The organism is Carnobacterium sp. (assembly GCF_049673005.1).
Lineage (GTDB): Bacteria > Bacillota > Bacilli > Lactobacillales > Carnobacteriaceae > Carnobacterium_A.
Window position 1 is genome coordinate 1 of the sequence record NZ_JBATXB010000003.1, and the last position, 45,757, is coordinate 45,757.

Sequence of the window (45,757 nt, forward strand, 5' to 3'; positions counted from 1 at the left end):
AAGATATTTGTAAAACTTTGTGTTTGTTGGTCATGGAAAATACTATTGATAAATGGAGTAACTTCATGTAATTCACCATTTTCATCTTCCAATTTATAATCCACTAAGAATTGTTGGAAACTTTCTAGATGAAGATAGATGACATTTTTATTTTCAGCTACTCCAAACATTTCTGGATTAGGTTCAGCATGATGTTCACTGACATAAGAAAGTACAGCATCCATATCTGATTCATCTGCATTAGCTTTATTTTGGTTTGATTGAGCTGTTTGGTAACCATCATAAGCTGTAAAAAAATTAAGACCTAGATACTTCACAATATAATTACGGTCAAATGTGCGACTTAATAGTTGAGGACGATTGCTTTCTGATAAAGCTAAGTTCCCTGCAAAAAGAGTCACTGCTAAAGCAGTCATTGCGACAGCTGAGCGCTTTTTGAATAGACGTGTATCTAATGACACATTCTTTGAAGCTAGTAGTCCGATTAGAATTACAAGATCAAGCCAATAAAAAACATCACGAGCTTTTAATAAGGCCATAGTACTTGCTCCAAGCCCACCTGCAACGTTTCCAGCACCTAAAATGGTAGTAACGGCAAGGAAATCAGAAAACTCACGGTAATACAGTACATTCGCAAATAATAAAGCACTCATAACAATGTGAATGAGAAACAATACCGTGTAAGCTTTTTTACTCTGCTTGAAGTAAAGAGCAAAAGAAAAGAAAAGAACAGTTGTCGCTACAGGATTAATAAACAAGATAAAATGTTGCATAGCTCCTGTAACACCGAGAGAAAATTCTTGTGTATAACTGAAATACGTTTTTGCCCAAAATAAAACGACAGCTAATGAAAAGAACCCAACTCGAGTATTTAATATATTTTTTAGTTTATTCACTAGTAAAAAATCCTCCTTAATAAAAAGTAAACAGTGTAATGTTTTATGTTTAAATTAATGTACTATTTATAATAGTATAGTAGGCTTGACAAAGCATGCCTATAATATGTATATATTACAGTTTTTTTATACTTTAGTCAATTATTGTACTTAATTTAACAAGCAGTGGGGAATGCAATCGTTATCAATAGTGTATTGGCAGACTTTTTATTAAACTTGAAAAATTGTTGCAAATTTAATCATAAATCAGTGGGAAATAAGCTATAATGAAGTGCATCATCTAAAAGGAGGTTTTGCCTTACATGATATTTTTACAAGGCCTTTTTAATGCAATGGAACAATCATATAGTCAATCCATTAATCACTTCCCATTAATAGAACTGATCTTTTATAGTGTAGATCAAACATTGTTGTATTTTATTATCTGGTTGCTTATCCGTATTGTGTATCTAGTTTTTTTAAAAAAAGGAAAGAAAAAGAGAAATTGGCTTCGAGAGTTAAGTTTAGACGTCTTTGTCTTTTATGTCATTTTGCTAATTCATTTGACCGTTTTTCGAGAAGAGCACAGTATAGGCAATGTTGAGATTAATATGCAATCGTTAAGCAGTATAAATTTATCCCCTTTGACACATACGCTTAAATTAACTCAGGGTGTAACAAAATTTGATTATTATTATAATCTATACGGAAATATTTTATGGTTTGTACCTATGGGATTTTTGGTCGCTTACTTACTAAGTAAAAAATCGTATATGTTAAAAACGATAGCAATAGGTTTTTGTTTTTCATTTTCAATAGAAACACTTCAGTTTGTTTTTGGAACAGGAATCACGGATATTGATGATTTATTGTTTAATACTTTAGGAACGTTAATAGGATTAATTAGTTTTGTGATTAGTAAAAAAATAGTTGAACGGTACAAAAAAATAAAAAAGAAACTAATATAGGCTAGCCTCGTGCTAGAGTATATATAAGGAGATTAACAATTATGGAAAAATTTATGTTAAAAAGACGAGCAACAGAACGTGCGCGTAAAGGATACCCAATACTAGTATTAGAGGACTTTGTTAAAGAACCAAAACTTCCAGAAGGCACACTAATTCAGTGTCTAGACGAACATAAAAAGTTTGTGGCCATTGCCTATTTAGCAAAACAAAATAAAGGTGACGGTTGGATCCTAACCACCAATCAAACAGAAATGATTAATCAAAATTTCTATGAAAAGTTATTTAAAGAAGCAATAGACCAACGTTCAATTTTTAGTTTGAACGAACAAACAACAGCTTATAGAGTATTCAACGGAGAAGGCGATGGCTTAGGTGGATTGACCGTAGACTTCTACGATAACTATTACGTATTTTCATGGTACAGCAAAGGAATTTATGCACACCGTGACTTGATTTTTAAAGCATTCAAATCGGTAGTTACAGATAGTATCGGAATGTATGAAAAAATTAGATTTGAATCAAATGTAAAACCTGAAACAGATTTAGTTTTTGGTAATGCCGCTCCGGAGCCATTAGTTATTTTAGAAAATGGAATAAGATACGCAACGTATTTGGATGATGGCCTAATGACAGGTATTTTCTTAGACCAACGCGATGTTAGACAAAGACTATTAGAAAAATATGCAATGGGTAAAACAGTTTTAAATACATTTAGTTATACAGGTGCTTTTTCTGTAGCAGCAGCCTTAGGTGGAGCTGTAGAAACGACAAGTGTTGACCTAGCCAAACGTAGCTTGCCAAAAACTGTGGAACAATTTGAGTTGAATAGTTTAAATGTAGATGATCAAGTTATTCGAGTAATGGATGTTTTTGATTACTTTAAATACGCTATTCGTCATAAGCTGAGCTTTGACGTAGTGGTAGTTGATCCTCCGAGTTTTGCTCGTTCAAAGAAACGGACGTTCAGCGCAGCTAAAGATTACTCAAGTTTGTTAGAAGAAGTTATTCAATTAACGAAACCTAGAGGGATTATCGTTGCGTCAACAAATGCGGCAAATGTGACAACCGAGAAATTTAACGGTTTTATTGAAGAAGCTTTTAAAAATCAAAATAAATCATATACAATAGAAGAAACATTTGCACTACCAGATGATTTCAGAATTAATCCTGAATTTACTCAAGGTGATTATTTAAAAGTTGTTATTATTCGGAAAAAATAACAACGTAATCCAATTTTTATTGTTAAAGAAGGTAAAGGAACATGAAAAAAGAAAAGTTTCAAAAAACAAATGCTATTCGTATGCTAGAGAAAGAAAAAATAGACTTTCAGCTTCATGAATACCCTTGGAGAGAGGACCATGTAGTTGAACAAAACAACTTAGAAGAACTAGACGATTCTAAACAGAAATTATATAAAACAATTGTGACAAATGGAGATAAAACGGGGATAGTTGTTGCCTGTATCCTAGGAACAAGTGAAATTAATTTGAAGGCTCTTGCAAAAGTTAGTGGCAATAAAAAAATGGAACTGCTGCAATTAAGTGAGTTAGAAAAAACAACTGGGTATATTCGAGGGGGATGCTCACCAATCGGTATGAAGAAACTATTCCCTGTTTATCTTTCAGCAAAAGCGGAAAATCTTGATAAAATAATCATCTCTGCAGGTAGACGAGGGTTCCAAGTTGAATTGGATCCTCAAGATCTGAAAAAAATTGTTCATGCTAAATTTGCGGAAATTGAAGCATAGAAAGCAAAAAAAAGATGAGGCAATAAATAGGCCTCATCTTTTTTTGTGTGTTCATTTAATAATGTGTCTAAACTCTAGCGATTCAACATGTCTAAGGCTTCTTTTGCTGCATGCATCCCCGCTACTCGACCGGTTATAAAAGCACCAGTAATGTTATAACCACCTGTATACCCATTATAATCCAGTAATTCACCAGAGAAATATAAACCTTTTGTAAATTTACTTTCCATCGTTTTAGGATTCACTTCTTTTGTATTAATCCCACCACCTGTTACAAAAGCCTTCTCAATAGGTAATGTACCGTTTGCGGTAAAGCTAAAATCTTTAAGAAAGTCAATAAAAGCTGATTTTTCCTCATCTGTCAATTGTTTCAAGGGTGTATTTTCATTCAATGATAAACGTTCAAATGCAAAAAGCAAGTAACGTTCTGGTACGAGTCCTTTCAAAGCGTTTTTAAGGCTCTTTTCACCTTCATTTTTCACCAAACGCTGCATTTGTTGTGTAAGTTCGCCCTTAGATACTTCTGGTAAAGCATCAAGGGACATCATCACAAAGTCTGTCTTGTCCCTTTGCATTGTTTGGTGTACAAACATCGAGCAACGTAAAACAGCAGGCCCTGAAATTCCAAAGTGAGTAAAAATCATATCCATTTGATGGCTGATAACTTTTTTACCTTTTTTGTTTAAAACACTTAACGTCACGTCTCTTAAAGAGAGTCCTTGTAAGGTTTTTTCTTGAATAAACGCTTCATCTGATAAAACGGGTACTTCTGTTGGATAGAGAGGTTTAATGGTATGCCCAGCTTTCTTAGCCCATTTGTAGCCATCTCCTGTCGAGCCAGTTCTTGGCATGGCTCTTCCACCAGTCGAAAGAATAATAGATTTAGCAGATAATTCACGGGCATCTTCAAGAATCAGTCCAGTAACGGCTTTGTCTTTGTATAAAATAGTTTCTACTGGAGCATCTGTGTAAACAGTAATAGATAAACGATCCATAATAGCAATCAAAGCTTCCAAAACGGTACGAGATTTATCGGTAGCAGGAAACATTCTGCCATGATCTTCTTCTTTTAAAGTAACACCATTTGAACGGAAAAAATCCATAATATCGTAATTATCGTATTGATGAAAGGCGCTGTAAAGAAAACGACCATTTCCAGGGATATGTGCGACAATTTCTTCTTTATCGCGATTATTCGTTACGTTACACCGGCCTCCGCCAGTAACAAGTAACTTTCGGCCTAAAGTTTTATTTTTTTCTACGACGGCAACTTTAGCACCCTTTTCGGCTGCTGAAATAGCGGCCATCATCCCACTTGTGCCACCGCCAACTACGATTACATCGTAATCTGTCATGACTATTCCTCTTTTCTATTGAACAAATTGATTCGTATAGCTTAGCATATTTAGACACTCAATTCTATATAACTAGGAAAAAAAGAATTTAAAGCAACTATATGTTGTAGAATGCCTCATATCCTTGTTATGATAGAGCAGTTAATACAAAAATGAGTAGTAAGGAGAACGTCATGGAAATCTTAATTGCATTGATTCCAGCATTTGCTTGGGGTAGTATCGGATTAGTAAGTGGTAAATTAGGAGGAACAGCGCAACAGCAAACATTGGGTATGACAATTGGATCGTTTGTTTTTGCTGTTTTTGTCTATTTATTTTATCAACCAACAATTGAACTGAATGGTATGATTATTGGAGTAATATCTGGCTTGTTTTGGACATTAGGTCAAAATAAACAATTTCAGTCAATGAAATTAATGGGTGTATCGAATACATTACCAGTTTCTACTGGACTACAATTGATGGCTAATACACTAGCAGGTGTCTTATTATTTCGCGAGTGGACAAGTAGTCGAGATATTCTATTGGGAATAATAGCTTTAGCGTTTTTGATCATAGGAGTTCGTTTTACCACAGTCACTGATAAAAAAGATTCAGGAAACGAAGCAGGGTCAGTAAAAAAAGCGTGGATGAAAGCTTTAGCTTTTTCTACCTTAGGTTATGCTTCGTACACAATTATCATTAATGCTTCAGGAGTAGATGCCCTTGCGGTTATTTTACCTCAATCAGTTGGTATGGTGATTGGTGCACTATTGTTTTCTAGAAAAGAGAAAGTATGGAACCACTACACAACTAGAAATATTTTTACAGGTCTCATTTGGGGAGTTGGAAATATTTTCATGCTTATCTCGATGAAATCAATCGGCTTAGCCGTTAGTTTTTCTTTGTCACAAATGGGTATTATTATTTCCACATTGGGTGGCATTTGGTTTCTTGGAGAAACCAAATCAAAACGTGAGTTCAGATTCATCATTCTGGGTTGCGTATTAGTCATCATCGGAGGAATAGTGTTAGGTTATTTAAAATCATAAAAGAATAGGCAGGTTTAAGAATGAATCTTTTTCGTAAGAAGTCATTAAACACGACATCACTATCTAAGTCGCTATTAAAAAAAGAATTAAAAACAGTTGATTTAATATTATTGGGTTTAGGGGCAATTGTAGGAACCGGCATATTTGTTATCACGGGAACAGCCGCAGCAAACACAGCTGGTCCAGCCTTAATTCTTTCTTTTGTTATTGCAGCATTTTCTTGTACATTATCGGCTTTATGCTATGCAGAATTTGCTTCAAGAGTACCAATCGGAGGAGGCGCATATGGATATATTTATACTATATTTGGTGAAATCGTCGGTTGGCTAGTCGGTTGGTTATTAATTTGTGAATACCTTCTAGCAAATGCTTCGGTTGCTTCGGGTTGGTCAGGGTACGTTCATGGTTTCTTAGAAGGTTTAGGAATTAATTTCCCACAAGCTTTACGAGCTTCATACAATCAGGCGAATGGAACGTATGTTGATATTATAGCAATAATCGTTACATTATTGGTTACCTACTTGGTAACACAAGGGGCGAAAAAAGCGTTGCAATTGAATAATGTCATGGTTATTATAAAATTTAGTTTAATTGCCTTGTTTATTTTAATTGGCGTATTTTATGTGAAACCAGTTAACTGGACACCATTTATGCCATTTGGTTTAAAAGGTGTTACTTCAGGTGCAGCGATTGTTTTCTTTGCTTTCTTAGGCTTTGATGCTGTTAGTACAGCCGCTGAGGAAGTAAAGAATCCTCAAAAAGACGTACCGAGGGGAATTATTGGTTCTCTAGGAATAGCAACGGTATTGTATATTGGGGTAACCTTGGTACTAACGGGTTTAGTTCCTTATACACAATTGAATGTGAAAGATCCAGTAGCTTTTGCTATGAGATTTATTGGACATAATTTCCTAGCGGGTATGATATCAGTGGGCGCAATATTAACGTTGCTAACGGTTTTAATTTCTATGACATATGGTTTAGCTCGTTTAATCTATGTCATTAGCCGCGATGGATTACTGCCGATAGGACTTAGTCATGTAAATGAAAAAACAAAGACACCTAAAAATGCGACTCTTATAGCTGGTATTTTGTCAGCTATACTAGCTGGGGTTATTCCTTTAGATCAGTTAGCAGCAGTGACTAATATCGTTACATTAATGGTATTTGTCATCATTGCAGCTGGTATTTTAAAACTGAGAAAAGAATACGGACAGCCAAAACCGGGAGAGTTTAAAGTTCCGTGGGTTCCATTTTTCCCAATTCTATCTATTTTAGTTTGTTTATACTTGATGTTCCAATTGTCTCTATCGGTATGGGCCATGTTCATCATTTGGGTAACACTAGGCCTAATTATTTATTTCACATTCGGCCATAAACACAGCCAACTAAATAAAGATGCGTAGAACTCTGATCAGCTCTGAGAGAGAAATGAGAAACTACCGCAAGAGGCTAAAGCCTCGAGGATAGATTAGAATTTATCCAAAGAGCTAGAGTTCCTAGCTCACAAATAAAGATGCGTAGAACTCTGATCAGCTCTGAGAGAGAAATAAAAAACTAGAAGAACATAAAGTCGAGTAACAATCAATACTCCGACTTTATGTTCTTTTACTATTTGGTCATAAGGCCTTTCTCTTTGAATATAAAGATACCTACGATATAATGAGTAGTGTAGATACATTAGTTTGTATATCAAAATGCAATTGATTTCTATATTCAAAATGTAGACATTATTTTTCTTCTATAAAATCAGGGAGGCGAAAACGGGATGAAAAAATCGATGAATAAGAAAGCTTTAATAGCTGCAACAACACTTGCAACTTCTTTGATACTGGTAGCGTGTGGCAACGACAACCAAGATGATGATACAATGACACCAATGGAATCTTCTTCAGAAATGATGCAATCAAGTGACCAATTGGATACGTCAAGTATGATGGAATCAAGTTCTTCAGCAATGAGTGAGGCGGATTCTAGTTCTGAAAGTAGCGATATGTCCAACACATCAACAAAAGGAATTGAAAATAAAAAATTCGATGTTAGCTTGACACAAGCAGTAGACAAATTTAAAGATGAGTACAAAGATGCTGAACTAACTTCAATTAATATAGATAAGAGTTTTAGTAATTACGTATACGAAATTGAAGGGTTTAATGAGTCTAACGAACTAGAAATGACTCTTGATGCAATGTCTGGAGAAGTCATTAAACAGAATGAAGAAAAACTAGATGAACCGATGGATAACGATACTTTAGATTTAGAAGGAATCGTTACACCAGAAGAAGCGATGAAAGCAGCTCTTAATGAAGTTGGAAGTGGCTACGTGAAAGATTGGGGATTAAGTAGTGAGGTTGGTACAACTTATTACGAAGTAGATATCGAAGGAAGCGATAAAGATACTGAAGATGTGCAAATTGATGCAAAAACAGGAGACTTTATTGGATTTGATTAAAAAATATTAAGAAAACGTAAAGATATAGAATAGCCAGTTAGAAAAGTCACTACAGTGATTTTTCTAACTGGTTTTATGCTATAATTGCGTTCATCACAAAAATTAGGAATAGAAAAGTAGGGATAAAATGGCTTTTGTAGAAATCATTGATGAGTATAAACGTTACAAAATGGGAGAATCCGTTATTTCTGCTAATGATGGTATTTCTTTTGAAATCAAACAAGGTGAATTTGCAGTCATCGTTGGCCCAAGTGGAGCCGGAAAATCAACAGTGTTAAACATTTTAGGTGGCATGGACCAAGCCGATGAAGGATTAGTAAAAGTAGATGGAGTAGATATTACTCAGTTCAATAAAAAAGAGTTAACAAAATATAGACGGGATGATGTAGGGTTTGTTTTTCAATTTTATAATTTAGTCCCTAATTTAACCGCTAAAGAAAATGTCGAATTAGCAGCAGAAATATCAAAAAATGCATTAGATGCAGAAGAAGTATTGCGTGAAGTTGGACTAGGAGAACGGTTAGATAATTTCCCGGCACAACTATCCGGTGGTGAACAACAGCGGGTTGCCATAGCTCGAGCCTTAGCGAAACAACCCAAATTATTACTTTGTGATGAACCAACAGGAGCTTTAGATTATGAAACAGGGAAACAAATTTTAAAGTTACTCCAAGATACTTGCGTCAATACAGGTACGACCGTTATCGTTATTACACACAACCAAGCTATTGCACCAATGGCAGACAGAATAATTGAAATCAATAACGCTAAAGTACGCAAAGTCACATTGAACCCTAAACCGACATCTGTAGCAGATATCGAATGGTAAGGGGGGAGATGAGATGAGGAAAAAAGCTTTATGGAAAGATATTATCAAAGAAATGTGGCAGTCTAAAGCTCGTTTCTTATCAATTTTTGCAATTATCACATTAGGAGTCGCGTTCTTTGCGGGAATCAAAGCGACTGGACCTGATATGATAGATACAGCGGATCACTATTATCGAGATAAAAAGTTAATGGATCTTAAAGTTATTTCTACTTATGGTTTAGAAGATTACGATATCGAACAACTGGAATCAGTAAAGAATGCAGATGTACGAGGTGCATATAACCAAGACGTTATTCTGGGAGATAGTGGCTTAGTTACGAAAATTTTTAGTTACCCAAAAAACGGGCATAAAAAATCAAATCAATACACAGTCGTATCAGGTGAAATACCTAAAAAATCAGGTGAAATTGCGTTAGATGCGACAGAAGCGTATCAATCAAATTACGCTATTGGTGATTTAATTGAATTGGAGACAGACGATGAAGAAAATCCTTTATCTGATAAATTATCAACGACAAGTTATAAGGTCGTGGGTTTTGTAAATAGTCCACAATACATTGAAAACTTTACTAGGGGAAATAGCACTGTAGGAAAAGGAACATTAGATGGATTTGCGGTTATTCCCGAGGATGACTTTGAACTTGATGTATTTACTGAAGCATACTTAACTTTTTCAGATACAAAGTCTATGCAAGCTTATTCAAAAGAATACGAAGATAGAGTTGAAGAGTACCAAATTGAAATTGAAAATATGACAAAAGAGTTACCGAAAAAAAGATTAGAAAGTATACAAAAAGAAGCCCAAGTTGAAATTGATAAAGGTCAAAAAGAATTAGATGAAGCTAAAGAAAAATTAGCTGATGGCCAAAAAAAATTAGACGAAGCTAAAAAAGAATTAGAAAAAGGTTCGAAAGAGTACGAAGAAGGACTAGCAACGTTTGAAAAAGAAATCAACGATGCGCAAGCTGAAATCAGTAAAAATAGTAAAAAGATTGAAGATGGAAAAAAAGAATTAGCGACTCAGAAAGCAAATTTAGAAGAAGGTCAAGTTGAGTTAAATAAAGCTAAGCAGTCATTTAATGAACAAAAGAAAACAGCAGAAGTAGAATTAGCAGCTGGGGAGCAAGAACTAGCCGCTAATCAAGAAAAATTAAATGAAGGTTTTAGCGCACTTAATCAGGCAAAAGCTGAAACTGAAAGCGGCAGAAAAGCTATCGAAGCGGGTCAAGTCACAATAAATAATGAATTGAATAAAATCATTCAAGGCGAGCAACAAATTACAGCTGAAAAGCAAAAACTTGAACAAGGCCAAAAAGAGTTAGATCAAGCTAAAATTGAGCTTGAAAATAAAACAACTCAATTAAACTCAACAGTGGATTATTTTAGAAGCATAGTGAAAATTCCAATCAATGAGATTACAGAAGCACAAAAAACCGAAGCACTCACAAGAGCTCAAGAACTTGGCGCTTCGTTTGCACAACAATTGACAGGTTTCTTTGCTGGAGAGGTATCGGCTAATGAGGTAAATAATTCATTGTCGGCATTGTTAGGTTCAATCGCTGAAGGTGCGGACGCACTACAAGCTAAGCAACAAGAGATCAATGAGGGACAAGAATTAATTAAAATTACTGAAGCAGAGTTAGTTCAAGGTAGAGAAGCTATCAAACAAAATCAAGCTAAACTAAATGAACAAAGTCAAGTTCTACAAGCAGGAGAAGCGGAATTGAAGACTAAGCTTGCTGAATTAGAAACTGCTCAGACTCAACTAAATCAAGCTAAAATTTCTTTTGAGCAGCAACAAACTAATGCTCGAGAAAAATTAGCTGCAGGTGAAAGTGAGATTGCTGAAAATCAACAAAAGATTGATTCAGGTAATAAAGCAATTCAAGAAGCAGAAGGAGAATTAATTGAAGGTGAAAATCAATTAGTTCAAGGTCGAGAAACACTAGAAATTGAAAAAGCTAAAGGTGAAAAAGAATTAGCAGAAGCTAAAAAAACATTGGACGAAGGACAAACAGATTTTGACGAAGCAGCAGAAGAATTTGAAAAAAAAGAAAAAGAAGCTGTAGAAAAAATTGCAGATGGAGAAGCAGAATTAATTGAAGCAAAACAAGAATTGGCAGATCTTGCAACACCTGAATATTTTGTTTTTGATCGAAGTGTTAACCCAGGCTACAAAGAATACAGTGACAATGCCGAAAGAATATCTGCAATTGCGCAAGTCTTTCCAGTATTCTTCTTCTTAATAGCCGCATTAGTTTGTCTGACAACTATGACGAGAATGGTAGATGAACAACGATTGCAAATTGGAACACTAAAAGCACTTGGTTACACTAACTGGGATATTTCTAAAAAATTCTTAGTTTATGCTTCATTAGCTAGTGTAGTAGGAACCATTGTTGGTCTTTTAATAGGCTATCAAGTATTCCCAGGAGTTATTTTTAATGCATATGGTTCTTTATACAATATGCCTGATATTCGAATAACGTACTATATTAGTTATGGCTTAATTTCATTCCTAATCGCAATTCTTTGTACCGTTGCTTCAGCTTATGCTGCAACTAGAGTAGCACTGCAAAGCAATGCTGCAACTCTTATGCGTCCAAAAGCGCCAAAAATTGGAAAACGGATTTTATTAGAGCGAATTCCATTCATTTGGAGTCGGATGGGATTCATTCAAAAGGTTACAGCACGTAACTTATTCCGATACAAACAGCGGATGTTGATGACCGTATTAGGAGTAGCTGGATGTACAGCATTAATCTTAACCGGTTTCGGTTTATCTGACTCAATCGCAGACATCTCAACCTTACAATACGGAAAAGTGATGCAATATGATGCAGTTGTTGCTTTTAATGCTGATGCACTTAAAGAAGAACAAAAAGACTATCAAGAGTTAATCGATTCAGAAGAAAAAATTACTCATAACATGAATGTTTTACAAGAAGCTTATACGATCTCAGAAAAAGGCGTGAATACTCAAGATGTCACGGTCTTTGTCCCAGAGGTTAAAGAAGAGTTGCCTGACTACATTGTTTTAAATAACCGGAAATCAGGTGAAGTTTATTCGCTTCCTGATGAAGGCGTAATTATTACAGAGAAATTAGGAAGTTTATTTGATTTAGAAATAGGCGATACGATTACCTTAAAAGATGATAATAATAAAGAAGTTGAGACAACGGTTAAACAAATTGTTGAAAACTATGCCGGCCATTACGTCTTTATGACGAATGATTATTATCGAACGTTAGTTGAAAAAAGACCAGAATACAATACTCAATTATTAAGATACGAAGGCAATGAGAAGTTTGAAGATAAGTTAGGGAGCGAATTGATAGCCCAACCCAACGTAGCAGCGGTTAGTTTTGTTCGACAAGTCAGTGGTGCAGTTGATGATACAACGGCTAGTTTGGCAATCGTTACGTTAGTCTTGATTATTTCAGCAGGATTATTGGCATTCGTTGTGCTATACAATTTAACCAATATCAATGTTTCAGAACGAATTAGAGAATTATCCACCATAAAAGTTCTAGGATTTTATGATAAAGAAGTAACAACTTATATTTACCGAGAAAATATTATTCTTACACTTATGGGAATTGTTGTAGGGTCGGGATTAGGAGCACTCCTACACAGCTTTGTATTAAAAACTGCTGAAATAGATATGTTAATGTTTAGCCCGGATATTCAACTTTCAAGTTATCTCTATTCAGGCTTACTAACTTTACTATTCTCAGGAATTCTCATGTTTGCTATGCACGTTAAATTAAAAAATATAGACATGATAGAAGCCCTAAAATCAGTAGACTAAACCAAGATGTGAAGTACTCTGTTCAGCTCTGAGAGGAAAATGAAACATTACCGCAAGAGGCTAAAAGCCTCGAGGATACTGTTGAACTTTCCCAAAGAGCTAGAGTACACAACTCAATTAAACCAAGATGTGAAGTACTCTGATTAGACATGAAAAAAAACAGGAAATGACAAAGAGGATGTTCTTTATCCTCAAAGTCATTTCTCTTTTTTTTTCGAATGTCTAGAGTACGCAACTCAATTAACCAAGATGTGTAGTACTCTGTTAAAACATGAAAGAAAAAATATGATGCTTAGAATACGGTTTTGTATCGTTAGAAAAATAGCTACCAGTCAATGGATACGAGTATGTATCCGTTGGCCGGTTTTTTTTTAAAAGAATGAATAATTAGAGTATCAAGATGGCTTTAGAACAAAAAATAAAAACTATTAAAGAGTTCATGTTAGTTGGAATAAATCCTATTAGCTTTTAAAAGAGGGAATAGTTATAATAAATACAGGGAATAAAACTTTAAGGAGGAAAAAACATGGTAAAAAGATTATTAAATTGTTTCGCTAGCGATTTTGAAAAGATGACTCCTCAAGATTTAAAACAATCTATTTTGGCAAGTGAAGGGAGAACAGTTCTTTCAGAAAATATTGTCGCCTTCGAACCTGCTGCTCGAGACATTACAAATAGTGAACTCGCTCGTTCTTTTGGTGCTGACTTAATTCTATTAAATGTATTGGATGTTTTTGATCCAGTAATAAAAGGATTACCAGAAAGTAACAATCCAATAAAGCTATTGAAAAAGATGATTGGCCGCCCAGTTGGTGTTAATCTTGAGCCGGTTGATCCAACAGCAAATAGAAGTGAAGAAGGACTTGAAATAGCTAATGGCCGTCAAAGTAGCCGAGAAACATTAATCAGAGCAAATGAGTTAGGATTTGATTTTATTTGTTTAACAGGTAATCCTGCAACTGGAGTAACGAATAAAGAAATCATAGCAGCAGTAAAATTAGCTAAAGAAACATTTAATGGCTTGATTATTGCAGGTAAAATGCATGGTTCAGGTGTAAGTGAACCTGTTGTCAACTTGGATGCTATCGATGCATTCATTGAAAATGGTGCAGATATTATATTGGTCCCTTCTGTTGGATCCGTACCAGGATTTACTCAAGATGAACTTATTCAAGCTGTGAAAAAAATTAAGTCAAAAGGCGCATTGGCGATGTCTGCAATTGGAACCAGTCAAGAAACGTCTAGCCCAGCTACAATTCGAGATATGGCCTTAATGAATAAAATAGCAGGTGTAGATATTCAACATATAGGAGATTCAGGGTATGGAGGAGTTGCTCCATACGAAAATATTATGGAAATTTCTAAAGCAATTAGAGGTGTTAGACACACGATTCATATGATTGCTGGGTCGAATGAACGTTAGTCACTGAATAAATTCAAAGGAAAATAAAAAAACTGGATTGACCTCTGAGAGGTAGTCCAGTTTTTTTGACTTATTATTTTGAAATGAACGAAAAAAAACGATTACTTTTAATTTGTTCAATTAAATAAGTAGAAATTAGAATATTTACAAGAATGGCAATAATACTTCCGATGACCGTATCAAGAACACGATTAAGGCCATAGATATAGGTAGCATTCATTGGTATTGTAAAATAAGTAATCATATATGTTGCTGTTCCACCAATTATTCCAGCGTGGTAATCGAGCTTATCACAGATAATAATAACAAGCATCTGGCCAATAGAAACACCGATAATTTCAAGAAGAAAGGAATTCCCTGTAGCTGTTTGGAATAAAACTAACAAAGTTGCCAATGAGGCACCAACTGCATTTCCAAATATACGAGTTTTCCCAAAAGAAAAGCTCGTTTTCCAATCTTCTCTTAAAGAAAAAACGGCCGCCAATGCAGCTAAAGCCGGAGTACCTCGATTTGTATAGTGGAAAAAAATCATACAAATTGCGACTGCAATTCCTGTTTTGATTGTACGCATTCCAATTCGATAAGGACTTTTCAAGAATATCCACTCACTTTTCATTTGACCTTTTTTTAAAGATACAGGTCTGATAGCTCCTATCATACCGAGATTCATTAGTAAAAAGCAAGACTAATCAGAAAATAAAGCGTATAAAAAAGTCAGTTGTTACAAGAAATAGAACAAGAAAGTGTATTGTTATTATATGAAAAAGTCAGTCTTATTTGTATAAACAAAAATAGGTAGCGTTTACAATAAGTGGTATAATAAGAGTAGATAAGAAATAGATTAAAAAGAAAGTAGGAGGTTAATATGAAAAAAACACCACTTTTATTTAGTTTATTCATACTAGCACTTTTTCTATCTTCATGCCGTTTTTTTAAATCAGAGGATCAACCTGTTAATGAATCAAGCATGAATCAAAGTCAAGTGACCAGTAACTCCAAAGAATCATCGAGTTCAACTGAGATGAACAGTTCAAGCAGTGTGAAAAGTTCTCTTAGTTCAGAAGCACTGGATGAGACAATTACAGAAAATGAACTAGCAGATTTTTTTCCTGAAACGGCGAATAAACAATACGTTTATGTAGGTGAGGGAAATGAATATGCAAGTTATGAAGTGTTTACAGATTATGAATCAAAAAACCGTAAACAGACAAGAACAAATAATGGTGGTACAGAGAGTGTTAAAGTAATGGCCTTAGAAGAAAATCAACTAGTTGTTTTAATCAATCGAGGAGAAATTTATACAAGAGAAAACTGGCTTCAACAACCCTTACCAGAAAATAATGAAGAGCAAGAAGTGCTAATAAAAGCGCCGTTAAAAGTAGGAACCAGTTGGAATGCAATCGGAGATCGAAAAAAATCAATAACGGCTATAAATGTTCCGATTATGACACCCGTTGGTATGTTTGAGACAATAGAAATAACAACGCAAGGAGCAGATGATAAAGAAGTTAATTATTATGCTCCAGATATTGGATTAATAAAAAGTATTTTTTCATCAGATGTTTATAATGTAACCTCAACATTAAGTGAAATAAACGAAGTCCCTCTTATCCAGACGATTCGTTTTTATTATCCTGAATCTGATGGGGTAACTATGTCTTTCGTTGATAAAAAAGTAGCTTTTAAAACAAATGATAGGACAAGAAAGAAAATTGAAGAGGCCTTTAAGGAAATTCCAAATGATAAAGTTGGAGAAGTTCTTCCCAAAAATACCGAAATTTTAAGTTTATATCTAAATAAAGATGGAAATGTTTATGCTGATTTTTCAAAAGAATTAATTTCTGAAATGAATGCTGGAGCAGCATTTGAAACAGTAAGGATACAAAGTATTGTGAATACAATAGGGGGTTATTACTATTCCAATAGTGTTTATTTAACAGTAGAAGGTAAGCCTTATAGTTCGGGGCATATCGAAATGAAAAAAGGAGAACCTTTTATAGTTGATACGACAAATAGTCATGAGCTGCAAAAATAACGAACTATTAGGGACAGAATAACAGTAGGTTAACTGATTATTCTGTCTTTTTTTCACGAAAAATAAAAAAGTGAAAAATATAAAATTAACGGTTGCTTAAATTGTCAGAATATTCTATACTATTAATCACTAGCAACTCTTATCAAATTCTAATGATAATGTTATCTAATTCTAAGGATACATAAGGTGAAGCTAAAAACCATATAGGAGGAAACTAAATGAAAAAATTAATTGTTGGTCTTGCGGCATTAGCCTTATTTACCACAGCTTGTGGTTCAGACGAAAATACGAAGGATACGGATACAATTAAAATTGGCGGGAATTTTGAATTAACCGGCCCTGTTTCCGCATATGGAAAAGCAGAATCAGACGGAGTAAAACTAGCTATTAAAGAAATTAATCAAGCTGGTGGAGTTTTAGATAAAGAGTTGAAGTATGTTGAACTAGATAATAAGTCTGATACAACAGAATCAGCAAGTGTAGCTACAAAACTAGCAACCCAAGAAAAAGTTTCCGTTATTTTAGGGCCAGCAACGAGCGGAGCAACAAAATCAGCAACGCCAGCTATTACGAGAGCCGAGGTTGCTATGATTACACCTTCAGGAACGGATGATGGGTTAACATTAGACAGTAAAGGAAAGGTACAACCGTTTGTATTCCGTACTGGTTTTCAAGATTCTTTTCAAGGAGTAGCTTTAGCAGAATTTGCTGAAACTAGTTTAAGTTCTAAAAAAGCTGTCATCATTGGAGATAGTTCGAGTGATTATGCCATTGGATTAACAAAGTCTTTCAAAAAATCTTATACCGGTGAAGTTGTTGCTGATGAAAACTTTACAGCAGATGATACAGATTTCAATGCTATTTTAACACGGATCAAAGATAAGGACTTTGACGTCATCTACATGCCTGCTTACTATGAGCAAGCCGGTTTAATCATTAAGCAAGCTCGCGAAATGGGAATTGAACAACCAATCTTAGGAGCTGATGGTTTTAGTAACCAAGCGTTACTAGATCTAGCCGGTGAAGAGAATGTATCAAATGTTTATTATTCAGCTCATTTCTCATTGAATAATGAAGAAAAGAAAATAAAAGATTTTATTAAAGCGTATAAAGATGAATACAATGTTGAACCTGATGCTTTTGCTGCATTAGCTTATGATTCTGTCTACTTAGCGAAAAAAGGGATTGAAGAAGCTGACAGTGCCGATCCAAAAGAAGTTGCGACTGCACTTGAAAAAGTTAAAGACTTTAATGGGATTACTGGTAATTTCTCAATTGATGAAAATCATAATCCAGTAAAATCGGTTTTTGTTGTTGAGTTACAAAATGGAGAAGAAGCTGGTGGAACAGAAGTAAAACCAAAATAATAAATACCAACTAAGGTACAGGCTGAATGTAGCTTTGTACCTTCTTTAGTTTAGTAGAAAAGAGGATCCTTATGGAAAATTTTATACAACAAATAATAAACGGACTTTCATTAGGGAGCATTTATGCTTTAATTGCTCTAGGCTATACAATGGTGTATGGCATCATTAAATTGATTAACTTTGCTCATGGTGAAATCTACATGGTGGGGGCTTTTGTCGGATATGCTACGATTAATACTTTTCAGTTAGGTTTAATTCCATCGTTAATCATTTCAATGGTCTTTTGTGCACTATTAGGAGCTCTTATCGAGCGAATAGCCTATAAACCACTAAGAAAAGCTACTCGCGTTGCGGCTTTGATTACGGCAATCGGTATATCTTTTTTGTTGCAGAACGTCATGATCTATCTTGTAGGCCCCCAAGTTAGAGCTTTTCCTCAAGTAATTATTAAAAAAGTCTATAGTTTTGGCTCCATTCAAATCAACCAAACTCAAATTACTATTTTTTTAACAACGATTAGTCTAATGCTAGCTTTACAATACATTGTTAAACAAACAAAAATGGGTAAAGCAATGAGAGCTGTTAGTACAGATGCAGATGCAGCTAGATTAATGGGGATTAACGTAGACAATGTTATTTCATTTACATTTATCTTAGGCTCATCACTAGCTGGTGCAGCAGGAGTATTAGTGGGAATGTACTATAATTCAATTGATCCTTTAATGGGGGTTGCGCCAGGTCTAAAAGCCTTTATAGCAGCGGTTTTAGGAGGAATTGGACTAATTCCTGGGGCTTTAATTGGAGGCTTTGCCATTGGCATTATAGAAACTCTTATCAGTGGATACGGTAGCTCATTAATCAAAGATGCGGTTGTTTACCTTATTTTGATTATTATTTTAATCGTTAAGCCAACTGGTCTATTGGGCAAAAATACGAAAGAGAAAGTGTAGGTGCTAAAAAATGAAGCAACTAAATAAAACAAATCTTGGCTGGCTCATTTTTATTGCAGTCGCCTTTCTAGCTATTCAACTTCTTGTGTTTACTGGTATCATAGATGCTTTCTATGAAATCACATTAATGACAATACTCATCAATATTATTTTAGCAGTCGGATTAAATTTAATTATAGGGTTTTCTGGACAATTTTCTTTAGGACATGCTGGATTTATGGCTATTGGTGCTTATTGTACAGCCATCATGACAATTAAAATTCCAACGTTACTAGGTTTATTTGCTGGAATTATATTAGGCGCTATAATGGCGGGAGCGATTGCATTAATCGTTGGAATTCCAACATTGCGTTTAAAAGGAGATTACTTAGCGATTGCGACACTGGGAGTTGCTGAAATTATTAGAATAGCCATTCTTAATATGGGGAGTTTAACAAATGGAGCAGCTGGGCTGAGTGAGATTCCTTATTTAACGACTTGGCAATTAACTTTTATTTTTGTCATACTAACCTTGATTATTGTCGTGAATTACATTAAAAGTAGTGCTGGAAGAGCGACGATTTCGATTCGAGAAGACGAAATTGCTGCTGAATCGATGGGTGTGAATACAACTAAATACAAGACGATTGCTTTTGTAATTGGCGCCAGCACTGCAGCGGGTGCTGGAGGCCTTCATGCTTCTTATTTTAGTGTTATCCGGCCAGCAGATTTTACGTTTATGAGGTCAATCGATATTCTAATTATCGTTGTTTTTGGGGGATTAGGAAGCATAACAGGAAGTGTTGTAGCCGCAATTGCTTTAGGAATTATGAACGTCTTTTTGCAACCGTTTGGACAATTACGGATGATCCTTTATTCTCTAGCTTTAATTGCCATTATGATTTTTAAGCCATCAGGACTATTTGGAACAAAAGAATTTACACTTTCAGGATTGATAAAAAATAAGAAGAAAAAATCTCCTAATAAAAAGGAGGAAGTAAAATGAGCTTACTAGAAATAAACAAATTAACGAAACATTTTGGAGGACTAGCAGCAGTTTCGATGGTATCTATGGAACTCGAATCCAATGAACTTGTTGGATTGATTGGACCGAATGGAGCAGGTAAAACAACGTTATTCAATCTTTTAACCGGAGTTTACGAACCATCAGAAGGAAGGATAACTTTAGAAGTTGATGGTAAAAAACAATCTTTGATAGGAAAGAAAACCTATAAAATCACGGAAATGGGCTTAGGACGAACGTTTCAAAACATTCGACTATTCAAAGAGTTAACGGTCTTAGAAAATGTACTCATCGGTATGCATGCTAAGAATAACGTAGGTACGCTAGCAGGAATAGTTCGTACTCCTAGTTTTTATCATTCTGAAGCTGAAATGAAAAATGAAGCAATAAAGTTGCTTAAAATTTTTAATTTAGAAAGCAAACAAACAGAACAAGCAAAAAATTTACCTTATGGAGAACAAAGACGATTAGAGATTGTTCGTGCTTTAGCAACTAAACCAAAAATACTCTTTTTAGATGAACCTGCAGCAGGAATGAACCCACAAGAGACTGCTGATTTAACGGATTTGATTCGTCAAATTCAAAAAGATTTTTCTATAACTATTTTATTAATTGAACATGATATGTCTTTAGTTATGAATGTCTGTGAACGAATTTATGTATTAGAGTACGGTCGAATGATTGCTCATGGAACACCAGCAGAAATAAAAAACAATAAAGCAGTGATTAAAGCATATTTAGGTGGTGATTAGCAATGTTAGCAATAAAAGAATTAGTTGTTCATTATGGTGTTATTAAAGCAATAAAAGAAGTGAGTTTTAACGTGAATGAAGGAGAAATCGTGACGCTAATCGGTGCCAATGGGGCTGGTAAATCAACAATTCTTAAAGCCATATCTGGATTACATCGGCCAACTTCAGGTGAGATTATTTATCAAGGAAAGCCGATTCAAAAAGAATCCACTAAAAAAATTGTTGAATTAGGTATCTCTCAAGTTCCGGAAGGTCGACATGTTTTTGGTGGAATGACAGTTCTTGAAAATCTTGAAATGGGAGCTTTCTTGCGTAAAGATAAAGTTGATATTCAAACTGATTTAAAAATGGTATTTGAGAGATTTCCAATTTTAGAAGAACGTAAAAAACAAGATACAGCTACTTTATCTGGTGGAGAACAACAAATGGTTGCCATGGGAAGAGCTCTTATGTCACGGCCTAAATTATTATTATTAGATGAACCATCAATGGGACTGGCGCCTATTTTTATTAAAGAAATAGTTAATATTATAAAAATGATTAATGATCAAGGAACAACTGTCTTGCTAATTGAACAAAATGCAAAAGTAGCATTAGAAATTGCACAACAAGGTTATGTATTAGAGACAGGAAAAGTCGTTCAAAGTGGAACTGGAGAAGAATTACTAGCGAGTGATGGTGTTCGAAAAGCTTATCTAGGAGGATAAATAAAATGAAGGTAAAAAATTATATGACATCAAAGGTTATTACGATTTCTGAAGATACTAAGATTCTTGAAGCGCTTGATAGGATGAAAGAACATAAATTTCATCGTTTACCAGTCGTTCGCAACAATAAAATGATTGGTTTAATTACAGAAGAAATCATACAAGAAAATTCTCCGTCAACGGCAACTAGTTTAAGTATTCATGAAATGAATTATTTACTGACAAAGACTACTGTAGGAGACATCATGAGAAAACAAGTCGTTACAATTAAAGCAGACGACTTGTTAGAAGCAGCAGCAGCTCTCATGTTAGAAAATAATGTTAGTGTATTGCCAGTCGTTGAAAATAAGGATACGGTCGTCGGCATTATCACGGATAAAGATTTATTCAGAGCGTTTATTGACGTCATGGGTTACAATAATAAAGGCAGTCGCATTGTCATTGATATTGCAAAAGATCATTCAGGAATTTTAGAGGATATTACAACTATTCTAGCCGAGGATAAGGTAAGTATCAATCAAATTGCAGTTTATCGTCAAAATGAAGAGACACAAGTTGTTATTCAAATGGATAGTGCTAATACTGCTGAGATTAAAGAAATACTTACTACAGAAGGGTATACGGTCAGTTCGGCTACGTATAAAGAGGGTAAATAAAATTAAACTAGTTTAATAAAAATCGGAAAAGAGAGACAGAACTTGTTTTTCTTTTTTTTTCGAAAAAAATAGAGCTAAAATTCGGACTTAAGTAGGAGACAAAAGGAAATGAACTAGTGTAAAATGAAAAGGAATAAAGTAGTTAACAGAATTAATCGGAGGGTGAGAAAATGAAAAATAGAGTAAAAAAGTTTAGTATCGCTTTAGTTGCATCTGTTAGTTTTATGGGAGTAGCCGTTTCAGTCTTACCTTTAATTGGATTGGCAACATCAGGTGACATTGACACAACAGTGATAGATGAGAAATGGGGAAAACCGACTTTTGTATATGGTGGAGGTCTATCAGATAAGCAAATTAAAGAAACTGAAAAGTTAGTAGGCATTGATAATCCTGAAAATGTAGCTAGCGTAGCGGTAACAGGTGAAGATTTAGTGAAGTACTTAAAAGAAGGATCGGGCGATACGGCTAATATGATTTCATCGGTCCTAGTTCAAAAGGAAAATGCAGATAAAGGTGTAGAAGTAACAATTAAAACTCCAGAAAATATTACACAAATTACACAAGATCAATATGCTAATGCAGCTATTACTGCGGGTGTAAATGATGCAAAAATTATTGTAGCTAGTGTTAAAAAGGTTACTGGAGAAAGCGCGCTTACGGGTATTTATAAAGCTTTTGATGTTAATGGAGAAGACTTAGATCAAGATCGAATGGAAGTTGCTCAAAAAGAATTAGAAACAACAAACGATATTGCGCAAGAAAATGCAGAAAAAATGGATTTTGATTCAGCAAAATTTGATCAGGCGATTATTGAAATCAAACAAGAATTAGCAGATTTAAAAGAAAAACAAGGTGAGTTAGCTACAAAAGAGGACATTGAGCGAATTATAAATGACGCTTTGAAAAACAACCAGCTTGAAAACGCAGTAACACAAGACCAAATCAATCAATTAATGGCGTTGTTTGAAAAATACCAACAGACAAGCGCAATTGATTCAGCTCAAGTAAAAGAACAATTAAAAACACTCTCAGACTCAGTCCAATCTAAATTTGGTGAAGCTTTACAAGAAGCAAAAGATAGTGGGTTTTTAGATAAAGTTGGTAATTTCTTCAGCCAAGTTTGGAATGCGCTTGTAGGTTTATTTAACTAAAAAGAGAATTTTAGCTTGTTGATGAGCTAAAAGGATGAGAACAAAATAATCTAAAAAAGAGCTTTATCGAATTGTATTTCGATAAAGCTCTTTTTGTGAGCAATATAACCCTATTAATAGATAGCAGTTGATGAGTTTGATGCTTCTTTGTTTCGCATAACAGTCTGTAAATATCGATAAACACTAGCTTCTGAGATGGATAAAGTAGCAGCAACCTCAACAACAGCACCTTTAATTTGAAAAACACCTTTATCTTCTAGAATTTTAATAATCTCTATTTTTTGATTTTGAGACAATTTTATATCAGGACTTAATAATTTAGAATCAATAACGGTTAAAATAATATCTCTCACCGAGTTTGAAAAGTTTTCAATATAAGGTTCCTTATCGTTACTAGATAAGTCATTTATGGGTAAGATGATTTGAGCAAGACTCAAAATATCTTTAGCGATATATTTGTATTGATCGACATCAAAATTGATACAAAGTAAACCCGTTAGTTTACCATTTGAATCTTTAATAAATAATGTTGAAGAACGAAATTCTTTTCCATTTGACACGGTACCTTTATATCCAGTAATAAAATCTTTTTCTAAATAAACCTTATCTTTAATTAAATTCAAAGCAAAATCGGTTAAGGGAGCATCTAAACTTCGTCCACTTAATTCACCATTGGCGATTGCGCCTATATACGAATCGGTTTCAGACGTAAGTACATGTAAAAGAACCTCATATGTCGGACCTAAAAGTTCACCGAAGTAATAAACAATTTTTTTATAGTGTTCCATAATTTCTTTTTCCAATGGGAATCGAACTCCTTTATATAGTATTGGGGAATAACGTTGTGTGAGGGAGAAAAATGATAACTTAATTAGAGTTTAAGCCACCAATAGACAGAATACAATATAATTGTAATAAAAGTTTAGAATAATAATAAATTATCATTAAAACGATTGACAGCGGTAAATAAATAAGATAAAGTGTGGTTATGATAATAAATTATTATCTTCGGTATAAAAAATTATAAAATCAAAACTAAAAAAGGAGAGGTTTTTTAGAACAGATTTCATTCTAAGTGAAATTGTAATCGCTTTCTGATGGGTAAAATATAACTGAATAATGATTCACTAAAATAAATTATTGGAGGATTAGTATGGATATTTTATTTGGAACGTTATTATTACTTTTGGTTTTAGTATTCTTTACTTTATTTAACTACAAAGCACCTCAAGGATCCAAAGCAATGGGAGCATTAGCAAGTGCAGCTTGCGCAAGTTTTTTAGTTGAAGCTTTTCATTTAGCTTTTTTTGGAAATGTATTGAATATTGAATTTTTAAAAGAAGTTGGAGGAGCGAATGGAAGTCTTGGAGGAGTAGCCGCAGCTATTTTAGTCCCTTTAGCATTAGGTGTTTCACCTGTTTATGCTGTTTTAGTAGGGTTATCATTATCAGGATTCGGGATTCTACCAGGATTTATTGCAGGGTACTTAATTTCATTTATTATTAAATATATGGAAGAAAAGTTGCCTGGTGGATTAGATTTGATTATCATTATCGTAGTTGCAGCACCACTTGCTCGTTTAATAGGACTGTTGACCTCGCCCGTAGTAGATGCTACATTAATGCAAATAGGTGAAATACTAACAGCTACGGCTGATACAAGTCCAGTAATGATGGGAATCATATTAGGTGGGATTATCACAGTAGTTGCTACAGCACCACTTAGTTCAATGGCCCTAACAGCTATGTTAGGTTTGACTGGAGTTCCTATGGCTATTGGAGCATTAGCAGTCTTTGGTTCTTCCTTTATGAATTATGTTTTATTTAGTAAAATGAAATTTGGAAGTAAAAAAGATACAATTTCAGTAGCGATAGAACCCTTAACGCAAGCTGACATTATTTCAGCAAATCCTATACCGGTTTACGTTACAAATTTTATCGGTGGAGCAGCCAGTGGTGTTATTATATCTCTAATGGGATTAGTTAATGATACTCCAGGTACAGCAACACCAATAGCAGGTTTTGCAGTGATGTTTGCTTATAACCCTGCAGGAAAAGTATTAATAGCAGCATTAGCTTGTATGATTGTTAGCACATTAAGCGGTTTTCTGGGTTCTTATATTTTTAGGAATTTCAAAATTAAAACGGCAGATCAAATTAGATCTGGGAATATTAATGTGAAAGATACGGTTAAGGAATCAATAGAAAATAGCAAAATGAAAAAACCAGCAATCGCGAAAGCAGATTATTAAAAAAAGTGTAACAAAGTAAATACTTTATAATAGAAAAGGAGTTTTTTAAATGAGAACAACTACTGTAATGGATAAAAGCAAAGAGATAACAATTGAGCAAACACCGTTATTCGAAGATATTAAAGCTGCAAAAGAAGTATTCTGGGTTAACCCAAATAAAAAGACATTTGAAAAAGCTGCAGAAAAATCCGCCATTACAAAAGAAGATATTGCAGATGCAGATGCTCGACTAACTCGATTTGCGTCTTATCTAAAAATAGTTTTTCCGGATACAGCTCCAACCAATGGGATTATCGAGTCACCTATTACTGAAATAACAGCTATGAAAGCTTACCTTGAGGAAGAGTACGAAGGGACCATTGAAGGTAAGTTATGGCTGAAAAGAGATGACCTGTTGCCGATTGCTGGAACCGTAAAAGCTCGTGGGGCAATTTATGAAGTTTTAAAACATGCAGAAGATTTGGCGTTAGAGCATGGATTGTTAAAATCAATAGAAGAAGATTATGCTATTTTTGCAAGTGATGAATTTAAAACATTCTTCTCTGAGTTTAAAATCACAGTAGGTACAACGGGAAATCTCGGGATAAGTGTAGGAACAGTTGGGGCAAAACTAGGATTTGAAGTGATTGTTCATATGTCAGTGGAAGCAAAATTATGGAAAAAGAATTTTTTAAGAAGCCATGGCGTAGTCGTTATTGAACATGAATCTGATTTTACAAAAGCTGTAACAAAAGGACGTCAACAATCAGACTTAGATCCTAAAAGTTACTTTGTTGATGATGAGCATTCTCGTGAATTATTCTTAGGCTATACAGTAGCTGGAAGTCGGTTGAAAAAACAGTTAAACGAAAAGAATATTTTAGTAGATGCTGACCACCCGTTATTTGTTTACTTACCTTGTGGAATTGGTGGATCTCCCGGCGGTGTTACATTCGGATTGAAACACATTTATGGCGATAATGTTCATTGTTTCTTTGCTGAACCAACTCATGTTCCATCTATGCTTGTTGGATTAATCACTGGTAAATACAATGAAATCTCTGTTAAAGACATAGGATTAGATGGCTTAACGGTTGCGGATGGCCTAGCTGTTCCTCGGACATCTGGTTTTGTTGCTAAAGTATTGGAAGATTTCTTTAGTGGTTCTTATACGCTAGATGACAATCAAACGTATAAACTATTGACGGCTTTAATCGATCAAGAAGAAATTTATTTAGAACCAGCTGCTATTGCGGGCTTACCTGGATCGATTCGCCTATTGAAATCAGAAGCAGGACAAAATTATTTAAAAGAAAATAATTTAATAGATAAAATGGCAAATGCAACCCATATTTCGTGGGCAACTGGTGGAAGTATGGTTCCTAAGGAAGATATGGAAGTTTTCTATAACAAAGGTAAAAAATAATGAACTGCTAAACAGTAAAAATGATGAATAAAATAACAGTAAGTGATACAATCATAGACAAAGAAGATAATAAAAAAGAGTTTCTCTTGTTAGAAACTACTAGGAGGAGCTATTATGTTAGAGACTATTCATACAAAAAATGCACCAGAACCGATTGGACCCTATTCGCAAGTTATTAAAGCTGGAGACTTCATTTTCCCAGCTGGCCAAGTTGGAGTAGATCCAGTAACTGGTAAAATCGTTTCAGAAAATATTAAAGAACAAACAGAACAAGCGATGAAAAATTTATCAGCCGTTCTAGAAGCTGCAGGATCTTCTTTACAGCACGTTGTCAAAACAACTTGTTATTTGTCAACAATGGAAAATTTCCAAGCATTTAATGAAGCCTATGGCGAACAATTTGCTGGACATAAACCAGCTCGTACTTGTTTCGCAGTACAAGAATTGCCGTTAAAAGCATTATGTGAAATAGAAGTCGTTGCAGTCTTAAAGAAATAAAAATAGGTCCAAGTATAGAAAAACGTAAAAACAACCAAAAAGAGTAGGCACTTAAAAGTGGCCAATCTTTTTGGTTGTTTTTTTGTTAGTCAAAAGATTGAAATGGATTATTCAAAATCAAAATGCAAACCCCATTTTTCTCTAAGCGTATCCATTATTTCCATAACATCGCGAGTTAAATCAAGTGAATTTGTGTTATTTTTTGTACGCACGGCTTCATTAAACTGCTTAATTTCATAATTCAATGCTTGCGAAGTGTCGCCAGCTTTAATGTGTTCAACAGATCCATCAGAGTGCGTAAAGGTGGCTTCATCGGCCCTTGGGAAATCATTTACGGTGAAGTAGCCCTTTTCGAAAGCGACAACTCCTTGCTTAGGCATTTTAGCTCTAAACGTGATTGCCAGGGTTGCCATTTCGTTTTCAGCATTTTTTAAAATGATCCCAGCTTCTTCATCAACGCCAGTCTCGAAAAAATTAACCGTAGTTAGAATTTCCTTAGGTTGACTAGATAAAAAGAAACGCGCAAACGATAACGCATACGTTCCGATATCTAATAAAGCTCCACCTGCAACTTCTTTATTAAAGAATCGATTTGTCGGATCAGCTTCTTTCAAGCTACCAAATGATACCTGAATCATTTTTAATTTACCTAGAGAACCATCAGTCGCTCTTTTTTTAAGTTCTTGATAAAGTGGCATATGATAAATAGTCATGGCTTCAGCTAAAACCAAGTTTTTATCTGAAGCAAGTTTCATAGCAGCTTTTAACTGTTTAGAATTCATCACAATAGCTTTTTCGCAAAGCACATGCTTGTTATTTTCTAAACTTTTCATAATAAGATCGGCATGGTGACTATGAGGTGTCGCAATATAAATGATATCTACAATAGGATCCGCTAATAATTCTTCGTAACTGCCATAAGATTTTTCTATTCCATGCTTCTTTGCAAATTGGTGGGCTTTATCATCACTACGAGAACCAACAGCATAAATTCTTGAATCCTCAGCATTAAAATCAGTAGTAAAGCTTGTCGCAATTGAACCTAAACCTAAGATGCCCCAATTTAATTCTTTCACTTTATTCCTCCTTAATTTGTTTAAAAAAACATTTTTTTATTCTTATTGATTGTAGCAAGCACTAAAAGTAAACGCAATGGAAAGCCTTACACTTTTATTTTAGTGCTGTTACATGTAAAATAGGTTTAGCACTTATTCTAATTCATAAACAAGATGACATTGAGAGGGGAATGCACTATGCAAGAAGCACTTATTCAAATTGTTTTGTATACGATAAAAGAGAAGTATAGGACTGAAAAAGAATTTTATTCAAGTCAGTTATCCATCAGTCAGGATAACTGGGAGCGATGGAAGAATAATGAAATAAGCTTAAAAACAAAAGATGAGCAAGCTATTATTAATTTATTTACAGATTATGAATGGATGCTAGTACAAAAAGTAATCAGAAACGCTACTTTTTTTCCAGAAGTAGAAACGCATCCTGTTGAAGAATATTTAGGAATAAAGTTTCATGTCGCAAAAAAATGGGTCAGCAGTGGCAATGCCGAACTATCTTTTCAACAAGATAATGAGAAAGAAGCAACTGATCAATACCGTAAAAAAAATATGACTATACTCAAAATTGACATGAATTATGATTTTTGGAGTTACAAAGATCGCGTAGAGTTAAGTTTACCAGGTATTATCCAGCAACAAATTGAAACTGAAAAACAAGATTTGTTGGAGTGGTTCAAAGAAAATATTGAAGACCATTATGCTAGATGAAGATAAATCAAGTAAATAAAAGAAGAATGGGCGCTCTTGACTCCATTCTTTTTTTATTGATTAAGACCTTAAATTCAAATTAAGAAAATAGTTTTTTTGTGACGATTGTACTAAAAAGTGTTAATATAGAAAGTATAAAAAACATCGTTTCGATAGAAATAAAAAGGATTTACCGTTTTAAAAGGTGTGAAATAGAATGGGGCATTAGTGATATGAAAGTAAAAATAATAGCAGGTAGTATAATTATGATAGGATTAATTAGCGGCTGTGGAAGAATAGAAGAAACGTTATTGAATGAATCACCTGAGTCAAAACAATCTTTGGAATCTAGTTCCATACCTGTACACTCTTCTTCTATAGAGACGTTAACACCTGAAGAGGAGCAACAAATCAAAGAAAAGAAAGAACGTCAAGCTATGCTTGATGAATTACCAGACGTATCTGTTGCTGATTGGAACTTAATTTTAGTTAACAATTCAAAATTAATTGATCCTTCTCTTAAATTGCCTTTAACTACATTACCTAATGGGTATATGATTGATGAACGGATTAAAGAGGATTACGATAAATGGCTAGAAAAAGCATCTGAAGCGGGCTTTGAAATGGTTTTAGTTTCAAGTTATCGATCAGTTGATTTACAACAAAAAAATTATGATGCCAGTATTCAACGTTACCTTGATCAAAACTATACCCAGGAAGAAGCGGTTAGTCTAACAGAAGATTATATTGCTATTCCAAGAGGGAGCGAACATCACACAGGTTTAGCTGTTGATATCGTTGATTCAGAATGGCTAAAAACAGGAAAAGGACTAATACCCGAATACGATACACAAGATTCTCAAAAATGGCTGCTAGAGAACATGGAAAAATACGGATTTATTTTACGCTTTCCAAGAGGGAAAGAGGAAGAAACGGGAATAGAATATGAATCTTGGCATTTCCGCTATGTTGGTGTTGAAAATGCCAACTATATAAAAAAATATAATTTATCTTTGGAAGAATATATCGAACTCTTAAAAGACGCTGGAAAATAAGCTAATTGCTTTACGTACCAGAAAGAAAGGCGTGTCAAATTGGCTAAAAAGAAACCACGAAAAAAATATTCTACTTCAAAATCAAAAAAGAAAAAAAAGGCCGCTTTTTGGTTAACACCTAGTGTTTTTTTGGTAAGCCTATTTGCACTATGCTTGATATTTTTTAGTGCAATAGCTTTATTAAGTTCAGAGTACTCATCTTCAGATACGCAACAAGAACTAGATGATAATCCTAGCAAGCAACAGTTTATTGTTCAGACCGCTGGATATGCTAAAACGTTAAAAGAGACCTATGGAATTCTTCCGAGTATTAGTATTTCTCAAGCTATATTAGAGTCTGACTGGGGCAGAAGTGAGCTATCTGTACAAAATAATAATTTTTATGGTATTAAAGGCGATAATCCGGATAAGACAGTTATGATGAATACAAAAGAGTACGTTAATGGAGAATGGATTGAAATAAAAGCTCCTTTTAGAAAATACGATAGTTGGCAAGAATCAATGGATGAACACGCTAGACTAATTGTTTATGGCACGACGTGGAATGAAGACCAATACGCTACAGTCCTATCAGCAGAAAACTACAAAGAGGCCGCCTATGCACTTGAAAAAAGTGGCTATGCGACTGATCCGGATTATCCAGTAAAATTGATTCAACTAATTGAAGAGTATAATTTAAACCAGTACGATTGAATGAGTCGTATTGGTTTTTTCTTAGAATCTGGAAAGAAAAGACCGACTAGATTGTTACCTTAGAGCGACTTTTATCAACAATGCGGCTACGGCAATACGTGTCACTTTCTAGTGGTCTGAAACAACAGCTGAATCGTGTTAGTCTGAATAAGGTGATAAATAGTTAAATGCAATAAGTCTAGCAAATAACTAGAAATTTAGGTAAACTAACACTACATGTTTAAAGATATTAGGAGGTTGGATAAATGGAAGAATTTGTAAAAAAGAAAGCTCCAAAAATTACAACGGATTTAAGAAGAGATTATATAGAAGTGCCAAAGATTATTCGTAAAACAAGTGGAATCGTAATAAATGGTAAGCGTATTCGTTCGCTGATTTTTACAACAGATATCGCGATTATTATGAATAACGATGCAGATGCCGTAATAGCTGTTTATCCATTTACACCTCATCCAGCTATTATAAATGGAATTACTACGGTAGCAAGTATGCCTGTTGTGGCTGGAGTTGGTGGCGGTTTGACCCATGGACATCGGTCGACGAATATTGCTTTATTTGCTGAAGCTCACGGATGTATTGGAGTCGTTTTAAATTCACCGACACCGTTAAGTACGATAAAAGAAGTGAATGAAATAGTCGATGTTCCGATTATTTTAACAGTTGTCTCAGAATTTACAGATATTCAAGAAAAAATAGATGCTGGAGTTGATATCGTTAACATTAGTGGAGCAGCGAACACAGCAAATATTGTTAGAGAAGTTCGTCAGGCTTTTCCTGAGTTACCGATTATAGCAACTGGTGGTCCAACTATTGAGAGCATACAACAAACCATAGAAGCTGGAGCCAATGCGATTACTTACACACCTCCAAGCAATGGGGAATTATTCAGTAAAAAAATGAAAATCTATCGCAAACGAGAGCAACAAAAAGCAGAAGAACTAGATACAGAACAACAATAGTCCGGTTGATTTATTTGATAGAAAGTGAGTAAATTAAAAAAGTTCGTAAAAGGGACTGTAAGGCTAAGACCTTTCTGTTTTAACTAGTTAAGGACAAGGAGGAATGATTAGTGAAAGAAACAAAACGTTTGAAAAATACAAAACGTCCACTTTGGATGATTGCTGCTGTTATTGGATTGATTAGTGTAGTAATTATTGGTGGTGGGGCCACGTACTATTTTTGGTCAAAACAAAAAGATGAGGAAGCTGCCAAAAAAACAGTAGATTCATATGTGGAAGCTTTAGAAAAGCAAGACTATTCAACTATAAGTAAACTAGCTTCAAAAACGTCGTTAAAAAAGAGTGGTTACACCAAAGACCAAATGGAAAAACGTTACGAAGCTATTTATGGTGGAATCGGTGTCTCTGATTTAAAGATTTCTGGACTAGAATCCTCTTTAAATAAAGAAAAAAATCAGTATGATATTGTATATACCGTAGAAATGAAAACTTCTTTAGGAGAATTGGAAGAACAATCATTTGCGACTACGATGAGTAAAGAAGAGGATGATTATAAGATTAACTGGGCCACTCAACTCATTTTTCCTGACTTAGAGCCAAATGACAAGGTTAGTCTAACGACTACAATAGGGGAGCGCGGAGATATCTTAGCAGCCGATGGATCTCCATTAGCGACAGAAGGTAACGTATGGGATGTTGGCTTGTATCCCGAGTCGTTAGGAGAAGGAAAAGAAAAAGAAAGCAAATTAAAAGAAATTAGTGAAGAATTTGATGTGTCAATTGAACAGCTAGAAAATAAGTTATCCGCTGATTGGGTTCTTCCAGAAAGTTTTGTTCCGTTTAAAATTGTAAACGAAGGAGAAACGCCAGAAATACCTGGTATCCTTTATCAGGAAAAGACTATTCGAACGTATCCATTAAATGAAGCCGCAGCTCATTTAATTGGTTACGTCTCAGAAGCGACAGCAGAAGATATTGAAAAAAATCCAAGCATACAACCTGGAGATAGTATTGGAAAATCTGGATTAGAAGCAGCATTTAATGAACGATTAAATGGCCAAAAAGGCGGAAGAATTGTTATTAATAATGAAAAAGATGAATTAAAAAAAGTCATCCAAGAAACTGAAGTGAAAAATGGGGAAGATATAACATTAACACTAAATGCTAAACTACAAAAAGCTGCATATGAGCAACTGAAAGGTGAAAATAGCTCAGCTGTCTTTATGGACCCAAAAGATGGGAGCTTGTTGTCCTTAGTCAGTACGCCTTCTTATGATGCGAACCAAATGACAATGGGGATTAGCTCTGAGGATTATAAAAAATATACTGAAGATATAAATAACCCTTTTCTTGCTCGTTTTGCATCTGGTTATGCGCCGGGATCAACCTTTAAAACAATTACAGCAGCAATTGGATTGGATGCTGGAATTACGAAAAAAGATAAGACTCATAAAATTGATGGACTAAAATGGCAAAAAGATGCATCTTGGGGAGATCACTACATTGTACGCGTTTCAGATACACCACAAGTAAATCTAGAATCAGCCTTGGTTTATTCAGACAATATTTACTTCGCTCAAGAAGCTTTAGAAATGGGACAGAAAACAGTTGAAGAAGGGCTATCTAAATTTATTTTCAAAGAAGAACTAGATTTGCCTATCGCGATGAACCCGGCTCAAATTTCAAATGATGGAACACTAGCTAAAGAAACCTTATTAGCTGATACGGCTTATGGACAAGGTCAACTTTTGATGAATCCTATACAACAAGCTGTATCCTTTTCTGTATTTGCAAATGAAGGGAAACTAGTTTATCCCAAGTTGACAACAGATCAAAAAACGATGGAACCTAAAATAGCTATTACTGCTGAATCAGCTAATCTAGTTAAAGATAATTTAATTAAAGTAGTTGAAAAGCCAGAAGGAACAGCTCATAGCTTAGCTTCCCTAAATAAAAAAAATCTAGCTGCCAAAACAGGAACAGCCGAAACAAAAGCCTCAGAGACAGAAGGTGAAGACGCAGAAACAAACGGTTTTCTATTAACCTTTGATGCGGAGAATGAACGTTACCTCATGGTAGCTATGATAGAAGGAAAATCAAGCGGAGACGTCACAAGCGCTATGAAACCTCTACTAGGGAACATAGAAGAACTAATTAAATAAGGTGAGATGCGGAACACTCTGTTTAGACAGGACCGAAAAATAGGAAGTGTCAAAGAGGATGCTTTTTATCCTCACAGACAGTTATCTTTTTTCCGAGTGTCTAGAGTGTAAAGCTCAATAGATGAGATGCTGAACACTATTTTGGGATAGAATATGAAAAAAGATTAAGCGACTGTATAAAGAGCTTTTAGTTAAGTAATGGATTAAAAATTATTTGCTATGAAGTCTAAATTATGGTATGTTTTTTCTAATCGAAAAAATGCAACTATTAAAAAGGAGATCACGATTTATGAATTCAGACCCCGACAGTCAGTCGTTGTTAGGACAAGTTTTACTCATTGTTGTTCTAACAGCCGTCAACGCTTTTTTTGCTTCAGCAGAAATGGCATTTGTATCTTTAAACCAAAGCAAAGTAAGAGAGAAAGCTGCTCAAGGTGATAAAAAATCAGCAGCAGTATTAAAATTGCTAGCAAACTCAGATAATTTTCTGGCAACGATTCAAGTAGCCATAACATTAGCTGGATTTATTTCGAGTGCCTCAGCTGCAACCAGTTTCGCTTCTCGATTGGAACCTTTTTTAACCAGTATTCCAGGAGGAAAACAACTAGCTGTTGTAGTAGTAACCGTAATTTTATCTTATATTACACTTGTTTTCGGTGAGTTGTATCCAAAACAAGTCGCTTTGCAAAAAGCAGAAGAAGTTGCCCGATTTACCGCCGGACCAATCAGAATAGCTCAAGTAATCTCCACGCCTTTTGTAAAATTGCTCTCGTTATCGACGAATTTATTAAAAAAAATTACGCCAATAGATTTTTCTAAAAAAGAAGAAAAAATGACTCGCGATGAGTTTCGTTCTTATTTAGAAAATAGCCAAGTAAAAGGGGCAATTGATGTAGATCAATTTACTATGTTAAAAGGTGTTCTATCTATGGATACAAAAATGGCGAGAGAGATTATGGTACCTCGAACAGATACGTTTATGATTGATTATGAGGATGGAAATAAAATAAATATTCCTTTACTATTAGATTGCAGATTTTCACGTGTACCCGTTTACGTATCTGATAAAGATAATATCATTGGAATTATCCATGTGAAAAATTTATTGAAAGCTTCAAGAATGACAAATCTAGATGATATTGATATTAAAGATATATTAAATACTCCTTTGTACGTACCTGAAACTATTTTTATGGATGACTTGTTGTATGAGTTAAAACGTACTCGTAACCAAATGGCTATTTTAAATGACGAATATGGTGGAGTCGTTGGTATTGCAACACTTGAAGATTTATTAGAAGAGATTGTTGGTGATATTGACGATGAATACGACGAAACCTATAATATGATTGAAGTGATTGATGATACACGCTTCTTAGTAGATGGTTCTACACCTCTTTCTAAATTTAATGAATTTTTCAATACAACGATAGAATCAAATGATGTCGACTCGATAGCTGGATTTTTTATCATGCAGTATGGGAGTATACCTCATGTAGGAGAAGAAGCCCAAGTTAACTATCTAGATTACGTCTTTACATCTAATGATATAGAAGGCTCTAGATTGGTGAATCTCTACGTGGATAAGATTCCACATGAAAAAACAGACAATCAAACAATAATTGCTTAATAAAATGTTTGCAATACCCTTAATTATATACCCTAAAAAACTCGAAAAATGGGAGACCATAATTTGAGTTTTTTTTATTAAAGACGAATGATTTTGAATAAGAAAAACGAAAACGTTCATTTATTTTGATAGTTTGATGAGAAAAACAAAAAAACTATTGACGTGTAAGATTAAAAAAAGTATATTCAATAGTACATTAGCTTATATAATGCCAAAATATGGTTGGCAAGTTTCTACCCAGTACCGTAAATTCTGGACTATAAGTAAAGAAATGAAGAACAAACCAAATTCTAAATGAATGTTGGAGGTCTTTTTTCTTTGCTTTGGTAAGAAACCAAGCAAAGTTAAAAGGCCTCTTTTTGTTTTACAAAAGAATAAAATGAATTTGATAAGAGATGTTTTTTTATAGAAGGGTAGGATGATGATGAAAGTATTGGAAGAACGTATTTTGAAAGATGGCGTGGTATTAGGTAAAGATGTTTTGAAAGTTGATAATTTTTTGAACCATCAAATTGACCCTGTCTTGATGCAAGAAATGGGGAACGAATTTGCACGTTATTTTGCTGGAAAAGGTATCACAAAAATTTTAACAGTTGAAACTTCAGGTATAGCACCATCTGTTTTTGCTGGTTTGGCGCTTGGAGTTCCCGTTATCTTCGCTCGTAAACATAAGAGTCTAACGTTAACCGATAATTTATATACATCAAAAGTTTATTCGTTCACAAAGAACACAACAAATGACATCACCATTTCGAGAAACTTTATTACCTCAACAGATAATGTCTTACTAATTGATGACTTCTTAGCTAATGGACAAGCGGCTAAAGGATTAGTAGATATCTGTGAGCAAGCTCAAGCATCGATTGCAGGCATTGGGATTGTTATTGAAAAATCATTCCAACCAGGACGTGGCGATTTAGAAAAATTAGGGTTTGATATTTTTTCTTTAGCTCGAATACGCGCTTTTGAAAATGGTGTCGTTAAATTTATAGAAGAAGAGGAGAATAAATAAAATGTTAACAAACTCAAAAGCAGCTGCCTTAGGATTACAACACGTATTAGCTATGTACGCAGGAGCTATTTTAGTTCCTTTGTTAATTGGTGGAGCTATCGGGTTCAACTCAGAACAAATGACGTATCTCGTCTCGATTGACATTTTCATGTGTGGAGTCGCAACCTTATTGCAATTATTTGTTAACCGTTATTTCGGTATTGGGTTACCGGTTGTATTAGGCTGTGCTATACAAGCCGTTTCTCCTCTAATTTTAATTGGAACGACAAAAAGTATTGGAGCTATGTATGGATCAATCATAGCATCAGGAATTTTTATTCTTCTAATTGCAGGATTATTTTCAAAAATCAAACGATTTTTCCCGCCAGTGGTTACTGGGACAGTTATCACAGTAATTGGACTGACTCTTATTCCAGTTGGAATTGAAAAAATGGGAGGCGGAATAAAAACGGCAACTGACTTTGGATCTGCTAACTATTTATTCCTAGCATTTCTAACAGTTGCCATTATATTAGGTATTCAATTGTTTGCTAAAGGATTCATTCACTCATTAGCCATTATCATTGGGTTAATCTCAGGAACGATTGTTGGTTCGTTTATGGGACTCGTTACATTAGCTCCAGTAGCAGAAGCAACTTGGTTCCATTTTCCACAACCTTTTTATTTTGGAGCTCCTGTGTTTGAGTGGTCTTCAATTTTAACCATGATTTTAATTTCAATTGTAAGTATGGTTGAATCTACTGGTGTTTACTTTGCTCTTGGAGAAGTTACCGGACAACCTATTGAAGAGGAACACTTAAAAAAAGGGTACCGTGCAGAAGGATTAGCTATTATTCTAGGAGGTATTTTTAATACATTCCCTTATACCGCTTTTTCTCAAAATGTTGGTTTAGTTCAAATGTCAGGTATCCGCACTCGCAAACCTATTTATTTTGCAGCTGGATTCCTAATGCTTTTAGGATTAGTACCAAAAATAGGGGCTTTTGCGACAATCATTCCTGAACCTGTTCTAGGTGGAGCAATGATGATATTATTCGGAATGGTTGCTACTCAAGGAATTAAAATGCTTAGTCGTGTAGATTTAAACCAAGATGGCAACTTGATGATCGTAGCTTTGTCTTTAGGACTTGGCTTAGGGGTTACCATTGTTCCTGAATTGTTTGCGAAATTACCAGCAGTGGTCCAAACCTTTACAGGAAATGGTATTGTTGTAACGAGTGTCACTGCCATTACGTTAAATATTCTTTCTCATCAGGCACATAAAAAGACGAGTATTGAAACAGTTATTGAAGAAGGATCTCTAATTGATTTACCAGAAACGAATTAATGTTTTTATTTCTAGCTACCTATCTTTAACTAGTAAAAGCCCTAACCACTTAAACAGAAGGTAGGGCTTTTTTTTACTTGCTATTTTTTAAAAATTTGTTAGGCTTATAGGGAAATAAACTATCATATTAACAGATCGGGGTTTTTTATAAATGGAAACAAGTTTACAATTTCTAGGTCTCATTTTCGTTATCAATTTAGCCTATGTTGCATTAAATACGATACGGTTTATGTTAACGATGAAAGGTTATCGAATGATTGCCCCTTTTGTTTCAATGGTTGAGATTACCATTTATGTAGTAGGATTAGGTCTAGTCCTCGATCGTTTGGATAATTTTTGGAATATTGCGGCTTATGCATTAGGGTATGGAGTTGGAATTGCAGTTGGCATTCAAATCGAAGAATACTTGGCACTAGGACACATCATGGTAACAGCAATTGTGCCCGATATTAAAAGTGGCATCGCGGAAAATTTACGTGAGCTAGGTTATGGCGTCACAACCAGTTATGCTTTAGGTAAAGAGGGCGATCGCTTAGTTTTAGAAATACTCACTACTCGTAAATCAGAACGAAAACTCTATAAACAAATTAGTGAAATAGAAGCTAAAGCTTTTGTTATTTCTTATGAACCAAAATATATAAGTGGTGGATTCTGGACAAAAAAAGTTAAGAAAAGAAGACGTGCATTAAAGCAACGAGGCGAACTTTAAAAAAATAAAATCAGTGTTAATTCATGACAGTTTTTAAGATAACTGATAAACTAGTATAATGGAAAGAATAAAAATAAATGTACTAGAAAGTAGTGAGACAATTGCCTAATTTAATTATTCCTGGAAAAACGATTGGTATTATTGGTGGTGGCCAATTGGGTCGAATGATGGCATTGGCTGCGAGACAAATGGGGTTTAAAGTTGGAATATTGTACCCTAAGGAGAACTGTCCTGCTGCTCAAGTTGCTGATTGGCAAATTGTAGCGAAATGTAATGATGAAGAAGCTTTATTAGACTTTGCACTGAAGTGTGATGTCATTACTTATGAATTTGAAAATGTTGATGCGAGTAAAATTGAAGCGCTGAATAAGACAGTTGCCGTTCCGCAAGGTAGCGAGTTGCTGTCTATCGCTCAAGACCGACTATTAGAAAAAGCTTATTTGGAAATGAGCAACATTAACTTAGCACCTTATGCGACGATATTAACAATAGAAGATATTGAGGTAGCTGCTAGTTCGATTGGCTTTCCTTGTGTCTTGAAAACCATTCGTGACGAATATGAAGAAAAGGGACAAGTATTCCTTTATGAAGAAGCAGACATACCAAAATGCGAAACATTATTAAAGTCTGGAACGTGTGTTTTAGAAGCGTGGATTCCATTTGAACGAGAATTGTCCATCGTTATATCAAGAAACGCTGCAGGAGATACATCCGTTTTTCCTACGACTGAAATTATTCATCGTCAAAATTTGTTAAAAGAAACCATTGCTCCGGCAAGAGTTTCAGATGAAGTTTCTGAGGAAGTGGAAAGGATCAGTCGAACCATCGCAGAAGGGCTGAATTTAGTGGGTACGCTAGGTATCGAATTAACGCTGACCACTTCAGGAGCTTTGTATGTGAGTGAATTAGTTTCACGACCTCACAGTTCAGCAAATTATAGTATCGAAGCCTGCTCAACTTCTCAATTTGAAACGCATATCCGTGCAATCTGTGGATGGCCATTACCGGATATTTCATTGATTTCAAATTCAGTTTCAGTTACGATACTCGCAGAACAAATGGAAGGTGCAGAACTACAAATTCAACTGAAACCAAATTGGCATTTTCATTATTATGGAAAATCAGAAGCGAGAAAAGGTCGTGTCATGGGGCATATTACTATTTTAACTGAAGATAGTGAAAAAACGATCGAAACGGTTAATGATACAGGAATCTGGATTTAATAAAGGGAGCACAAGTAGATGATTGAACGTTATACAAGACCCGAAATGGGACAGTTATGGACAGACGAAAACCGCTACAATACTTGGCTAGAAGTAGAAATACTAGCAGTGGAAGCATGGGCTGAACGAGGAGATATTCCTAAAGAAGATGCTGAAAAAATAAGAAGTAAAGCTGCTTTTGATGTTAAAAGAATTTTAGAAATAGAAGAAGAGACACGCCACGATGTTGTTGCCTTTACCCGTGCAGTTTCCGAATCACTTGGTGACGAACGAAAATGGATACATTATGGATTAACAAGTACAGATGTTGTCGATACAGCGTATGGGTATCAATTAAAACAAGTAAATGAATTGTTGCATAAAGATTTAACGAGCTTTTTAAGCATCTTAGCTGAAAAAGCACAAAGTTACAAATACACTGTAATGATGGGCCGAACGCACGGTGTACATGCCGAGCCAACCACTTTCGGATTGAAATTAGCCCTTTGGTATTCAGAAATGAAGCGAAATATAGAACGTTTTGAGCATGCCGCAAAAGGAATAGAAGCTGGAAAAATTAGTGGAGCAGTTGGAACTTTTGCTCATACTCCACCGGCTGTTGAAAAATATGTTTGTGATCAGTTGGGTCTTCGAGCTCAAGAAATATCCACTCAAATCTTGCCGCGTGATTTACATGCAGAATATATGGCAACACTAGCTTTAATAGCAACGAGTATAGAAAAATTTGCTACCGAGATACGGGGTCTTCAAAAATCTGAAACCCGTGAAGTAGAAGAATATTTTGCTAAAGGTCAAAAAGGATCTTCAGCTATGCCACATAAACGAAATCCAATCGGATCTGAGAATGTTACGGGCCTAGCTCGAATTATTCGAGGTCATATGATTACGGCTTATGATAACGTTGTTTTGTGGCATGAAAGAGATATCTCGCATTCTTCAGCGGAAAGAATTATTTTACCGGACTCAACGATCTTGTTAGATTACATCCTCAATCGATTTGGAAGAATTATAAAAGAGTTAACCGTTTATCCAGAAAATATGAAACGAAATATGGAAGCAACTTATGGATTGATTTATAGCCAACGCGTGTTGTTAAAATTAATTGATAAAGGCATGAGTCGTGAACAAGCTTATGATTTAGTTCAACCTAAAACAGCCATAGCTTGGGAAAGTCAGATTCCTTTTCGAGATTTAATCGAAGGCGATACTGAAGTGATGTCACGTATAACGGTAGAAGAACTAGATGATGCCTTTGATTACCAGTACCATTTAAAATATGTAGATGAGTTATTTAAAAGAGTTGGGCTTTAATAAAAAGGTATTAGCTGCAAGAGATTAAATAGATGGCATAGGAAACCTAGTGATAAAAGGCGCCTATGTCATTTCTATTTGTACTAAAAAGGAGGTGGAAGAGTGTCAAAAGCAAAAATAAAAGTGATAGGAGCAATGTTAATATTTGGTACCATTGGATTGTTTGTGAAAAACATTGATTTAACATCAAGTGAGATTGCCCTTTATCGTGGTTTTTTTGGGAGTTGTTTTTTGATTTTAGTGATGAGTATGAATAAAAAAACGGTATCTATAAAAAATAGTAAGGAAAATGCAGGCATTCTTTTATATTCTGGAACAGCAATCGGATTTAACTGGATTTTATTATTTGAAGCCTATCGTTACACAACAATTTCAAATGCAACATTAAGTTATTATATGGCACCTTTATTTGTTGTTTTGGCGTCTCCTTTTATTTTAAAAGAAAAATTAACGGGATTGAAAATAGGATGTGTGTTTTTAGCACTCATAGGAATGTATTTTATTGTTGAAAAGGGCACAATGACTATCCAAGGTTACTCTCATTCGCTTGGAATAGCTTATGGAATAGGTGCGGCATTATTGTATGCAAGTGTTATCTTAGCGACCAAATTCTTAAAAAACATTACAAGTTTAGAAACAACAATTGTTCAATTAATGGTAGCTTCTCTAGTTTTGGCACCGTATGTCTTTTTAAAAGAAGGATTTAACCTTGTATCTATTACGGGTACATCTTTAAGTTATTTGTTATTTTTAGGTATCGTTCACACCGGTATCGCATATGCTCTTTATTTTTCAGCTATGCAAGATTTAAAAGGGCAAACGATGGCTATTTTAAGTTACATTGATCCCATTTCGGCAGTTATTTTGTCAACAGTATTTTTAAACGAACGGATGACAATCGTTCAACTCGTTGGAGGAGTTTTTATCTTATCCGCAGCATTCCTAAGTGAAAGTGGAGTCGTTGAAAAATATATCAAAATGAAGTCATTAAAGTATAAAAAGTAATAAATGCTCTAGAATAAACTTGTGTATACAGGGTGAAAGCTCTACTATTAAACGATAAGGCATTAAACAAATAATCTAACGATAAGTGAGTGATAAGCTATGGCTAAACCTAAAAAATTAGATGAAGTTGCTTACCAATACATAATAGAGAAAATTTATACGAGGCAATGGTTACCCCAAACTCGTATAACTGAAATAGACCTATCTAGAGAGTTAAATATCAGTCGTACACCCATTCGTCAAGCTTTCCAGCAGCTTCATAAAGAAGGGTATTTAGAGGTTGAACCCCACAAAGGAGCGCGGGTTCGAGAATTAAATATCAGTTCGCACGGTTTGCAAGAAAGAATGGAGTTTATTGAAATGACGTTTGTTAATTATTTTCATTATTTACAAATCAAAGAAGTTGTTTTTGATGGAACTGAAGTAGATGACATACTAGCAAACTTAAAAAAGTGCCAGAATGGAACAGGGAAAATTTATCTAGATTTAGAAACGCAATTGTTGCACAAAATGTTAGCCTTTAGTAAAAATGATTACTCAGTAAGAATTGTGATGGATACGATTCGTGAGTTACAAAAGCAAACGAATCCGGACTATATTATACTAATGGAAAGAAATCGAGAACTTAAAATTCAGCACTTTGAAAAGTTGGTTCATTTCTTGAAATTAGGAGACTATCCGTTAGCACGAAAACAAATGCGTATTTTAATAAATCAACTGACTCTAAGTATCATTTTGAATTTATCAGAGTAAACAGTATTTCACCAAAACGTTCTTCCAGTTAATTGAATTTTTAAAATAGATTCAGAGGTTTTCTTTCACTAGTTAATAGACTTAGCGAGATAAAAATAAGATAATACTAAAACATTTAAAATAGATAACTGAGATAAAGACATGCGCTATGTTTTTATCTTAGTTTTTTTATTCATTTCTAATATGGAGTCAATCTGTGGTAAAATGGAGAATGGAAACTTATGCAAAAATTTAGTTTTATTTGATAAAATAAATAGATGAGCTTATTAAACAAACGAGTTTGATACGAAGAGAGGATGGACAAATTTTGGTAATACAAAATAACTTGCTAGAGGGTATGAACCCAGGACAAAAGGAAGCCGTAGCTTATACAGAAGGTCCTCTTTTAATTATGGCAGGAGCGGGCAGTGGAAAGACGCGTGTGTTAACGCATCGCATTGCTTATTTAATTGATGAAAAAGGCGTAAATCCATGGAATATATTGGCGATAACGTTTACGAATAAAGCAGCTAAAGAGATGAAAGAACGTGTTGGTCGCTTGATGGAAACCGGTGGCGATAGTGTCTGGGTTTCGACATTTCACTCAATGTGTGTGCGCATGTTGCGACGAGATATAGACCGGATTGGATACAATAAAGCTTTTACAATTAGTGATCCAAGTGACCAACAAACTCTAATGAAACGAATTATGAAAGAACGAAATATTGATCCTAAAAAATATAATCCAAGAGCGATCCTTTCTGAAATTAGTAATGCAAAAAATGAATTGATGGATGCCCAAGAGTACCGCAAATCGGCGAATAGTTTTTTTGAAAAGTTAGTAGCAGATTGTTACGATGACTACCAACGTGAACTGCGACGCAATCAATCTGTTGACTTCGATGACTTAATTATGTTAACGATTCGTTTATTTGAAGAAAGCAAAGAAACATTAGACTATTATCAAAATAAATTCCACTACATTCACGTAGATGAATACCAAGATACGAATACAGCTCAATACACTTTAGTTAACATGATGGCTAAACGTTTCAAAAATTTGTGTGTTGTAGGAGATGCAGATCAAAGTATTTATGGCTGGCGTGGAGCAAATATGGATAATATCTTAGATTTTGAAAAAGACTATTCAGATGCAAAAGTAGTGATGCTGGAACAAAATTATCGTTCAACCAAATTTATTTTAAAAGCAGCAAATGACGTTATCGCAAACAATAATAAACGTAAAGTGAAAAAACTTTGGACAGATAATGACGAAGGAGAGAAAATCACTTATTACCGTGGACAATCTGAAGGCGATGAATCAAGGTATGTTGTCTCAAAAATGCTAGAAGAAATGAAAACTTCTAATTATAACTATGGCGATTTTGCTGTACTATATCGTACAAATGCTCAATCACGTGTGATAGAGGAAAATTTATTGAAATCCAATATCCCATACAAAATGGTCGGCGGGCACAAGTTCTATGATCGCAAAGAAATACGAGATGTACTAGCTTACTTACGCTTGATCGCTAACCCTGAAGACAATATGAGTTTTGAAAGAGTGATCAACACGCCTAAACGAGGAATTGGTCCAGGAACGATTGAGAAATTAAGATCTTTTGCTAATGAATACGAATGGTCTTTACTAGAAGCGGCATTAAATGTTTCAATCACTAATATAAAAGGTAAAGCAGCAGGTGAACTTGAGGGATTTGCTTTCATGATGCGTGATTTGCAACAAATGCAAGAGTACCTGCCCGTAACGAAATTAGTTGAAGAAACCCTAGAGCGTAGCGGGTATTTGAAAAGTTTAGAATTAGAACGAACACTTGAATCTGAAACTCGCGTTGAAAATATAAAAGAGTTTTTATCTGTTACTCAACAATTTGAAAAAGATAATAGCGAAGATAAAAGTTTGTTAACATTCTTAACTGATTTAGCTTTAATCTCAGATTTAGACAATATTGAAGAAGAACCACAAAGTGAAGTTACCCTAATGACTTTGCATGCAGCTAAAGGATTAGAGTTCCCGATTGTATTTTTGATTGGTTTAGAAGAAGGTATTTTTCCACTGTCTCGTTCGATGATGGAAGAAGACGATTTAGAAGAAGAAAGACGTTTAGCCTATGTAGGAATTACCCGTGCTGAAAAGAAATTGTATGTTACAAATGCCTATTCACGTGTGTTATATGGAAGAATGCAAAGCAATCAAGCTTCACGATTCATCAAAGAAATATCTGAAGAAGTGATTGAATCAGGCAATAACCAACCAGGAAATACCCATGCCATACCTTACGGCCGACCAACAGGTTCAGCGCCGTATCGAAACAATCAAGCAGAAAGAGCTGCTAGCACACCTTATCAATCACCAGTTAGTGATAAAAAAGAGAGTGGTGCAGACAAACTAGCATGGAGCACCGGCGATAAAGCTGTGCACAAAAAATGGGGAGTTGGAACGGTTGTCAAAGTAACCGGCGACGCCGACAACCTACAACTAGACATAGCCTTCAAAGAACAAGGAATCAAACGCCTACTAGCCGCATTCGCCCCAATAGAAAAACAAGATGCGTAGAACAACGGTTAGTTTCGACAAGAAAATAGGAAAAATTCAAAGAAATCTTCGATTTCAAGAAATTTTATCATTTTCTCGAGAAACTGTTGTTCGAAGCTCAATTAAAACAAGATGCGTAAAATCAAGATGTTGCGAACTCTGCCCAGCTCTGAGAGGAGAATGAAAAAGAACCGCAAGAGGCCAAAAGCCTCGAGGATACTTTTGAATTATCCCAAAGAGCTAGAGTTCAAAACTCAATTAAAACAAGATGTTGCGAACTCTGCCCAGCTCTGAGAGGAGAATGAAAAAGAACCGCAAGAGGCCAAAAGCCTCGAGGATACTTTTGAATTATCCCAAAG

General features: G+C 34.8%; 39 protein-coding genes and 1 riboswitch. Of the genes, 34 read left to right on the plus strand and 5 right to left on the minus strand.

From position 1 onward, the window contains the following. The coding region (locus tag WBF61_RS00105; RefSeq protein WP_424252826.1) for an LTA synthase family protein at positions 1-896 on the minus strand (896 nt) is incomplete at its 3' end. 302 nt (positions 897-1,198) lie between these two features. Between WBF61_RS00105 and WBF61_RS00110 the strand changes: the two genes are divergently transcribed. The 3 genes from WBF61_RS00110 to ybaK are packed head-to-tail and all read left to right on the plus strand — an operon-like array spanning position 1,199 to position 3,590. Continuing rightward, positions 1,199-1,843 carry a VanZ family protein gene (locus WBF61_RS00110; protein ID WP_424252828.1) on the plus strand — a complete coding sequence of 215 codons (645 nt, stop codon included), beginning with the start codon at positions 1,199-1,201 and terminating at the stop codon, positions 1,841-1,843. 41 nt (positions 1,844-1,884) lie between these two features. Then, positions 1,885-3,063, plus strand: coding sequence for a class I SAM-dependent rRNA methyltransferase (locus WBF61_RS00115; protein ID WP_424252830.1), 1,179 nt, complete (start codon positions 1,885-1,887; stop codon positions 3,061-3,063). A gap of 41 nt (positions 3,064-3,104) precedes the next feature. Next, positions 3,105-3,590 carry a Cys-tRNA(Pro) deacylase gene (gene ybaK / locus WBF61_RS00120; RefSeq protein ID WP_424252832.1) on the plus strand — a complete coding sequence of 162 codons (486 nt, stop codon included), beginning with the start codon at positions 3,105-3,107 and terminating at the stop codon, positions 3,588-3,590. Between the two features lie 74 nt (positions 3,591-3,664). On the opposite strand, the gene WBF61_RS00125 is transcribed toward ybaK, so the two are convergent. Then, positions 3,665-4,945, minus strand: coding sequence for an NAD(P)/FAD-dependent oxidoreductase (locus WBF61_RS00125; protein ID WP_424252834.1), 1,281 nt, complete (start codon positions 4,943-4,945; stop codon positions 3,665-3,667). 173 nt (positions 4,946-5,118) lie between these two features. Between WBF61_RS00125 and WBF61_RS00130 the strand changes: the two genes are divergently transcribed. From WBF61_RS00130 to WBF61_RS00155, 6 genes are all read left to right on the plus strand, one after another. Further along, the gene (locus tag WBF61_RS00130; protein ID WP_424252835.1) at positions 5,119-5,976 is read left to right on the plus strand and encodes a GRP family sugar transporter; all 858 of its coding nucleotides are present in this window, start codon (positions 5,119-5,121) and stop codon (positions 5,974-5,976) included. Between the two features lie 20 nt (positions 5,977-5,996). Further along, positions 5,997-7,382, plus strand: coding sequence for an amino acid permease (locus tag WBF61_RS00135; RefSeq protein ID WP_424252837.1), 1,386 nt, complete (start codon positions 5,997-5,999; stop codon positions 7,380-7,382). Positions 7,383-7,744: 362 nt separating this feature from the next. Beyond that, positions 7,745-8,428: a PepSY domain-containing protein gene (locus WBF61_RS00140; protein WP_424252838.1), complete on the plus strand. Its 684-nt coding sequence runs from the start codon at positions 7,745-7,747 to the stop codon at positions 8,426-8,428. 127 nt (positions 8,429-8,555) lie between these two features. Beyond that, the gene (locus WBF61_RS00145; RefSeq protein WP_424252841.1) at positions 8,556-9,257 is read left to right on the plus strand and encodes an ABC transporter ATP-binding protein; all 702 of its coding nucleotides are present in this window, start codon (positions 8,556-8,558) and stop codon (positions 9,255-9,257) included. Positions 9,258-9,270: 13 nt separating this feature from the next. Next, positions 9,271-13,068 (plus strand): FtsX-like permease family protein, encoded by a 3,798-nt coding sequence (locus WBF61_RS00150; protein ID WP_424252843.1) that lies wholly within the window; start codon positions 9,271-9,273, stop codon positions 13,066-13,068. Between the two features lie 526 nt (positions 13,069-13,594). After that, positions 13,595-14,491, plus strand: a complete 897-nt coding sequence (locus tag WBF61_RS00155) for a haloacid dehalogenase-like hydrolase (protein ID WP_424252844.1) — start codon at positions 13,595-13,597, stop codon at positions 14,489-14,491. Positions 14,492-14,564: 73 nt separating this feature from the next. Here WBF61_RS00155 and WBF61_RS00160 read toward each other — a convergent pair whose 3' ends face one another. Beyond that, the gene (locus tag WBF61_RS00160) at positions 14,565-15,161 is read right to left on the minus strand and encodes an FUSC family protein (RefSeq protein ID WP_424252845.1); all 597 of its coding nucleotides are present in this window, start codon (positions 15,159-15,161) and stop codon (positions 14,565-14,567) included. Between the two features lie 195 nt (positions 15,162-15,356). Between WBF61_RS00160 and WBF61_RS00165 the strand changes: the two genes are divergently transcribed. The 8 genes from WBF61_RS00165 (at position 15,357) to WBF61_RS00200 (ending at position 23,112) form a co-directional block, all read left to right on the plus strand. Beyond that, positions 15,357-16,526, plus strand: coding sequence for a GerMN domain-containing protein (locus WBF61_RS00165; RefSeq protein WP_424252846.1), 1,170 nt, complete (start codon positions 15,357-15,359; stop codon positions 16,524-16,526). 218 nt (positions 16,527-16,744) lie between these two features. Continuing rightward, positions 16,745-17,893, plus strand: coding sequence for an ABC transporter substrate-binding protein (locus WBF61_RS00170; protein WP_424252847.1), 1,149 nt, complete (start codon positions 16,745-16,747; stop codon positions 17,891-17,893). 71 nt (positions 17,894-17,964) lie between these two features. Further along, positions 17,965-18,843: a branched-chain amino acid ABC transporter permease gene (locus WBF61_RS00175; protein ID WP_424252848.1), complete on the plus strand. Its 879-nt coding sequence runs from the start codon at positions 17,965-17,967 to the stop codon at positions 18,841-18,843. A 10-nt stretch (positions 18,844-18,853) separates the two neighbouring features. Next, entirely contained in the window at positions 18,854-19,828 is a 975-nt protein-coding gene (locus tag WBF61_RS00180) for a branched-chain amino acid ABC transporter permease (protein WP_424252850.1), read from the plus strand. Further along, positions 19,825-20,598 carry an ABC transporter ATP-binding protein gene (locus WBF61_RS00185; RefSeq protein ID WP_424252852.1) on the plus strand — a complete coding sequence of 258 codons (774 nt, stop codon included), beginning with the start codon at positions 19,825-19,827 and terminating at the stop codon, positions 20,596-20,598. The genes WBF61_RS00180 and WBF61_RS00185 overlap by 4 nt, the downstream gene beginning before the upstream one ends. A 2-nt stretch (positions 20,599-20,600) precedes the next feature. Next, complete coding sequence (locus tag WBF61_RS00190; RefSeq protein WP_424252853.1) at positions 20,601-21,305, plus strand: ABC transporter ATP-binding protein; 705 nt, start codon at positions 20,601-20,603, stop codon at positions 21,303-21,305. Positions 21,306-21,310: 5 nt separating this feature from the next. Beyond that, entirely contained in the window at positions 21,311-21,961 is a 651-nt protein-coding gene (locus WBF61_RS00195) for a CBS and ACT domain-containing protein (protein ID WP_424252855.1), read from the plus strand. Positions 21,962-22,131: 170 nt separating this feature from the next. Then, a complete protein-coding gene (locus tag WBF61_RS00200) occupies positions 22,132-23,112 on the plus strand; it encodes a DUF1002 domain-containing protein (RefSeq protein ID WP_424252857.1) in 981 nt (326 codons plus the stop codon). 113 nt (positions 23,113-23,225) lie between these two features. On the opposite strand, the gene WBF61_RS00205 is transcribed toward WBF61_RS00200, so the two are convergent. After that, entirely contained in the window at positions 23,226-23,915 is a 690-nt protein-coding gene (locus WBF61_RS00205) for a helix-turn-helix transcriptional regulator (RefSeq protein ID WP_424252858.1), read from the minus strand. A 350-nt stretch (positions 23,916-24,265) separates the two neighbouring features. Here WBF61_RS00205 and WBF61_RS00210 point away from each other — a divergent pair, with 350 nt between their 5' ends. From WBF61_RS00210 to WBF61_RS00220, 3 genes are all read left to right on the plus strand, one after another. Continuing rightward, complete coding sequence (locus tag WBF61_RS00210; RefSeq protein ID WP_424252860.1) at positions 24,266-25,363, plus strand: PTS sugar transporter subunit IIC; 1,098 nt, start codon at positions 24,266-24,268, stop codon at positions 25,361-25,363. A 49-nt stretch (positions 25,364-25,412) separates the two neighbouring features. Continuing rightward, positions 25,413-26,768, plus strand: a complete 1,356-nt coding sequence (locus WBF61_RS00215) for a D-serine ammonia-lyase (RefSeq protein WP_424252861.1) — start codon at positions 25,413-25,415, stop codon at positions 26,766-26,768. A gap of 114 nt (positions 26,769-26,882) precedes the next feature. After that, positions 26,883-27,266: a RidA family protein gene (locus tag WBF61_RS00220; RefSeq protein WP_424252863.1), complete on the plus strand. Its 384-nt coding sequence runs from the start codon at positions 26,883-26,885 to the stop codon at positions 27,264-27,266. A gap of 107 nt (positions 27,267-27,373) precedes the next feature. On the opposite strand, the gene WBF61_RS00225 is transcribed toward WBF61_RS00220, so the two are convergent. Then, positions 27,374-28,342 carry a Gfo/Idh/MocA family protein gene (locus WBF61_RS00225; protein ID WP_424252864.1) on the minus strand — a complete coding sequence of 323 codons (969 nt, stop codon included), beginning with the start codon at positions 28,340-28,342 and terminating at the stop codon, positions 27,374-27,376. A 177-nt stretch (positions 28,343-28,519) separates the two neighbouring features. Here WBF61_RS00225 and WBF61_RS00230 point away from each other — a divergent pair, with 177 nt between their 5' ends. The 14 genes from WBF61_RS00230 to pcrA all read left to right on the plus strand — a co-directional run bounded on the left by WBF61_RS00230 (position 28,520) and on the right by pcrA (position 45,419). Then, the gene (locus WBF61_RS00230; protein WP_424252866.1) at positions 28,520-29,047 is read left to right on the plus strand and encodes a hypothetical protein; all 528 of its coding nucleotides are present in this window, start codon (positions 28,520-28,522) and stop codon (positions 29,045-29,047) included. Between the two features lie 212 nt (positions 29,048-29,259). Next, positions 29,260-30,081 (plus strand): M15 family metallopeptidase, encoded by an 822-nt coding sequence (locus WBF61_RS00235; RefSeq protein ID WP_424252868.1) that lies wholly within the window; start codon positions 29,260-29,262, stop codon positions 30,079-30,081. Between the two features lie 39 nt (positions 30,082-30,120). Next, positions 30,121-30,774, plus strand: a complete 654-nt coding sequence (locus tag WBF61_RS00240; protein WP_424252869.1) for a glycoside hydrolase family 73 protein — start codon at positions 30,121-30,123, stop codon at positions 30,772-30,774. A 245-nt stretch (positions 30,775-31,019) separates the two neighbouring features. Next, the gene (locus tag WBF61_RS00245; protein ID WP_424252870.1) at positions 31,020-31,733 is read left to right on the plus strand and encodes a hydrolase; all 714 of its coding nucleotides are present in this window, start codon (positions 31,020-31,022) and stop codon (positions 31,731-31,733) included. Between the two features lie 110 nt (positions 31,734-31,843). Next, on the plus strand, positions 31,844-33,895 hold the full coding sequence (locus WBF61_RS00250; protein WP_424252872.1) for a penicillin-binding transpeptidase domain-containing protein: 2,052 nt from the start codon (positions 31,844-31,846) through the stop codon (positions 33,893-33,895). 289 nt (positions 33,896-34,184) lie between these two features. Then, positions 34,185-35,525, plus strand: a complete 1,341-nt coding sequence (locus WBF61_RS00255; protein ID WP_424252873.1) for a hemolysin family protein — start codon at positions 34,185-34,187, stop codon at positions 35,523-35,525. 181 nt (positions 35,526-35,706) lie between these two features. Then, positions 35,707-35,805: riboswitch (purine riboswitch) on the plus strand. A gap of 144 nt (positions 35,806-35,949) precedes the next feature. After that, positions 35,950-36,537, plus strand: a complete 588-nt coding sequence (locus WBF61_RS00260) for a xanthine phosphoribosyltransferase (RefSeq protein WP_424252885.1) — start codon at positions 35,950-35,952, stop codon at positions 36,535-36,537. Further along, positions 36,530-37,864, plus strand: a complete 1,335-nt coding sequence (locus WBF61_RS00265) for a nucleobase:cation symporter-2 family protein (RefSeq protein WP_424252887.1) — start codon at positions 36,530-36,532, stop codon at positions 37,862-37,864. Before WBF61_RS00260 ends, WBF61_RS00265 begins: the two co-directional genes overlap by 8 nt. A 151-nt stretch (positions 37,865-38,015) precedes the next feature. Next, the gene (locus WBF61_RS00270; RefSeq protein WP_424252875.1) at positions 38,016-38,573 is read left to right on the plus strand and encodes a DUF2179 domain-containing protein; all 558 of its coding nucleotides are present in this window, start codon (positions 38,016-38,018) and stop codon (positions 38,571-38,573) included. A gap of 101 nt (positions 38,574-38,674) precedes the next feature. Then, positions 38,675-39,796, plus strand: a complete 1,122-nt coding sequence (purK, locus tag WBF61_RS00275) for a 5-(carboxyamino)imidazole ribonucleotide synthase (protein WP_424252877.1) — start codon at positions 38,675-38,677, stop codon at positions 39,794-39,796. A gap of 18 nt (positions 39,797-39,814) precedes the next feature. Then, positions 39,815-41,107, plus strand: coding sequence for an adenylosuccinate lyase (purB, locus tag WBF61_RS00280; RefSeq protein WP_424252879.1), 1,293 nt, complete (start codon positions 39,815-39,817; stop codon positions 41,105-41,107). Positions 41,108-41,209: 102 nt separating this feature from the next. Beyond that, entirely contained in the window at positions 41,210-42,112 is a 903-nt protein-coding gene (locus WBF61_RS00285) for a DMT family transporter (protein WP_424252881.1), read from the plus strand. A gap of 99 nt (positions 42,113-42,211) precedes the next feature. Further along, complete coding sequence (locus tag WBF61_RS00290) at positions 42,212-42,865, plus strand: GntR family transcriptional regulator (RefSeq protein ID WP_424252883.1); 654 nt, start codon at positions 42,212-42,214, stop codon at positions 42,863-42,865. 337 nt (positions 42,866-43,202) lie between these two features. After that, a complete protein-coding gene (gene pcrA, locus WBF61_RS00295; RefSeq protein ID WP_424252889.1) occupies positions 43,203-45,419 on the plus strand; it encodes a DNA helicase PcrA in 2,217 nt (738 codons plus the stop codon). The last annotated feature ends 338 nt before the right edge of the window (positions 45,420-45,757 follow it).

Excerpts from the sequence above, each read along its gene's own strand:
- WBF61_RS00210 (WP_424252860.1), top strand. The coding sequence starts at position 24,266 with ATGGATATTTTATTTGGAACGTTATTATTACTTTTGGTTTTAGTATTC.
- WBF61_RS00170 (WP_424252847.1), top strand. The coding sequence starts at position 16,745 with ATGAAAAAATTAATTGTTGGTCTTGCGGCATTAGCCTTATTTACCACA.
- WBF61_RS00245 (WP_424252870.1), top strand. The coding sequence starts at position 31,020 with ATGGAAGAATTTGTAAAAAAGAAAGCTCCAAAAATTACAACGGATTTA.
- pcrA (WP_424252889.1), top strand. The coding sequence starts at position 43,203 with ATGAACCCAGGACAAAAGGAAGCCGTAGCTTATACAGAAGGTCCTCTT.
- WBF61_RS00270 (WP_424252875.1), top strand. The coding sequence starts at position 38,016 with ATGGAAACAAGTTTACAATTTCTAGGTCTCATTTTCGTTATCAATTTA.
- WBF61_RS00215 (WP_424252861.1), top strand. The coding sequence starts at position 25,413 with ATGAGAACAACTACTGTAATGGATAAAAGCAAAGAGATAACAATTGAG.
- WBF61_RS00185 (WP_424252852.1), top strand. The coding sequence starts at position 19,825 with ATGAGCTTACTAGAAATAAACAAATTAACGAAACATTTTGGAGGACTA.
- WBF61_RS00290 (WP_424252883.1), top strand. The coding sequence starts at position 42,212 with ATGGCTAAACCTAAAAAATTAGATGAAGTTGCTTACCAATACATAATA.
- WBF61_RS00145 (WP_424252841.1), top strand. The coding sequence starts at position 8,556 with ATGGCTTTTGTAGAAATCATTGATGAGTATAAACGTTACAAAATGGGA.
- WBF61_RS00130 (WP_424252835.1), top strand. The coding sequence starts at position 5,119 with ATGGAAATCTTAATTGCATTGATTCCAGCATTTGCTTGGGGTAGTATC.
- WBF61_RS00260 (WP_424252885.1), top strand. The coding sequence starts at position 35,950 with ATGAAAGTATTGGAAGAACGTATTTTGAAAGATGGCGTGGTATTAGGT.
- WBF61_RS00140 (WP_424252838.1), top strand. The coding sequence starts at position 7,745 with ATGAAAAAATCGATGAATAAGAAAGCTTTAATAGCTGCAACAACACTT.
- WBF61_RS00220 (WP_424252863.1), top strand. The coding sequence starts at position 26,883 with ATGTTAGAGACTATTCATACAAAAAATGCACCAGAACCGATTGGACCC.
- WBF61_RS00135 (WP_424252837.1), top strand. The coding sequence starts at position 5,997 with ATGAATCTTTTTCGTAAGAAGTCATTAAACACGACATCACTATCTAAG.
- WBF61_RS00165 (WP_424252846.1), top strand. The coding sequence starts at position 15,357 with ATGAAAAAAACACCACTTTTATTTAGTTTATTCATACTAGCACTTTTT.
- WBF61_RS00160 (WP_424252845.1), bottom strand. The coding sequence starts at position 15,161 with ATGAATCTCGGTATGATAGGAGCTATCAGACCTGTATCTTTAAAAAAA.
- WBF61_RS00195 (WP_424252855.1), top strand. The coding sequence starts at position 21,311 with ATGAAGGTAAAAAATTATATGACATCAAAGGTTATTACGATTTCTGAA.
- ybaK (WP_424252832.1), top strand. The coding sequence starts at position 3,105 with ATGAAAAAAGAAAAGTTTCAAAAAACAAATGCTATTCGTATGCTAGAG.
- WBF61_RS00200 (WP_424252857.1), top strand. The coding sequence starts at position 22,132 with ATGAAAAATAGAGTAAAAAAGTTTAGTATCGCTTTAGTTGCATCTGTT.
- purB (WP_424252879.1), top strand. The coding sequence starts at position 39,815 with ATGATTGAACGTTATACAAGACCCGAAATGGGACAGTTATGGACAGAC.
- WBF61_RS00125 (WP_424252834.1), bottom strand. The coding sequence starts at position 4,945 with ATGACAGATTACGATGTAATCGTAGTTGGCGGTGGCACAAGTGGGATG.
- WBF61_RS00180 (WP_424252850.1), top strand. The coding sequence starts at position 18,854 with ATGAAGCAACTAAATAAAACAAATCTTGGCTGGCTCATTTTTATTGCA.
- WBF61_RS00255 (WP_424252873.1), top strand. The coding sequence starts at position 34,185 with ATGAATTCAGACCCCGACAGTCAGTCGTTGTTAGGACAAGTTTTACTC.
- WBF61_RS00110 (WP_424252828.1), top strand. The coding sequence starts at position 1,199 with ATGATATTTTTACAAGGCCTTTTTAATGCAATGGAACAATCATATAGT.
- WBF61_RS00190 (WP_424252853.1), top strand. The coding sequence starts at position 20,601 with ATGTTAGCAATAAAAGAATTAGTTGTTCATTATGGTGTTATTAAAGCA.
- WBF61_RS00150 (WP_424252843.1), top strand. The coding sequence starts at position 9,271 with ATGAGGAAAAAAGCTTTATGGAAAGATATTATCAAAGAAATGTGGCAG.
- WBF61_RS00115 (WP_424252830.1), top strand. The coding sequence starts at position 1,885 with ATGGAAAAATTTATGTTAAAAAGACGAGCAACAGAACGTGCGCGTAAA.
- WBF61_RS00230 (WP_424252866.1), top strand. The coding sequence starts at position 28,520 with ATGCAAGAAGCACTTATTCAAATTGTTTTGTATACGATAAAAGAGAAG.
- WBF61_RS00155 (WP_424252844.1), top strand. The coding sequence starts at position 13,595 with ATGGTAAAAAGATTATTAAATTGTTTCGCTAGCGATTTTGAAAAGATG.
- WBF61_RS00235 (WP_424252868.1), top strand. The coding sequence starts at position 29,260 with ATGAAAGTAAAAATAATAGCAGGTAGTATAATTATGATAGGATTAATT.
- WBF61_RS00175 (WP_424252848.1), top strand. The coding sequence starts at position 17,965 with ATGGAAAATTTTATACAACAAATAATAAACGGACTTTCATTAGGGAGC.